This is a genomic window from Campylobacter sp. JH32 (assembly GCF_017846535.1).
Lineage (GTDB): Bacteria > Campylobacterota > Campylobacteria > Campylobacterales > Campylobacteraceae > Campylobacter_D > Campylobacter_D coli.
On sequence record NZ_JAEQBS010000001.1, the window covers coordinates 57,672 to 115,342 of the forward strand.

A 57,671-nucleotide genomic window follows, 5' to 3' on the forward strand; every position below is an offset into this window, starting at 1 on the left:
ATGAAGAAGAACTAGTCAAATCAAGTCTTCAAATCGCGGGCGAAATTTGCATTTATACCAATACCAATATAAAAACTTATGTAATTGAGGATGAAAAATGAATTTAACTCCTAAAGAAATCGTTAAATTTTTAGATGATTATGTCATAGGACAAAAAAAAGCTAAAAAAATTATAGCAATAGCCCTAAGAAACCGCTACCGAAGAATGCAGCTTAGCCCTGAACTCCAAGATGATATAGTACCAAAAAATATCCTTATGATAGGATCAACGGGTGTGGGTAAGACTGAAATTGCAAGGCGTTTGGCTAAGATGATGGGCTTTCCTTTTATTAAAATCGAAGCGAGTAAATACACAGAGGTAGGCTTTGTAGGTCGTGATGTAGAAAGCATGGTAAGAGATCTTGCAAATGCAGCTTTAAATTTGGTAAAAAATGAACAAAGAGAAAAAAATAAAGATAAAATCGATGAATTTATAGAAAATAAAATTTTAGAAAAACTTCTTCCCCCTTTACCTAAAGGCATCAGTGATGAAAAACAAGAAGAATATAAAAATAGCCTTGAAAAAATGAGGACAAAACTTAGAAATGGGGATTTAGATGAAAGCGTGATAGAGATAGAAATTTCACAAAGCATGTTTGATACAAATCCTAATTTACCGCCTGAAATGGGAGCAATGCAAGATATAGTTAAAGTTATAGGCGTTGGCAGTAAAAAAGTCAAAAAAGAAATGAAAATTAAAGATGCTAAAAATGCCCTTAAAAATGAAGCAGCAGAGAAGATTTTAGATCAAGAAAGCATCAAAAGTGAAGCTTTAAAAAGAGCGGAAAATGAAGGAATTATTTTTATAGATGAGATTGATAAAATTGCGGTTTCAAGTGGAAATTCAAATCGCCAAGATCCAAGCAAAGAGGGTGTTCAAAGAGATTTACTTCCTATAGTTGAAGGCTCAAGCGTACAAACAAAGATCGGCACTTTAAAAACCGATCATATCCTTTTTATCGCAGCAGGAGCTTTCCATCTTAGCAAACCAAGCGATTTAATCCCTGAACTTCAAGGTCGTTTTCCTTTAAGAGTAGAGCTAGATAGTCTTGATGATAAAGCACTTTATGAAATTCTAACACGCCCTAAAAATTCACTTTTAAAACAATATGAACAGCTTTTAAAAACTGAGAATTTAGAACTTGAATTTGATGATGAAGCGATTAAAGAGATTGCAAAAATTGCTTCTAAAGCCAATGAAGAAATGCAAGATATAGGTGCTAGACGCTTGCATACAGTTATAGAAAAATTGCTTGAAGATTTAAGCTTTGAAGCAGATGAGTATGCGGGTAAAAAATTCGTAGTTGATAAAAAAATGGTGGAAGAAAAACTTGGAGATATTATAGAAAATAAAGATCTTGCAAGGTATATTTTGTGAAAAGTGGCTTTGTTAGCATCATAGGGCGTACCAATGCGGGAAAAAGCACTTTAATTAATTCCTTGCTAGAAGAAAAAATCGCCCTAGTTTCTCACAAACAAAATGCCACAAGGCGTAAAATCAAAGCTATAGTCATGAATGGTGAAGATCAGATCATCTTTATAGATACACCTGGTCTTCATGAAAGCAAAGCAACGCTTAATCAATTTCTTATCCAAAGCGCTATAAAATCTATGGGTGATTGCGATGTTATCTTGTTTGTTGCTAGTATTTTTGATAGTGTAAAAGATTATGAAAATTTCCTAAGCTTAAACCCTAAAGTTCCTCATATCATCGTTCTTAACAAAGTAGATCTAGCTGATAATGGCACACTTTTAAAAAAACTCAATGAATATGCAAAATTTAGCAAGTATTTTAAAGCTATCTTGCCCTATTCTTGCAAGAAAAAAAACTACCAAAAACCACTGCTAAATGAGTTGTGCAAGCTCTTACCTGAACATGAGTATTTTTATGATAGTGAATTTTTAACACCTAGTTCTCAAAAAGATATTTTTAGAGAATTTATACTTGAAAGTATTTATGAAAATTTAAGCGAAGAATTGCCTTATTCTTGTGAAATTATGATAAAAAATACCAAAGAAACATCCAATCTTTTTATCATTGATGCGCAAATTATCACCGATACAAATTCCCATAAAGCCATGCTTATAGGAAAAGATGGAACGACGCTTAAAAGAATAGGAAAAGATGCGAGATTTAAAATTTCAAAACTCATTCAAAACAAAGTACTCTTAAAGCTTTTTGTCATTGTAAAGAAAAATTGGCAAAAAGATGAAATTTTTCTTAAAAAAATTCTAAATTATGAAGAATAAAGCTCATTTTATAAGTTTTGAAAATCTTATCTACAAACAAAAAAATGGCAATTTTGAAGAAGATGACCTTTTTAAAGAGCTAACAAAAGAATGCGATCTTCAAAATCCTTTTGAATATCAATTGGCTTTTTTAAAACAAGATCAAATTTATCATTGTTTTTTAGCACGGGTTGCAAAACTACCCAAAACTCAATTTTGTTTTCCCCAACCCCTCGTCTTTCAAAGCTTATTTTTGGAAAATAAAATCAAAGAAGAGAATTTTTGTATCTTGGAAATAAAACCGCAAAAAGTATTTTTATGTTTTTACGAGCAAGGTAAATTTAAAACTTTTAAAACACTCGATTTTTGTGATAATATAGAAGAATTTATAAACAAAAGCCGTATTTTAGAGCTTTTACAACACTATGAAAGTAAAATACTGCTAAGCACAAAAGCTCATGAAATTTTCAATCTTATAAGTGCAAAAGCAAAACTTCCTTTTAAAATGATTCAAGAAGATAAAATCGCACTTTCAAAACATAGCATTCACCATCTTGATAAAAATGCTAATTTTATCAAACACTATAAAAAATATCTTCCTTGGTATTTTAAATTTATTTTCTTATTTGCTCTAAGTTTTATAATCAGTATTGTAGTTTTATCATTAATTGACTTTGCGCAATACCAAAATGCCAAAACAACACATATACAAAATGAAATTTCACAAAATAAAATCTATGAAATTCAAGAAAAACAAAGCCAAAAACTTAAGGCCAATATAGAACAACTTCAATTAGAAATTCAAACTCAAAATCTTTTATTAGAAAAATACTCTGAACAATTATCTAAAATTACGCAAAATTTTAAAGCGGATAAAAATACAATTTTGATTTTAACAAAGGCTATTGCATGGCTAAATCATCATTCTTTAAGAATTTCTAATCTCATGATAAATAAAACCCTTATCACTATAAAATTTAGCAACGAAGAGGATTTTAATAAAGCACTTCAATTTACAAGTCCCCAATTTAGTCTTATCTCACAAGATAAATCCTTGCACGAAATCACTTTAAGAGCATTATAATGAATCAAATTGAGCAATTTTTAGAAAATCTAAGTTCTAGGGAGAAAATTTTAATATATCTTACAACCATACTCCTAGCAATATTACTCTCTTTTCATTTTTACCATTCTTACTTAAAAAGCTTTTTTAATCATGAATTTTTCATTCAAAGTAATGATATGGATAAAATAATCACGACAAATCAAGATTTAAACCAACAAATAAAACAACTTGAAAAAGAGCTTGTTTTTATCCAAGATAAAATAAAAAGTTATGAAAACTATCTTAATGTTTTTAATAAAAACCATGAAACATACATTAAAAATTTGCAAAATCTAGCTCTTGAAAATAATCTTTGGATCTCTAATATAGAGTGGTTGCAATCAGAAGAAAATTCTTATCGTAAAATTTCACTCAATATTTTTGGTGATTTTAGTCCAATACTTTCCTTTATGAAACAATTAGAAAATTCAGACTTGCACTATCAAATCCACAAATTTGAAATTGACAATACAACAAGTTTAAATCTTCATTTAAAACTAACGCTTTCTTTTATTTCCCTAGCAAAACTAAAATAAATACTATAGCTTTTTATCTATAAAGGCTATAATGTTATTTTGATAAAAAGATTTATAAAATAATGCAAATTTAAAAGGAAAAAAATGAATATTCGTAAAATAAGAGTTGAAAAAATCAGACAATTTATGATAAAAGAAAAACTTGACGCTTATTTGATACTAAGTGCTGATCCGCATTTAAATGAGTATTTGCCTAGCTTTTATCAAAGCAGAGCTTTTGTAAGTGGCTTTAAGGGCTCTGCTGGAAGCTTAATCATCACTTCTCAAGATGCTTTTTTATGGACAGATGGAAGGTATTGGATTCAAGCACAAAAGGAATTAGAAGGTAGTGGCATACTTTTACAAAAACAAGATGCAAATAATACCTTTTTAAAATGGCTAAAAGAAAATTTAAATGAGGAGCAAAATTTAGGTATAGATTTTTCAGTTTTATCCTTATCTTTACAAAAAGAAATACAAAAAAACTGCAAAGCCGAGCTAAAAAATATCGATTTAATCAGCCTCATTTGGGAAGATCGTCCTGCGTTACCTAAAAATAAGGTTTATGAACATGAATTAGAATATTGCTCCTATTCTAGAAAAGAAAAACTATTATTAGTGCGTGAAAAAATGAACAAACTACAAGCAAAAAATCATCTTATTTCCAGTCTTGATGATATAGCATGGATTACTAATTTAAGAGGAAATGATGTATGCTATAATCCTATATTTTTAAGTCATTTACTAATCTTGGAAGGAAAGGCTTTGCTTTTTATAGATAGGGAAAAAATTGACTTTGAACTTGAAAAAAAATTAAATTTAGATGGAATTTGTCTTAAGGAATATAATAAAATTCAAGATGAGCTTAAAAAACTCCAAAATACAAATTTACTCATTGAGCCTTCAAAAACAACTGCTTTACTCATTGAAATTTTAGATAAAAGCGTTGAAATTTTAGAAGAGATCAATCCTAGCACCCATTTAAAAGCTATCAAGACAGATAAGGAAATCGCACATATACAAAATGCCATGATAGAAGATGGAGTGGCTTTATGTAAATTTTTTACTTGGCTTGAAGAAAATATCAAAAATAATACACAAATCAGCGAGCTTGATATCGATACTAAAATCACTGAATTTAGATCTCAAAGTCCTTATTATATTAGCAATAGTTTTTCTACCATAGCAGGATTTAACGCTAATGCAGCTTTACCGCATTATAAAGCCGAAAAAGAAAGCTTTTCTTATATCCAAAAAAATGGATTATTGCTTATAGATTCGGGTGGGCAATATAAAAATGGCACCACGGATATTACTAGAGTTGTAGCTATAGGTGAGTTAAACGGGGAACAAATTCATGATTATACCCTAGTTTTAAAAGCACACATAGCCATAGCAAGTACTATTTTTCCAAAAGATATTGCCATGCCTTTGCTTGATGCTATCACAAGAGCTCCTTTGTGGCAAGAACAGCTTGATTATACACACGGCACTGGTCATGGGGTGGGTTATTTTTTAAATGTTCACGAAGGTCCGCAAACTCTTTCTTATTTTAGCCCTGTGCTTGAAAAAACAAAGGCTAAAGAAGGTATGTTAACTTCTATAGAACCTGGAATTTATAGAACAGGAAAATGGGGTATTAGGCTTGAAAATTTGGTTGTTAATGCAAAAATAGAAAATCCCAAAAACAAAGATTTTGGTGAATTTTTATATTTTAAACCCTTAACGCTTTGCCCTTTTGAAATCAGTTGTATCGATAAAACCTTATTAGATGCCAAAGAAAAAGCGTGGATTAATACTTATCATAAAGAAGTTTATGAAAAACTCTCTCCTAAGCTTCATGATAATTTAAAAGCTTTAAAATGGCTCAAAGAAAGAACTAAAGCGGTTTAACAAAAAGAAATCTTAGAAAAATAATATTTTTTCTAGTTCTTTTTTGGGCTATTAGCTTTATTTTCTGGTTTAAAATATCCAAGTTCTATCATTTTTTGATAGATCTTTGCTGTAGCAACACCTGAGCTTATCGTTCTTCCACCATGTTCTACTAAAACAGTAACCACATAACGCGGTTTAGAATAAGGTGCATAAGAAGTTACCCAAGCGTGCGATCTTGTATAATATCTAAGTTGCTTTTCATCAACCCTATTTTTATCAGCTTGAGAAAAACCCACCACCTGTGCAGTTCCTGTTTTAGCAGCAACTTTTACTTCTAAATTGCGCAAATAATGATAAGAAGTACCTCCTTGCTCATTAGCAACCGCATACATCGCATCTCTTATATAGGGGAGTTGACTTTTTTCAAAAAGGGTGAAAATTTCATTACTATCTTGCGCTTTATCTTCTGTGATAGTATTGTTATTTTCTACACTTTTTAGAAAGTGAGGTACAACTTCAGCACCTTTTGCAATTTGAGCTGTATATCTAGCAATCTGCATAGGTGTAGCCAAGAAATTTCCTTGCCCTATGGAAGTATTTAAGGTATCACCTTGAAACCAAGCTTGCTTATATCTTTGCATTTTCCATTCTCTACTTGGCAAAATTCCCACAAATTCATTAGGTAAATCCACACCGGTTTTAGCTCCAAAGCCTATGCGTGATAAAGTACGACTTATTTGATCTATACCCACTTGCAAACTTCCATCGTAAAAATAAACATCACAACTTGCTTTTATCGCATGTTTTAAATCTACAGCTCCATGCCCTGCTCTATTCCAACAACGAAAAAATCTCCCGCCAAGCTCTATATTACCATTACAAAAAAATTGGGTTGAGGGATTGATACTTTTTGAATTTAAAAAAGACAAACCAACACCCATTTTAACAACAGAACCTGGAGGATAATATCCATTGATAAGTTTATTTGTAAAAGGATGATCAAGATTATTAGAAAGCTCGTCCCATTCTTTATAAGAAATTCCGGTTACAAAAGGATTTAAATCGTATTCAGGAAAGCTTCCTGCTGCCAAAATAGAACCATCGCTAATATCCATAATAATAGCAGCACCCGCATTACCCTCAAAAAGTTGCGTTAAAAAGCTTTGAAGTTCTATATCTATGGTAAGTTCTATATCATTAGAAAGTGCCGAAGTATAGGAGAGTTGCTCCACTTCTTGATTTAAGGCATTAACCTTATAAATCTTAGTTCCTTTTTCTCCTTGCAAAACATCATTATAATAACGCTCTATCCCACTCTTTCCTGTAAAATTGGTAAGCTTTGAAATTTCATTTTCTTTAATATCTTGCAAATCTGCCTTGCCTACATAGCCTATGATATGCGAAGCTAGTTTTCCAAAAGGATATTTTCTTTGCACTGCAGGATCTATGCGTATGTTTTGATTTAAATTGAGTTCTGAATAATGCTTCATCATTTCTTGCGAAGGTATAAAGTCTATGATTTTAATAAAATCTTGATTATAATAAGAGTCATTCCTCTTATAAAATTCAGCAAGCTTAGTAGTGTTTAAATCAGGAAAAAATCCTTGAAGTTGATTTAATTCTTTTTCTAATACACCTCTATTTGCCCTTTTTAGAGTTAAATAAGGCTTAATAGAAATACTAAAACCCAAATCATTAATCGCCAAAGGAGTGCCATTGCGATCTAAAATTTGTCCGCGAGTTGGGACTATAAATTCAGTTTTTATAGCATTTTGTTTGGCAAGTTCTTCATAATACACATTTGATTTTATACTTAAATAATACACACGGCTTAATAAAAATATAAAAAACAATAATATAAAGCCAACAACCAAACGCATTCTCATTAGAACTTACTCCTATATAACATATAAGCAAACAAACACTCAAACATAATCGATATCATATAGCCAAAATTTGGCATTTTAAACTCTTGATCTCCTACATACGAAAAAATAGCATCTAAAATAAAAATAAAAGCATAAACACAAAGGACAAGTATGATAGGAATAATTTTTCCTATTTTTAAATTTGTTTTAATCCAATCTGCGCAAGTATAATAAAAAATAACAAAGGCAAGCCAAGAAGAAAAGAGAAAAAAATCATAAGTTATATCTGTAAAAAATAAAAAAAATAAAGAAAAATACCACCTAAAATCAAGTTTGTTAAAGGTTTTTTGCCTTTCTTCTAAAAGAAAATACATATAACAAAAAAATACACCGTAAAGCAAAGGCATATAAAGAAAAACAGAGCCTAAAATTTGATATAAGATACACAAAAAACCTAAAAAAACATAACTTCCATTCAGTTTTACCTTATAAGCACTGATAGTTTTTCTCATTTTATAAACCTAAAGTTTGCTTAATAACTTCATGTTCTAAATCATCAAGACCCATTTTGTTTAAATTGGATATTAAAATAGCGTCTTTGAAACTATTTTTAAGTTTAGCTTTTTCACTTTGATTGAGTTTATCGCATTTTGTAAACACTTTTAATACTCTTTGATCAGGTTTTAAAAAACTTTTTAAATACTTGTCCAAATTTAAATCAATATCCAAATTTGTATGTCTTGAATCAATCAAATGCACAAAAAGTTTAATCGAACTTCTTAATTTTAAAAACTCATCTAAATTTTTATTCCATATTTCTTTTAGATTTTTTGAAACTTTCGCATAACCAAAACCGGGTAAATCAATAAAATGGATACTAAATTTATCCTCATCCTTCTTACATAAAACTTCAAAAATATTAATCAATTGCGTTTTTCCAGGTGTAGCAGAACTCTTAGCAAGCTTTTTTTGCTTACATAAAGAATTAATTAAAGAACTTTTCCCCACATTTGATCTTCCTAAAAATGCCACTTCACTAAAATGGGATGCAAAATTTTTATCAAATTTGTCTAAAGAGGTGATAAATTTAGCACTTATTATCATTTTTGCTCTAAATCAAATATAAATCGAGCAGGCTTTTTATCCTTGCTTTCAACACGATAAACATTATTTCTCTTATCTACTATTATCCTATCACCATAAAGCTTTTGATTACTTTCAAGTTCATTAATAAAAGCATTTCCATCAATTTCATAAATATCTTTAGCCACATTATAAATAAATTTATCTCCACTCCCCTTATAAGTTTTTCCCTTTAAAACAATTTTAAAATTAGCATTTTGCACAGCTTCGTAACGCATAGGTTTGCGATTTTTATCTGTATATATAATCACTTTTTCAGCAGTTAAAATATCATCACCTCTTATGATTTCAACATTGCCACTGAGTATGCTTTCACCCTTATTTTCATCCGAATAAAAATTTAAGGCCTTAACCTCTATCTGGCTAGCTAAAGATATACTGATACTCATCAAAAATAAAATTATCTTTCTAACCACGCATTCACTCCTTGAACTTGTAAAATTTTCTTTTCTACATCGTAGTTTAAAGTATTTCCGTTAATAATGCTTCCATTTATCAAAGCTTTAAATCCTGTATTGGTGCTTAAAATTTTATTTTTAGGCGCATACTCTACTTTATCAGCAAAAATTTTTGTATTATTTAAACCTATGTAGGTAACATTGCCTTCAAGCAAAACCTTATCCATCTCCTTGCCTTTAAGTTCCAATTTATTTGCACTTAAATTAAAATCCAAATTAAAATTGACAAAATTATCAAACTCATCTTTGTCTGTATAACGCGCCCAAGATTGCGCTTTATAGTATGATTTTACATTGCTTGCATTAAGCTCGTAAGCATTTAAATCGGAAGCTTCGATATTTTTAAAATTTAAAGCATAGGATTTAATATTTAAAGAATAAGGATCTTGCAAACTTAAAATTGTAAAAGTAATAGTAAAAAGAGCGATCAAAATTCCAAAAATTCTTATAGCCAAAGCTTATCCCATTCCTCTTGCATATCATTTTTCTTTATAATATACTCTATCATTTGAGCCACAGCTGCTTTTCCGCCTTTTTTATCAAGTGTGATATCAACTTTTAAATCCCTATGTGCATCCTTAGGCTTAAAACTAAGGCCAACATTTTCAAGTAAATTTTTATCGTTAAAATAATCCCCTATAGCCGCACATTGAGAAAAATCTAAATTCAGCTCTTCTAAAATTTTTTTAGCACAAGTTAATTTATCTTTAACACCCTGATGTACAATTTCTATTTTCAAATCCTTAGCACGAGCACTCACACAAGGACAATTTCTTCCAGTGATAATAGCAATTTTTTTACCCAGCTTAATCCAAGCTTCTATAGCTGCACCATCTTTAACATCAAATTCTTTAATCACACTTCCATTGGAAGTGTAGATGATTTTACCATCTGTAAGACAACCATCTACATCTAAAAATATCAATTCTATCATTGTTTTACTCACGCACAACAAAAGCACCAGCAAATGCACCACTTGCTGCAAAATCTCTTGCCTCTTCTTCACTTCTAAATCCTGTCAAGAAAACGCGACTCAAGCCATCAACCGAACTTTTGCGTATGGTTGAAGAATAGGTTCTATAAGTTTTATATCTAGATGCTATAGTTTGAGCTCCTGATGGATTTTTAAACGCTCCAATTTGCACCATAAAATTTCCACCTTCATAAATTTGACCATTATTTGCAATTCCGCCACTAGCTCCATAATTTATATTTGAATGAACGACATTATTACCTGAATTAGCCGAACCAAAACCTATAACCTCAAGTCTCACAGGAGCTGTTCCTGCAGCAATCATATCGATTTGACTTGCAGCACCCTTAGAAAGATCTATAATTCTGTTATTTACAAAAGGACCCCTATCGTTAACACGCACGGTAACTTGGCGGTTATTGTTTAGGTTAGTTACCTTTAAAATGGTATTCATAGGTAAAGTTTTGTGAGCTGCGGTTAAACCATTTTGATTATAAGTTTCACCATTAGAAGTTTTTTTACCATGAAAGCCCGGTCCATACCAACTTGCTATACCATCTGCTGTTTCACCCACTGATACAACAGTTGGATAATAAGTTTTACCATTTATAGTATAAGGTTTCATAGTCCCTTTACTTCCGGATCCTGAAGGACTACTATGAAAATCATTACTTGGATAATATATTTGTGCTGAACCTACGCTAGAAAAAAGACCTCCGAAGCATCCGCTAGAAAAAGTTGCAACTAAACTAGCGGCTAACAACTTGGGTAAAGTTTTCTTTAGCTTTTGTTTTATAGTTTGCATTTTTATTCTCCTTAATAGGTATGATTAATTTTTGATTGATACTTAAGTGATTTTTGGCAATTTTATTTAATTCTCGAATTTGCTCTACGCTAGTATTATATTTTTTAGCGATTTTATATAAAGAATCGCCTGATTTTACAACATAAATTTTAGTCATAGGTATGGTTGTATCTACTTTTGCAAGCTTTTCAACTTTAAAATTTTTATCAAAAAAAGCTACTTTATTTAAAGGAATATACATATAATACCCCTTACCTGGAGGAGTAAAACCATGTTTAAAATGTGGATTATATTTTTTAAAAGTTGCCAAATCCATATTTAAATTTTTAGCCAAATCTTTTAATGCGACCGAAGAAGGAGCATCAACCTTTGCAAAATCGTTATTTAAAGCATAATTAACCAAAGCTCCATCTTTATCAAGTAAAAAATCCCTATCATTAGCCAAGAAAGCTAAAGTTAAAATTTTGCGTATAAAATTTCTAGTTTCTAAAGAAAGATATTTTTTATCAGGATCGATTAATACTCTTAAATCATCACTTCCTGCTTGCTTTATTGCTTGACGCAATTTCCCATTTCCACAATTATAAGCTAAAAGTGCTAAATACCATTTCCCAAATTCTTCTTTTAAGCTTTTTAGATAATGAACCGCGGCATATGTAGATTTTACAGGATCGCGTCTTTCATCAACATAAGCATCAATCCTAAGTCCTAAATTTCTTGCCGTGGGTTGCATAAATTGCCACACACCTACTGCCTTAGCATTAGAAACGCTATGCGCTTTTAATCCTGATTCTACCATAGCTAGATATAAAATTTCTTCAGGAACTTCTTGTTGTGCTAGAATTTTTCTTATCATAGGAGTAACTTTTGAGAAATTTTGTATACCATCAATCAAAGTCGGAGCATGCTTTGATCTTAAATCCTGCTGACTTTGCACAAAAGCTAAATCACTGATAAAACTTGGATCAATGTCTAAATTTCTTAAAACACTCATTTGTCTTTCATAAAATTCAGGAGTGGTAGTTTGTGCAAAAAGAAAGTTATAAAATAAAATAAAACAAAATATAATTTTTTTCATATTTAACCTTTAAAAAATAATCTGTAAGAATTTTCCAAGCAAATCCTTAAAAGCTCTTGCTTTGGTAAATCAAGAATTTCACTCATTTTATTGGCTACAAATTGAGTCAATAAAGGCTCATTCCTTTTACCACGATAAGGCTCTGGAGTAAGATAGGGAGCATCGGTTTCTAGCAACAATCTATCTTTTGGAATTTGTGGTAAAATATTTACTAAATTCTTAGCATTTTTAAATGTTAAAACACCACCGATTCCAAAATAAAATCCATCATCACTAAGACGCAATAAATGTTCGCTTGCGTTAAAACAATGCAAAACCCCTCCAACAAGATCTTTAGAATGCTCGTGTAAAATTTCATAAGTATCGTTATTTGCTTCGCGAGAATGGATAATAACAGGCTTTTTAAATTCTTTAGCTAGCTCAAGTTGAGCTACAAAAAGCCTTTTTTGCTCCTCTTTTTCTTTTTCTCTCTCTTTTAAATCTTCACTTTTAAAACGAAAATAATCAAGTCCACATTCACCTACGGCCACGCATTTTTCGTCTTGCAAATATGCTCTTAAAATTTTCTCATCAAAACCTTCTAGCTCATAAGGATGCACACCTGCGGCAAAAAATACATTTTCATATTTGCTAGCAAGTTCTGCTGCATAAGGTAAATCTTTAATATCTGCACCTGGTATGATGATTTTTTCTATACCATTATCAAATGAATGCTTTAAAAGCTCATCTAAATCCTCTTTAAATACTTCACTATCTAAATGACAATGAGTATCGATGATCTTTAGACCATCTTTAAATTCAAGATTTAAGAACATACTTCTACTCTATCTTTACCATTAGCCTTAGCTTGCGAAAGTGCTTTTGAAGCTTTATCGACTAAGATTTCAAATTTATCTCCACTCTTAGCAAAAACTACCCCTATAGAAGCAGTAAAAAAGACTTCATCTAAATTGACTAAAATTCCAACTTTTTTTATATTGACTCGAATACGAGAAAGAATTTTAATCGCCCTTTCTTGCGAAATATTCTTTAATACTATGCAAATTTTTTCAGCACTATATCTACCCACAATATCACGCCCTTTGGTTTCATTAACAATCTCATCAGCGCAAATTTTAATAATTTTATCCCCTACTTCATAGCCGTATTCTTCGTTTAAATTTCTTAAATTATCTATATCTAAGAATGCAAAAGCAAATTCTTCTTCTTTGCTTACAATTTCATTTAAATAATCTTCAACGCAACTCAATAAAGCATTGGAATTTTTTATCCCGGAAATAGGATCAAGATTGTTATAAATGCTTAAAAACTGCATATTGGCCATATAATGAAGACATTTATCCAAGCGACAATTTAAACTTTCTTTACTTAAGGGTTTTACCAAATACTCATTAGCTCCACTTACAAGCAAACTAGCCTCTAAAGCATCATCTTTATCACCTAAAATAATTACACCCAATTCATCATCACTAAAACGCGCTCTTACTTCGCTTAAAAGCTCACTTCCGCTAATAACAGGCATGTTCGCATCAGCGATAATAAGCTTCACATCGCTATTGTCATTTAAATAACTCATCGCTTCCTCACCATGAGCAGCGGCCAAAACATTAAATTTTCTTTGTGTGAGAATTTTTTTTATTTCATTACGTTCAGGAAGTTTACTTAGGGCTAAGATAACCTTAGTCTTAGCATAACGCTCAAGCTTGACAATAGAATCTATAATCTGATCTATACAGGTATCGCTTTCTTTAAAGATATAATCTAAAATATCTTTATCCATAAATTTATCTCTTGTAGCTTTATCGTTGCTCGCGGTTAATACAATAACAGGCCAATTTTTTGCCAAAACATAATCCACCACTTCCCCATTAGGTGCATCAGGCAAGCATAAATCTGCAAAAGTTAAAAAATACTCATCATTGGGCAATGCCTTAACTTCAGCAAGGCTAAAAACAATATCAACTTCATGATTTAAAGTAGTTTGTATCTTTTTAGCTAAAAGCTTTCCAAGCATTTTATTATCATCGATCAGCAAAATTTTTTTATTCATAATCTATAAAAATACCTTTTTTAAAACTAAATCTTTATAATAAAATTAAAAAAATCCCAATTCTAACACAAACAAATAAAAATTCCGCTTAAGCTTTAAACAAAGTTTTAGCAAATTCCAAAGCTTCATCTGTAATAGTCTCGCCACTTATCATTCTTGCTAATTCTTTAATTCTCTCTTTATCTTTAAGTTTTTTAACCGTGCTACAAGAAGCATTTTTTTCAACCAAAAAATGATTATGAGCTTTTGAAGAAAGCTGCGGTAAGTGAGATATAGCAAAAATTTGATAAAAAGCAGAAAGCTCATTTAAAACATTGGCTATACTCATCGCTTCTTTGCCACTTAAATTAGCATCAATCTCATCTAAAAATATTATCCCTGTGCCTGAATTTAAAATTCTACACTCAGTCGCGATAAAAGCAAGTCTTAAACGATTAAGCTCACCTGAACTTAAATTTTTTAAATTTGCAGCATTGATACTTAATTTGATCTCATCTTTTCCCAAAGAAGTGATTTTTGAAGTATCTACTAATTCCAAACTTACATTTTTCATATAAAGGTTTTTTAGATAATCGTTTAAAAAATCCTCTAAAGTTTTTAAATTTTGCATACGAGCTTGAGTTAATAACTGAGTACTTTGATTGATTTTCTTTTCGATTTTTTCTAGTTTTTTTTCAAGTTCTTTTTTTTCAAAGCTTAAATTATCATAATGAGCGAGTTCATTTTTTTTATTTTCCAATACCTCTAAAGCATTTTCTATACTCTCATAACGCTTGATTAAAGAGGATAAATCCTCGATTCTATTGAGTACTTCTTCTATATCAAAATCCAAATCTTCGATTTTTTCATTTTCAGCTATGATGCGAAGTTCGTTTAAACATTCACTAAAAAAACTCGTATCTTTTTCGCTAAGATTTAAAGCATCAATAACTACTTTTTCTAATTCAAAAATAGCACTTGCCTTTTCCCAAGCTGCTTCTATTTTGTCTTTTTTTGATAATTTCTTTTTAAGATTTAAAAGCTCTTCGTATTCTCCGACTTTAGGATTGATTTTAGAAATTCTTTCAATCTGCGTGCTTGCTAATTCTTTAAGCTCTTCAATCCTTTTTTCTTCTTCTAAAATTGTAGTCAATTCTTCTGAAATTTGAAGCCATTGTTTATAATCATCTTTAAAATGAGATAAAAAATCTTCAAATTCAGGATTTTTCGCACATTCTAAAGCATCTAAGAGATTTAAAAATTTCTCATTGCTAAATTCATTGATTTCTTTAGCACTTAGATATTTAATAAATTTTTTACTCAAATGAATCAAACTTTTTTTTGAAATACTTTGATTATTGATGAAATATTTTGTATTTTTATCCTTTAAAAGCTTAAAAACATTTTCCTCTTCACCTTCTATGCCGTATTCTTCTAAATCTATCTTATCATCAAGCTCAATCTCAACAAGCTTTGCCTCACTCTCGCTTAATGCAAAAGCAGACAATATACCCTTAAAGAGTACAGACTTTCCCGCCCCGCTTAAACCCGTAAAGACTGTAAGTCCCTGAGAAATTTCAAGCTCAACCTCTTTAAAGCCAAGATTTTCTTTCATCAAAACTCTATTTATCATCAATGTCCCCAATTTAATTTTTCTCTTAATATTTGAAAATAATCTCGATTTTTAGGATGTATAAGTGCCACACTTTTATCACTAAGCCCCACTTTAACGCTTTTAAAATCATTCATTTTATAATTTTCTTGTCCATCTATACTAAAAATACAATCTTTTGCGCCTATTTCAAGATCAAAGCCCTTAGGCAGTACTATAGGGCGTTGGGTTAAAGAATGCGAACAAACGGGCGTAAGTATAAAAGCTTGCGCTAAAGTATAAACTATAGGCCCATTTGCACTTAAATTGTATGCTGTAGAACCTGCTGGAGTGGCTACTATAAGACCATCTCCAAAATATTCGTTAAATTTTTTAGCTTTGCGAAATACCTCTATATGCGCCATAGAAGCTTTTCTATCCTTGCTGATCACTACATCATTAAAAGCAAATTTTTGCATGATTTGACCATCATTACTTTCTAAAATAATACTCAATAAAAAAGGATTTTCTACCCTAAATTCTCCCCTGAAAAAAGCTTCAAAAAAAACTTCAGCTTCATCCACCTTAAAATCTGTTAAAAATCCTAAATGACCCGCATGAATTCCTAAAACCGCTTTATTATACTCGCAAGCTTTTCGGCATAAAGAAATCAAAGTTCCATCACCACCCAAAGAAATTACAAAATCTGAAAGCTCAAACAATGTATCAAGGTCGTATTTTGGTAATTTTACAATTTCAGAACTTTCCTTATAGAGCAAAAGCTCCACACCTTTTTTTTCTAAAATTTCTTTTAGAATCAAAATTTCCTTGTCTAAATTTGAATTAGGACGCGCCGCAAGTCCGATTTTTTTAATGTTTTTATAATCTATTTTATTTTGCATAAAAAATTATAACAAATCTTAGCTAAGCAAAAGAATAAAAATATTATAATTTTAACTTATATGTTAAAAAAATTAATTTTCAAGGAAAAATTTTGCGAAGTCATTACAATACAGACTTAAATTCTACCCACATAGGCGAAGTGGTTAAACTTTGCGGCTGGGTTAATAGCTACCGAGATCATGGCGGCGTAATTTTTATTGATTTAAGAGATCGTAGTGGTATTATCCAACTTGTATGCGATCCAAATGATAGCAAAGAAGCTCATGAAATAGCCTCTCGCACAAGAAATGAATTTGTTTTAATAGCCGAAGGAAAAATTCGACCCCGAGGAGAAGGACTTACAAATCCTAAATTAAAAACCGGTGAAATTGAAGTAGTAGTAAGCAAGCTCATTATCGAAAATGAAAGTGCTGTCCCTCCTTTTGGCATAGGTGATGAAAGTGTAAATGAAGAATTACGCCTTAAGTACCGCTTTTTAGATTTAAGAAATCCTAAGCTTTATGAAAATTTTGCTCTACGCTCCAAAGCTTGTATAGCTGCTAGAAATTCTTTAGCAAATATGGGATTTTTAGAAGTTGAAACCCCTATCTTAACCAAAGCCACTCCAGAAGGAGCAAGAGATTATCTTGTACCATCACGCGTACATCAAGGAGAATTTTATGCTCTTCCTCAAAGCCCACAACTTTTCAAACAACTTTTAATGTGTAGCGGCTTTGATCGTTATTTTCAAATCGCTAAATGCTTTAGAGATGAAGATTTAAGAGCAGATCGTCAGCCTGAATTTACACAAATTGATGTTGAAATGAGTTTTTGCGAGCAAAAAGATGTGATTGCTACGGCTGAAACCTTTTTAAAAGATATTTTTAAAGCTTGTGGTAAAGAAATTCAAATCCCTTTTAGACAAATGCCTTACAAAGAGGCTATGGAAAACTACGGAAGTGATAAGCCTGATTTGCGTTTTGATTTAAAACTGATCGATGTTATAGATATCTTTGCAAAGTCAAATAATGAAATTTTTGCAAATATTGCCAAAGATAGCAAAAAAAATCGTGTCAAAGCTTTACGCGTTCCAAAGGGTGATACTATCTTTTCAAAAAGACAAATGCAAAGATTTGAAGAATTTGTACGCAAATTTGGAGCTCAAGGCTTAGCCTTTATACAAGTTAAAGAAGATGGGCTTAAAGGTCCACTTTGCAAATTTTTTAACGAAGAGGATTTAAACGAACTTATTAAGCGTTGTGAACTTGAAGTAGGCGATGTGGTATTTTTTGGCGCAGGGGTTAAAAAAACTGTGCTTGATTATATGGGAAGGTTTAGAATTTTCCTAGCTGGAGAACTTAATTTAATCAACCCTGATGCTTTGGAATTTTTATGGGTAGTTGATTTTCCTATGTTTGAACAAAATGATGATGGAAGTTATTCTGCAATGCACCACCCTTTCACTATGCCAAAAAATATCGATGAGGCCGACTTAGAAGAAATATCATCTATCGCTTATGATGTTGTACTTAATGGCGTTGAACTGGGTGGTGGTAGTATAAGAATTCATAAAAATGATATCCAGCAAAAAGTTTTTAAATTACTCAATATCGATGAAGAACAGCAAAAAGAAAAATTTGGATTTTTACTTGATGCTCTAAGTTTTGGCGCTCCACCACATGGAGGTATTGCTATAGGGCTTGATAGACTTATCATGCTAGTAACAGGAGCAAATAGCATAAGAGAAGTTATAGCATTCCCAAAAACTCAAAGAGCACAATGCTTGATGACGGATGCTCCTTCAGCTGCTAGCAATGAAACCATGAGAGAATTAGGAATCAAATTAAGGGAGAATATAAAATGAAAGAATTATTTTTAATTATAGGTGCACCAGGAAGCGGAAAAACTACAGATGCTAGTTTGATTGCACAAGCTGATGCGGATGTTACTCATTATTCTACAGGAGATCTTTTAAGAGCGGAAGTAGCAAGCGGAAGTGAACTTGGCAAAACCATAGATGGTTTTATTTCTAAGGGAAATTTAGTTCCATTAGATGTAGTTATAAATACTATAGTTTCAGCGCTAAAAGCTGCTCCTACAAAAACAGTTATTATCGATGGCTATCCAAGAAGTGTGGAGCAAATGGTAGAATTTGATAAAGTTTTAAGCGAGCAAAATGAAATTTGTCTAAAAGGCGTAATCGAAGTAAGAGTGAGTGAACAAGTAGCTAAAGATCGCGTTTTAGGAAGAAGTCGTGGCGCAGATGACAACGAAGAAGTGTTTTATAATAGAATGAAAGTGTATACCGAGCCACTAGAAGAAATCATTTCTTTTTACCAAAAGAAAAAACTTCATTTCATTATCGATGGAGAACGCACTATCGAACCTATCGTTGCTGATATGAAAGAGTTGATTAAAAAAATTCAAAGTATATAAGGATAAAAAATGGACTTAAGCAAAATCAAAATCGGAGATATTCCAAACAAAATCAATGCTGTAATTGAAATTCCATACGGCTCAAGTATTAAATACGAAATCGATAAAGATAGCGGTGCGATCATGGTGGATCGCGTTATGGCTAGCGCGATGTTTTATCCAGCAAATTATGGTTTTATCGCAAATACCTTAGCTGATGATGGCGATCCTGTGGATATCTTAGTCTTAAATGAATACCCTATCCAAGCAGGCGCAGTTATTCCATGTCGTTTAATCGGTGTTTTAATCATGGAAGATGAAAGTGGAATGGATGAAAAACTTCTTGCTGTGCCAAATTCTAAAATCGACGCAAGATATGACAATATCAAAACCTATACTGATTTACCACAAGCAACTCTAAATAAAATCAAAAATTTCTTTGAAACTTATAAAATCTTAGAACCTAACAAATGGGTAAAAGTGCAAGATTTCAAAGATGAAAAAGCTGCTGTTGAAATTTTAGAAAAAGCGATTAAAAACTACAAATAAATTCTTTATTTAGCCTTTTATAGGCTAAATCTTTAAGGAAATTCTTTATGAAAAATATCATTTTAGGTGGTGGATGTTTTTGGTGTGTAGAAGCTGCTTTTGAAAATTTTGAAGGCATTATACACACTGAAGTAGGCTACACAGGTGGAAATGACAATCCTAGCTATGAAAGTGTTTGCAATGGCGATGGCAATATAGAAGTGGTTAAAATCATTTACAATGAAGCCAAAATTTCCTTAGAACAAATCTTAAGCTTATTTTTTAAAATTCATGATCCAACTAGCTTTGACAAACAAGGAGCTGATATAGGAATTCAATATCGTTCGGCAATTTTTTATGAAAACCAAAGCGATAAAAATACCATAGAAGATTTTATAAAAAAAGAACAAGTTAATTTTTCACTTCCGATTGTCACACAAATTTATAAACTTCAAAAATATTACAAAGCAGAAGATTATCATCAGCATTATTTTATACACAATCCCAATCAAAGCTATTGTCGTTTTGTTATAGCACCTAAACTAGAAAAAATTAGAAATTACGAGTGAAATTATCTTTTTAAGTTTTAAAAAATTTATTTTTTATTCACAGGCTTTTCACGATGTGATTTTCTTTTCAAAGCCCTAAAAATAGGACTTTAAGTTTTAAATTTTCCAAAAAAACATTTATTGTTTTTTAAGTTTTTTTGTGAATTTACTTGAAGATGTGAATAATTTTAATATATAATGAAATTTTAGCTTCTATGCGAACTTAGCCTTAAAGAATTAAAATCAATTTTTCCTTAATTTAGCAATAAAAAATCCGTCGTATTCTTCACAAGGTAAAATGCGTTTACATTTAGAAATCGCTTCAAATTCGCTACTTTGCCCATTTTTTGCCAAAGCATTTTCTAAATTTATATCCAAAAGCTCTATATCAAAATCACTTTTTAAAGCATTTTCTATCACTTCTTCATTTTCCTCTTTGGTAAAAGTGCAAGTACTATAAACAAGCTCTCCGCCTACTTTTAAAGCCTTGAGTGCAGAATGTAAAAGTTTTTTTTGAAGTTTAGCTATGTTTTTAATCTCTTTAGAACTTTTTTCTAATTCTAAACCCATTTTTGCTAAAGTAGAACAAGGTGCATCAAGTAAAATTTTATCAAATTTTAAAGGGCATAAATTTCCTATATTTTTACCATCTTTCATAAAAACTCGAGCTTTTACTCCATAATTTTTCAAATTCTTTTGCAAGGTAAAAAACCTATCTTTACTTGCTTCATTGCAAGCTAGATAACCTTCATTTTGCATAAAATTAGCAAGATTGATACTTTTTCCACCAGGTGCTGCACACATATCTAAAACACTCTGCCCTGCCTTTACATCCAAATTTAAAGCGCACAAATAAGAAGCATAATTTTGTATATAAAATTTAAATTCATTAAAAGCTTGCATAGAGCTTAAAATACTTTTATCACAAGCCTTAAAAAGATAGCAGTACTCATTAAGCTTTTTATACTCTAAATTCAAATCTTGAAATTCTCTTTCAAGTGTTAAATTATCACATTTTAGGCGATTTATAAAACAGCATATTTTTTTGGGCAATTTAAAAGAATTTTTAAGATTTTCAAGTTCTTTATCATTATAAATACTGGCTAGATTATATTCCAAAATAATCCTTTATCATGATTAAAGCTGCTAAAGAGTCTAGCTTGGCATCTTTTTTGCGTGTATTAGCCACACCATATCCTAAAGCTTCTTTACTTGTTCCGCTTTCATCTACAAAGCGAATTTCTTTATCGAATTCAAGCAAAGATACAAAATGCTTGATACGCCTTGTCATTTCTTCTTCGCTCGATCCTCCCTTAGGAATACCTACAATCAATAAAGAAATATCATGAATTTGAAGTAAATTTTTAACTTCATTTGCAGCTTGGTTGCGGTTTTTTCTGATTATACCTTCTAAAGGAATGGCGATTTTATCTATACAAAGCGCCACGCCTATACGCTTTAAACCCACATCTAAGGCCAAAGCTCTCATACCAAAACCCTTATAAAAAGACCTTCTATGGAAATTTTTCCTTCAAGCTCGTACTCATAGACTTTTTCTCTATAAATTTGAGTTGCCTCATCCACGCTTACGCCCTGTCTACAAAAGTCTAAAAATTCATCCTTTTCTTCTTCTATAACCCCAAAACAACTTGCAAATTCTTTAAAATCTAAAAGCAAATTCGCATTTTTTTCTTGTAAGAGTAAATTTGTCCCATCGCTTTCATTTTTGCGTTGGGGTAAAACATATAAAGGTTTATTAAGCTCCAAAGCAAGTCTTGCACTTTGCATGGAGCCGCTTTGCAAATCTGCTTGCGCAACAACAACGGCTTCACTCAAAGCGACAATCAGCCTATTTCTAAGTAAAAAATCATAAGGCTTAGGCTTATAGTAGGATTCGTTTTCGCTTAAAGCCAAAGCATTTTCATAAATTTGTTTTATAATTTTTTCATTGCTTCTAGGATAAATTTCATCAAGACCATTGGCAAAAACCCCTATAGTGTTTGGCATAGCCGCCATACTTGCACTGATATCAACACCCAAAGCACCTCCGCTTACAACACTTATCTTTGAATTTTTAAGCAAATTTGAAAGCTCAAAAACGCAATTTTTAGTGTAAGTGCTCATACGCCTAGAGCCTATAATGGCTATCTTTCTTTGTTCTAAGAGTTTTAAATTTCCTTTATAATAAAGTTTTTTAGGAGGATTTTTCAACTCTTTAAAAAGCTCTAGATAAGCGCTTGGTAGTTCACTTTGCATAAATCTCACTTAAATACACCAACTCAACACTTTTAAGCAAATCTTTGCTTTGCTCTAAGGCTTTAAAAGTATTTTTTCTAGGATGTCCTATAGCTATCGCAAAGCCTTTTTGCTTAGCAAGCCTTACCGCTTCTATGAGTTGATTTTTGATATAAGCAACATCATCGCGATTGTCTAAAAACACATCTCTTTGTATATAAATTTGCCCCAAAGCCTTAGCCACTTTAGGCGCTTTAGAGCTTGCTATGGTTTTAGAATCTACAAAAATCAATTCTTCTTTTTCAAAGGCTTTATAAAGTTTTTTCATTGCTTTTTCATCACTTGTAAATAAGCTTCCTGTATGATTGTTGATAAATTTTAAATCTTTAAAATCTTTTTTCACTTGTTGTATTTTTTTAAAAATACGCTTTTCACTATCGCTTGGATTTAAGGTATCAAGCTCAGGCTTAGTATAATTCATCGCCGCTAAAGGCAAATGCACCATATAAAAATCAAATTTTAGAGCAAGTTTTGGGGTATCGATATGATTTTTATCGGGTGGAAAAAATGAAGGGATAAGTTTGAGTTTTAATGCCTGTAAAGCCCTAACTTGACTTATGTTCGCCATATCATCTATAATGATAGCAAGGCGGGCTTGTTTTGTTTTACTTAAATTCATATCTTTTGTAAGATTTTCTTCCTTGCTTAAATTTTGTTCTACTACAAGGCTTAAATTTTCATCTATTTTGCTTAAATTTCCATCTATAATACTACTTAAATTTAAATCTTTTATTTGCTCTTCTAAAATGCTTTGATTGTTTTCTTGAAAATTATCATTTTCGTCTTTATAAGGAATTTCTTTAAAAATACCCAAATGATTTTCATTGGATATATTTTCTTGCTTGGGTTCTATTGTTATATTTTTACTAGAATTTTGAGCGAATTTTAATGCATTTTGAGAATCTTGATATTGAATCAAAATTCCCAAAAATAAAATCACGCATATTAAAAAAAGTATAGCGATGATTAAATAACGCTTGATTTGAATCAGTTTTTTTGACAATTTTAGTTCTTATCTTTATCGATTAATTTTTTAGCACTAATCCAAGGCATCATTGCGCGTAAATTGCGGCCTGTTTGCTCGATTAAAGAATTGTTCATATTTTTGCGTTCTGCATGCATTCTTGCAAAACCTGCACGGCGTTCTAAAATAAAATCTTTAGCAAAATTTCCATCTTGTATATCTTTTAAAACGCCCTTCATAGCTTTTTTAGTTTCTTCAGTGATAATTTTTGGTCCTGTGATATAATCGCCATATTCTGCAGTGTTTGAAATAGAATAACGCATATCTGCAATTCCACCTTGATAGATCAAATCTACGATAAGTTTTATCTCATGTAAACACTCAAAATAAGCCATTTCAGGCTCATATCCTGCTTCAACTAAAGTTTCAAATCCTGCTTGGATCAAAGCACTAAGCCCACCACAAAGCACAGCTTGCTCACCAAAAAGATCTGTTTCTGTTTCGGCTTTAAAGGTTGTTTCTATAATACCTGTACGTCCACCCCCGATCGCACTTGCATAGCTTAAAGCTAAATTTTTAGCATTTTTGCTCTCATCTTGATGAATCGCTATTAAACAAGGAGTTCCACCACCTATAGCAAATTCATTTCTTACTGTATGCCCAGGTGCTTTTGGGGCTATCATGATTACATCTATACCTCTAGGAGCTACGATTTGACCATAATGTATATTAAAACCATGTGCAAAAGCTATAGCCTTGCCTTCACTTAAATTTGGTTTTATTTCCGCATTGAAAATATCAGCTTGAATTTCATCCGGAGCTAAAATCATAATCACATCTGCTACTTTCGAAGCTTCGCTTACGCTCATCACTTCAAAACCTGCACTTTTTGCTTTAGAAAAACTTGCCCCATCTTCACGAAGCCCGATGACAACATTAACCCCATTGTCTCTTAAATTCATAGCATGGGCATGTCCTTGAGATCCAAAGCCTATAATTGCCACTTTTTTTGATTTAATCAAACTTAAATCACAGTCTTTGTCATAATAAACTGTAACAGCCATTATTTTACTCCTTAATAAATTCAAAATTAAAGATCTTATTATAACAATAAAGTTTTAAATTTCATATTTTTTTTATAAACTTTATGCAAGAATTCTCAAGAAAATTTACATAAAGTAAAGCAGTGAAAGAATTTTTAAACAATCTTAATTACGGCATAAGTGCTCATGAAGTTAGCAATGAATTTAAACAAATTCTAAGAGAGCTTCTAGCTAATAACATCATCAAAGAACACAAAAATAGATACTATCTTAATAATGGCTATGTTTTTGGAACCCTTGATATTTCGAGCAAGGGCACAGGATTTTTACAGTGTTTTGATGAGAGTTTTAAAAAAGATTTGCTTATAGAAAATAAAAATTTAAAAGGAGCAAATTACAAAGATATCGTTGCTGCTAAATTACTCCCCTTAAAGAAAAAACGCCCTAGTGCTAAAGTGGTTTTGGTTTTAAAAAGAGCTAATGAAACCTCACTTGTTATCACCAAAAGATACGGCGAAGCAGTTCTTGGAATGAATATCAAAACAGGATTAAGCACCACCTTAAAAGCTTCTCAAAAATCCTTAAAAGCACTACCTTTAGGGACAATTTTAAAAATAGAAAATGAAAATAACAATATCATAGAAGTTTTAGGACATATCGATGATGAAAGCGTAGATGAAAAAATCTCCTTAGCTCTTTTTAATAAAAATAACGAATTTAGCGACGCTTGCATCAAAGAAGCTCTAGCAAACGGCGATAGCGTTGATGCAAGCATGTATGAAAATCGCATGGATTTAAGAGCCTTGCCTTTTTGCACCATAGATCCTATACATGCAAAAGATTTTGATGATGCGATTTATTTTGACACTCAAAAACGAGAAATTTATGTAGCTATTGCTGATGTTAGCGAATATGTTCATGCTTATAGCGCTATAGATAAAGAAGCAAGAAATCGTGGATTTTCTATTTATTTTCCACATATTGCTATACCTATGCTACCTCGTCCTTTGAGTGAAAATATCTGTTCTTTAAAGCCTCATTTAGATCGCTTAGCGTATTGTTTTAAAATCACACTCGATCATGAAAATAAAGTCATAAAAGAAGAACTTTTTGAAGGTATTATCAACTCAAAACGCCGTTTTAATTATGATGAAGTTGATGAAATTTTGATACAAAAACCTGATTTAAAAGAGCTTTCATGGCTTTATGAGCTTTTTGAAATCACAAAAAATTTACGCAAAATGCGTCTTAAAAATGCCTTTGAATTTCGCACCGAAGAATTAAGAATGAATCTAGATGAAAACTTAAGTCTAAAAAGCACAGTTTTTGAAAAAGACACGCCTTCGCATAATTTGATCGAAGATTGTATGCTTTTAGCCAATAAAGCCGCAGCAAAACTCATCGATGTAGGTGTTTTTAGAAATCACTCTAGTGCAGATATGAAAAAGATAGATAGACTTTTAAATGAACTTTTAGAGCTTGGAATCGATGTAAAACTAAAACCTAACCTGCCTGAGCTTATACGCGATATACAAGCTTTAGCCGATGAGCTTGGCTTAAGAGCGGAAGTGGATAAACTCATCATTAAAGCTCAAAAAAAGGCAGAGTATTCTAGCGAAAACGGGGGGCATTTTGGTTTAGGTTTTGACAAATACTCACATTTTACAAGTCCTATACGCAGGTATTCTGATCTTATCTTACATAGACTTTTAAAAGCTAAACAAAAAAAAGATGAAAAACTTTTTAATTACCTACTTTTAAATATACAAAGCACTTGCGAAAACCTTAGCGTGCTTGAAAGAGAGGCTGATAAAGTCGCTTATGATTTTATGGATAGAAAATTTGCGAGATGGGCAGCTAAAAATATAGGCAAAAAATTTAAAGCCCTAGTAGTGCAAAATGATGGAATTTGTATAGCAAAACTTGATGATGAGATCAAAGGAGCTGATATCATCCTTTATGATACGCGGGTAAATTTACTAGAAAGCGTAGAAGTGCAAATTTTAGAAGCTGACATCATCATGGCAAAAATTTATGCAAAAATCACCCAAAGACTTAGAAAGGAAAGTAATGTATAGAAAAGAACTTCAAAATTTACTTTCCAAAAATCAAATTGATAATTTTTTCTTTCTTTATGGAGCTGATAATTTTCAAAGTGAGCTTTATGCTGATTTTATCAAGGAAAAATACCAAGCGGATGAAATTTTAAAATTATTTTTTGAAGAATACAGCTTTACTCGTGCAAGTGATTTTCTAAGCGGAGGTTCGCTTTTTAGCGAAAAAAAGCTTTTAGAAATCAAAACTTCTAAAAAAATTCCCACAAAAGAACTTAAAGTTTTAGTTGAGCTTTGTAAAAACAATAAAGACAATTTCTTACTTTTAGAACTTTACGATGAAAGCTCTAAACAAAGCGATATAGAAAAAATCTTTTCTCCTAATTTTGTGCGTTTTTTCAAGGCCAATAACGCAAGAGAAGGGATAAAGCTTTTAAGCATAAAAGCAAAACAACTCCATATAGAAATCACTCAAAATGCTTTATTTACCCTTTTTACAAGCTTTGATGAGAATTTGTATCTTGCTGCTAGCGAGCTTAATAAATTCAGCGGCTTAAGAGTGGATGAAAAAACCATAGAGCAATATTGTTATAGCTTAAACATAGGAAGTTTTGAAAGCTTCTTTGAAAAGATTTTAAAAAGAGCCGATTTTAAAAATGAGCTTGAGAAGATTTTGGATAATTTTAATGAAATTGCTTTGATTAACTCTTTAAGTTCTGCCTTTTACCGTCTTTTTAAAATTGCTCTTTATGCTAAAATTTATGGGAAAGTGGATTTTAAAGAACTCTTAGGTTATACTCCTCCGCCTCAAGTAGCACAAAATTTAAACGAACAAGCTTTTAGCTTAAAAATCAAACATTATAAAGAAATTTTTAACCTTTTGCTTAAAAGTGAATACGAACTTAAAACCAATTCCAAACTTGCTAAAAAAGAATTTCTAATCGCCACTTTGCTAAAGCTTGCAAGGATTATAAAAAGTTAGATTATTGACAATCTCATTTCTTATTTTGCTCTTTAAATTTCTTGTAAAATTTCCCTAAAATTCTTTATTTAAGAGATTATCGTTTTGCAAAAAATCAATTTTTTGACTCACTCCATCACAAGTCGCATAAGGTGTAAATCCTCACCTTGTGTGATTTTGTATTCTATACTTTGACATTTAGGACACTTAAAAACATTTTCTTCTAAAATACTTGTTTGATCGCATTTTAAGCATAAAATTTCAAGCGGAGCAAGCTCTATAAAAAGTTTAGCATTTTTGCAAATATTTGAGTTTTCTTTAAAAGTTTCAAAACAACGCTTAAAAAGATCCACTTCTATACCGCTTAAACGCCCGATTTTTACATAAATTTCTTGCACATTACAAGCCTTATTGTTTAAGGCATTTTCTTCGCAAAGTTCGATTAAAGATTCTACTATACTTAATTCGTGCATTAGCAAATTCTTGGTAAAAGTTCGCCTTTAGGACTTTCTAAAAAGCGTTTTGCTCCATAAGCGTTTTGTAAGATCACGCGTGCTTTTTTCTCTTCTAAAACTTCTCCTATAATACTCGCATTTACATTGTATTTTTTTAGAATTTCCAAGGCTTTTAACTCATCTTCTTTTTCCACACAAAGTATAAAAGTGCCTTCATTTGCAAGCTCATACGCTTCGTAACCAAAAAGCTCGCAAAGTCCTAAAACCTCATCTTGAACGATGATTTTTTCTTCAAAGATCAAAAGATCATTTCCACTTTGCTTTGCCCACTCATTTAAAACCGCACTAAGCCCCCCGCGAGTAGCATCTCTCATGGCCACAACCTTTATATCTTTTTCTAAAAGCTCTAAAACCTCTTTATCCAAAGCCTTACAATCACTTTTAATATCAGCTTCTAACTCATTTCTTTTGATTAAAACACTAGCTCCATGCCTTCCTATATCGCCTGAAAGAAGTATGCTAAGCCCTGCTTTGATATTTTTACTTTCTTTTTTAGAAATAATTTCACCTAAGGCTGTAGTGTTGATATAAATTTCATCTGCCTTACCCTTAGGAACGACTTTAGTATCGCCACAAACTAACATAACTCCGCATTTTTCACATTCTTCTTTAATGCTTTTTAAAATGCGTTCTAATTTTTCTAGCTCAAAACCTTCTTCTAAGATAAGCCCTAAACTTAGATATTTTGGCTTAGCACCCACCATCAAAACATCGTTAATAGAACCACAAACACAAAGTTTACCTATATTGACCTCTTCATCTAAAAAAATCGGACTTAAAACAAAAGAATCCGTGCTTAAAGCCAAATTTCCTAAAATCGCTGCATCATTATTTGCGTTTAAAATTTCATTATCAAAGATCTTAAAAAGCTTAGTTAAAAGCTCGTTCATCTCTTCTCCACCACCTCCGTGGGCTAAGGAAATATTTTTCATACATTCACCTTTGAGTATTTATAATACGCTGCACAAGCACCCTCACCTGAAACCATACAGCTTCCTATAGGGCTTTTTGGGGTACAGGCTTTACCAAAAACCTTGCAATCATAAGGCTTTGCCAAGCCTCTTAAAATTTGCCCACAAATACAGGCCTTACTTTCATTTTTACTTTGCACCGCACAATCAAATTTTTTACTCGCATCATAGGCGCTAAATTCTTCTTTTAGTTCCAAGCCTCCATCTTTAATAAGTCCTAAGCCACGAAATTCAAAATCACACACCCTAAAGTATTTTTTTACTAAATTTTGTGCTTTAACATTACCTTCTTTACTTACGGCTCTTTTATATTGATTAAAGACTTCAAAACTACCTTTGTTGATTTGTCTTACTATATTTAAAACGCTTTCCATGATATCCACAGGCTCAAAACCACTCACTGCTATAGGGGTTTTAAACTTAGCCGCTAAGGGTTTATAAATCCCATAACCTGTGATCACGCTCACATGAGAAGGCCCTAAAAAGGCATTGATCTTTACATTTTCATCATTCATGATCGCTTCTACAGGTGCTGGAACCGTGATATGGTTGATATGAAAAAAGACATTTTTTAAATTTTGTTCTATCACTTTTTCAAGAAGTAAAGCACTCATAGGTGTAGTAGTTTCAAAACCTATGGCAAAAAAGATGATGGTTTTGTTTAAATTTTGCTTAGCGATATCCAAAACCTCAAGCGGAGAGTAAAGTGCTCTTATATCCGCTCCCCTTGCTCTTAAATCAAGCAAAGAAATTTCGCTTCCTGGAACCCTTAAAAGATCTCCTAAGGTGCAAAAAATCGTATCTTTCATAGAAGCAAGTTTGATCGCAGTATCAATGCGAACTCTTGGCATCACACAAACAGGACAACCTGGCCCATGGATGAAATTAATCTCTTTAGGCAAAATAGAAGGCAAAGCGTATTTCATAATACTATGCGTATGCCCGCCACAAATTTCCATGATATTAATCGGTGTTTTAATTTCTTGTTCTATAAGCTTTTTTAAGGCTAAAATATTGTCTTTATCTCTAAATTCATCGATGAAATTCATTTAAACCCATATCCCCTTCATCGCTTTTGATCTCGCCACTATTCATCTTCTCTACTATTTCTTGATAGGTTTTTATACTTTCTAAAGCGGCTTCTTTGTCGATTTTTTCCATAGCAACGCCTACATGGATTAATACATAATCGCCTTGTTTTAAAGGTTCATCAATCAAATCCAAATTAACTTTTCTTTTCACGCCTAAAGTTTGTACTAAAGCATTGTTTAACTCATCGATTTCTAAAATTTCAGAAGGTATAGACAAACACATTAAAAAAGCTCCTTTTTAAGTTTAAGCACCTTATACCAAAGCTCCATATTGGTGCCATTTTTTGCATCAAGGGTGATAATATCTGCTCTAGGATTTAATTCTTTAATCAACCTAGTCGCCTCTTTAATATCGAAATCAAAATGATGGGCCAAATCTACCTTTGTGATTAAAACTATATCAGCCTTTTTAAACATCACAGGATATTTTTGCGGTTTATCGCTTCCTTCGGTAACAGAAAGCAAAACCACATTTAAATGCTCTCCTAAATCATAACTTGCAGGACAAACCAAATTTCCAACATTTTCTATAAAAAGCAAATCCACATCATCAATGGCTAAATGATGCAAAGCCTCATGCACCATAAAAGCGTCCAAATGACAGCTTTGTCCTGTAGTGATTTGATACGCCAAAGCTCCGGCATTTTTTACCCTTAGAGCGTCATTATTGGTTTCTAAATCCCCTTCAATCACAGCAATTTTAAGTTCATTTTTCAAAGCCTTAATCGTGCTTTCTAAAAGCGTAGTTTTTCCACTACCTGGAGAACTCATTAAATTGATACAAAGCGTGTTAGCTTCATTAAAATGCGCTCTATTGTGCTTAGCTTCTTCATCATTTTTGCTTAAAATTTTAGAAATCACTTCTATGGTTTTGCTTTCTTTTAGGCTTGGATTTTCATGATGATGATCATGATGATGAGAATGCTCATGAGTATGAGCCGAATTTATTGAACAGCCACAATCCTTACACATATTATGTTCCTTTTGAAAGTTTTTCTTTGATTTTATCTTTAAAAGTATTAAATTTTAATGAGTTTTAAAGATATTATCAGTCTTTTTTTAAAAAATGCACCATTTGTCCTAGGGCTATGGAGCTATCATTGCAAGAGTATTTCAAAGGTACAAAAAAATCAAAATTTTTAGCTTTTAAAATTTCAAGTAAGGTTTTGTTTTGAAAAACCCCTCCGCTTAAAAGCACTTTTAAATCATAATCTTTGCTAAAATCTATGATAAAATTTGCTAAAGCATTAAACATGCCTGTAATTGCCTTAGTTTTTTCATCCTTTAAAGCACCCTCAATGAGTTCTTTAAAGTTGATTTCTCCATCCTTAGAAAAAAGCTCGTAAGAAAAGTCTAAATTTTCATCATAAAATGCTTCACACATCAGCCCGATTTGTGCTTCGTAAGAAATTTTTTCCATATTAAAAACTATACTCCCAAAAGCATCGATAATGCGTCCTAAAGAACTTGTTTGAAGTGTAGAGTGGGTGTGAATTTTTTTAAGATTTTCAAGTTTTATTTTTGGAATTTTAGATAAAAATATCTTAGCCTCATCTTCTAAATCATAATGCCAAATCAAGCTCAAAGCTAAATTTTGTATATTTTTTATATCGCTATTGATAAGGGTAAAATTTTCAAAATGCGCGATTCTTTCGTATTGTTTTAAATTCCCTATAAAAATCTCGCCACCCCAAATTTTTCCATCATCACCATAACCCGTGCCATCAAAGATAAAACCCAAAGCTTTTTCATCTTTTTTAAATTCTTTTTCGTATTCAAAATAAAGTGCACAAAAATGTGCGTAATGGTGCTGAATTTTATAAGTATTGTAAAATTCTTTTGTATAGCTAAAATTAGGATGCTTATCGCAAAGTATTTGATCAAAACTCAAATCATAACTTTGTTTAAAAAAATCAAGCAAAGAAAAAAATCTCTCGTGCACATCAACACTTTTTAAATCTCCTATATAAGGAGAAATCAAAAGTTTATTTTTATAAAAAATCACAAATTCATTTTTTAACTCCGAACCCAAAGCTAAAAAAACTCCTTTTTTATCGCTTTTAATTTCCAAATAAGTCGGATTTAAACCTCTTGAAGTGCGTAAAAACATAGTTTTTCCATTTACAACTTGAGCAATGCTATCATCGCTTGGATTGTGAATTTCTCTTGCATAGTCTAGATAAAAATCAAAAACATTGCCAAGCTTTTTAAGCAAATTATCCTCATCTTTAATAATACTTTCACCACTTAAATTTGCACTTGTTGCTACTAAAACCCCATCAAAATATCTAAAAAGTAAAAGATGCAGTGGAGTATAGGCTAACATAATGCCGAGTTTATCCACATCAGGAGCGATTAAAGAAAAGGCTTTTTTAGCTTTTAAAATCACGATAGGAGCTAAAATAGAACCAAGCAGTTCTTCCTCTTCATCCACAAAACAAAGCTCTTTAGCATCGCTCATATCTCTACACATTAAGGCAAAGGGTTTTTTGGGGCGGTTTTTTCTAAGTCTTAGCTCCTTTATAGCTTCAAGATTAAAGGCATCGCACATCAAATGAAATCCCCCCATGCCTTTGATAGCTAAAATTTTTCCTTGCTTTAAAAGCTTAGCACAGGTCTTAAAAGCTTCATCATCTTGAGCTAGAATTTCACCCTTTTTATTTTTTAAAAAAACATCGATTTTACACTGAGGGCAACTTATAGGCTGGGCATGAAAACGCCTATTTTTAGGATCTTCATACTCACTTTTGCAAAACTCACACATTTTCAATGCTTCCATTGTGGTATTGCACCTATCATAAGGGAGATTTTTAATGATGCTAAATCTTGGCCCACAATGCGTACAAGTGATAAAAGGATATAAAAAACGCGGATTTTTTTCATCAAAAAATTCTTTTTTACACTCTTTACAAAGTGCAAAATCACTAAGCATTGGAGTAGTTTTTGCATTTTGCAAAGAAGTACCTATGCTAAAATGGGTATAATTTGTAGTCGTTTGCTCTGTGATATCAATACTATCTATCCTTGCTAAAGGTGGGAGCTTCTCTTTGAGCTTATAGATAAAATTCTCGCATTCTTCTTTGGTACAAGCAAGGATAATTTCTACCCCAAAACCATCATTTCTTACCTCTCCAAAAAGCTTTGATTTCAAAGCTAGTTCATAAACTAAAGGGCGAAAACCCACCCCTTGAACTAAGCCTGAAATTTTGATCTTATATCCTAAGTGGCACATCGCTTAACTGACAATTTTTAAGATGTTTTAAAGTATTTTTAAGCAAAGATTTATGTTCAAACAAAGATCCACTTATAAGCACTAAATCACTTTGCTTTTTCTCTCTTAATTCATCATAAGTATCACGTAAGAAATAAGCCAAACTCTCAACCGCTCCATAAGCGATATTAGCACTATCTACACCTGCTAACATAAAACTCATAGCAGATCTTAAGGTCCTAGTATAATCAAAACTTTTATCTTCTTTCAAACGATAATCAATCTTTACTCCACGAGGCATTTTTGACTCATCAGCGATTTTTAAAAGCTCGCTAACACTCTCTTGTAAATTTTTACCTAAATTTAACACTCTACCTACTAACCCAAGCAAAGAATAAAAATTATTTTGAAGTTCAAAACTTTCATCTAAAAGAGGAAATTCCTTGCTAAAATTTTCTAAAAGCCTTGCACCAATTTCATCTTTTTTAATCTCTTCATAAAGCTCTTTGCTGTGTTTTGGCAAGGAAAGTTTAAGTAAATTAAGCTCTTTGTTGATAAGCAAAATATCTTCATCATCTTTACTTAGCCCTAAAATAAAAGCATTTTCTTTATAACGGCTTACAAGATAAGAAATTCTTGCCATATTTTTATCTTCTTTAGAAAAAATAAGCTCTCTTGCCTTAGCATTGATAAATTCAAAGCCTTCCAAAACCACCACTTGCTCATCTAAAGCACTGATATAAAAATCTTTTTGATATTCTTCTATCTTTTTTACGCTTAAAAATTTATATTCATTTTCAAAAAGTTTTAAACCTAAAGCAAAACAAAATAAATCCCTAGCAAGTCTAATTTTAAAATCACTAAAATCAAGATTGTGATTTTTTCTAAATATGGCATTAAGCCTTAGTTTCATCAAAGGTTTTTCTAAACTTGCAAGAAGTTTTAAATTTTCATTTGAACAAACAAAAACTGAATTTATAGCTTTAATATCACAAGGAAGTAAAAAATCTCCTATAAATTCGTTCTTAAACAAAGAAAATTCATAAATGCCATTTTTATCTTTCAAATAAATCTTTTTTTCTTGACTTAACAAATCAAAGGCAAGATTTAAAAAAGTATTGAAATTTTCTTCATTGATTTTTTCAAATTCTGATAAATTGCTTGAAAATTCACACTCACAAAACACGTCCCATTCGTTTTTGTTTAAAAGTTTTTTTTCTTGATAAGCATTAGAATTTAAATGAGTAATATAAGAAAATCTTGAAAATTCTTTATCTTCTGGTATACAAGGGTTAAAACCCTGCCCCGCTTTTACATCAAATTTTTTCAAAAAAACGCTATGACTCATGAAATTCAAAGAATCACAAAAAGTCTTTAAATTTTCTTCATCTGCATCGATAGAAAAATGATAGGTATTTTCTTCTTTGCTAAGGATATAATTGTAATTTTTCGCATAAAAACGCAATAAATATTCAAAAATATCATTATCTGCATTATAAATAAAATCAAAATCCAAAGTCATATTATGCCTTTTTTGAAAAATAAACTATAAATATAACATTTTTAACTTAAAAATTCTTTCTCTCTTTGCCTAAAATCACTCATAAAATGCTCTATAAAAGTATAAAATTCTTTGCTATGATTGGGAAATTTTAAATGGCTAATTTCATGCAAAACCACATATTCAATAGCCTTTAAACTCTTTTGAATGAGTTTTAAATTTAAATTAATATAAGCTTTATTATGATTGCAAGAACCCCAACGCGTTTTCATATTTTTAATGCTTAAATGCGTATAAAATAAACCTGTTTTTTTACTCCATTTTTTAAGATAAAAAGTAAAAATCTTTTTAGCATTTTGTCTTAAAAATAAATCTAATTTTGCTTTATTTTGACAAAGAATTTTATCTTTATCAAAATAAGTTTTTTTGACATTTTCATCAAAAATAATTTTATATTTTTTAGCTAAAAAAATTAACTCATCATCTTTTAAGGCTTTTTTTTCAAATCTTTTTTTTGCCTCATTCATCCAAGAACTTGATTTATCTAAAAACTCATAAACACTTTTAAAGGTGCAAAAATAAGGAATACTAAGAACAAATTCACCCCTTTCATTGAGCCTTAATCTTAAAGTTTTTATGCGTTTTTTAGAATAAAAATAGCACTCATCTTTATAAATAAATGATTTTAAACTAGAGCTTTGCCTTGCCATTTTTTACTTTTCCATCTGTATGAATTTACCATTCCACGCAAAAACTCATCTGCACAAAATCCTATCCAAACCCCTAAAATTCCAAGATTAAAATGAAAACAAAGCACATAACCCACAGGCAAAGATACCCCCATCATAAAAACAAGTCCGCTAAAAAATGGAAACTTAGCATCGCCACTTGCGCGCAAGGAATTCACCATGACTATATTAAAAGTTCGTGAAATTTCAAGAAAGATTGAAAGAGCAAATAAAGGTATCATTAAATTTTTTAACTCTTCTTTAAGCCCTAAAATTTGCATAGTAAAATCTTGAAAAAGATAGTTCAAAAGTGCCACTAAAGCACTCGCTATTACACTAAAATATAAAGCACGCCAAGCATGTTTATAAGCTATATTTTCATATCTAGCACCGATTAATTTACCTACTATAATTTCATTAGCTATACTCGTAGCTTGTCCTATAAGCATGATAAGCATTGAAATTTGAAAATAAATCGTTTGCACACTCAAACTCGCCTCGCCTAAACTTGCTACAAAAGCAAAAGCTATAGTGTATTGGACTATCCACAAAAGATTTTCCCCTGCTGAAAATCCACCTATATTTAAAACCTTTTTTAATACCTCTTTTTCAAGTTTTATCATTTCTTTGATTTTAAGATGAATTTTAAGCTTGTAAAAAAGTATCACAAGTAAAGCCACTATAGCAACAATGCGAGCAAAAATATTACTAAGCCCTATTCCAAAAAGTTCTGACTTTGTATAATGCAAAACATAATAATTTCCACAAATCACCACTATATCCATCAAAAAACCTATAAACATGACCCAATAAGCCATATTATAAACCCTTACAATAGCAGCTAAAACAATACCTATGGCATCAAAAAACAAACAAATTGCAAGCATATGTAAGTAAATTGCGCTATCTTTGAGCAATTCTTGTGGAATTTTTAAAAGATAAAGCAAATACTCCCCATGCCATAAAATAAGCACACCGCATACAAAGCCTAAAAGTGCATTTAAGAACAAACTTTGATGAATCACTTTTCTTGCTAAAACATGATCTTTTGCACCAATTGCTTGTGCGATCACCACACTACAACCCACACTTAAAAATGAAAAAATAGTGATAAAAAGATCTAAAATTTGATTTCCAGCGCCCATAGCACCAACAAGAAAATTAGAATAATGCGACACCATAGCGGTATTGATAATCACGGTTAAATACTTAGAAAGCAAATCCCAAAATATAGGAAAACTGAGTCTTGTTAAAGAGAGTTGTTTTTTTGCCATGATATTATCTTATCTCTTTTTTTAAATATTTCTTTTAAAAAACAATTCTACTTAAAAATTACTTTTTTAAATATAAATATTTAATATACTCAATTTGTTATATTTAAAATAATTTGATGATTTTCTTCTTTGAAAGTATACACTAGCTCATCACATTTATATGAGACTTCCTTCTTGCAAATTTTATCTTGCAAAGGTTCTTTTAATATTTGCAATAAATGTTTTTTAAAAAATAATTTTGTACTCAATCCCATTCCATGATTTAAATTTTTAATAAACTTATTATCAACTTGTGAAACAGCGAAAAATTCTACTTTAAAATTTAATTCTTTTAAAATATGTACAAAATTTTCCTTATTTTCAAAAGGAGATCTTTCATCAAAAATACTATGATATAAAATATATTTTGGATTTGGGTATAAGCTTTGTATTATTAGATGTTCTTTGTTTAATGGTTCTCTTATGATTTTTCTAGCATTTGAAAAATATTTTTTTGAAAATTTATTATTATTCCAATAAGTTTTATCACTTAAATATAAAAATATATTTTTAAATAAAGTATCATCATATGTTCCATGATATCTAGTAAAATCGATTTCTTTTCCAAAACCTATAAGTCTAAAAATATTTCCAAACAAATTAACAAAAGAAGAATTATCTAATATAAAATCAATACTCCAAGGAGCTATTTTTGCACATAAATTTGCTAAATATCCGCCATATGAATTTCCAAACAAAATCGTTCTAATACCCCCCCCCATTAGTTTAAATGGAGAATTTTCTTTTATATAAAAAATAGCATTTAAAATATCCATAGCTTGCATTATGCCAAAATTTTGATATTCATTTTTAGATGGTAAAAAGCTTACATGCGTTCTTAATTTATAGTTTTGATTTAGTTTTTGATTTAATTTTAATTTTTGAATTTCTTGATCTATTCTTATAAAAGCATTATTTAGATTTTCATAAGAATTTATATCAAAAACATTTATATGGTTTAAATTGATAGTTTTTAAGCTAGTATCCAAAATAATTTTATCTATATCATCTAAATAAAAACTAGAACCCAAATGAGGTCTATTTCCTATGCAATGATAGTTAATATTAATAATAGCAACATTATAATTTCTAGCCAAGTAATCATCGACATAAATATAGTTATTCATATCTTCAGCACCGCCTGGAATAATACAAACAATAGCTTCTATTTCTTTACTATCATCATAAGTCAATCTAAATTCTAATTTACTTCCCCTTTTGATATTTAATTCTACATCATCACAAGAATCTATAGAATAAATTTGGTTTATAATCATATTAAACCTTTTTTTTGGAAATTTTTAATTAATTATATCATCAAATTTCCAAAAAATAAATCTTATCCAAAAGCACCGCTTAAGTAAGCCTTGGTTTTTTCTTGTTTTGGATTTTCAAAAAATTCTTTACTTTCACCCAATTCTATAAGCTCGCCTAGATGAAAAAATGCTGTATAATCAGCTACGCGTTTGCCTTGTTGCATATTATGCGTAACCATAATCATGGAAAGATTATGACTTAATTCTTTTAAAAGCTCTTCTATAACACCTGAGCTAATAGGATCAAGTGCGGAAGTTGGCTCATCTAAAAGCAAGAGCTTAGGTTTTATTGCTAAAGCTCTTGCGATACAAAGGCGTTGTTGTTGTCCACCTGAAAGAGCTAGAGCATTTTGCTTTAATTTATCTTTAACCTCTTCAAAAAGCCCTACTTTTTGTAAACAATCCACCACCAAAGCTTCTTCTTCATCTTTGTTTTTAATCATACCATGAAGTTTTGGTGCATAAGAGATGTTTTCATAAATGCTTTTTACAAAAACATTAGGTTGTTGAAAAACCATGCCTACATTTTTACGCAAAGCTACTACATCTTGATTTTTTACATCTTTTCCTTCAATTTCTACCAAACCATCGATTTTTGCGATTTTATCATTCATTCTGTTAAAACAGCGCAAAAAGGTAGATTTTCCACATCCTGAAGCACCGATGAGTGCAGTAATTTTATTTTGCTCTATTTGCATATTGATATCAAATAAAGCTTGTTTTTTTCCATAAAATAAATTTAAATTTGTTGTTTTTGCTATCACTTTAATTTTCCTTGAAAATATTTTCTTAATAATATTGCACTAAGATTTAACATAACTAAAAGTCCTAAAAGCACAATAATACCCGCTGCTGTTCTTTCTAAAAATGCACGCTCTGGCATAGCTGACCATGAGTAAATTTGAGCAGGTAAAACGCTAGTTGGATCAAAAATCGAACTAGCTACATCAGGGATAAATGCTATCATACCGATAATCATCAAAGGTGCAGTCTCGCCTATAGCCCCTGCTAAAGTCAAAATAGAACCTGTTAAAATCATAGGCATAGCTAAAGGTAGCATAATGCCTTTTACCATTTGAACCTTTGTCATACCTAAGGCATAAGCAGCATTTTTCATATTGATATCCACACTTTTTAAGGCCGCTTTGGTTGAAACAATGATAATAGGCAAACTCATGATCGCCAAAGTAAGCCCACCCACTAAAGCACTTGAACGAGGCATTCCAAAAAGGTTGATAAACACTCCAAGTCCTAAAAGTCCAAACAAGATACTAGGAATACTTGCAAGGTTGTTAATACACACTTCTATAAAATGCGTAAGGATATTTTGTGGTGCAAATTCTTCTAAGTAAATTGCCGCTGCAACGCCTATAGGAACACTCACAACCATACAAACAAGCATAACAAGCAAAGTCCCTACAACTGAAGATAAAATTCCTGAATTTTCAGGAGATTTTGAGTCTCCATTTAAAAAGAAATTGCTATTAAATTTAAGCTCTATCTCGCCTTTTTGCACAAGATCATCGACTAAAGTTCTTTGTTTTTCACTAAGGCGATTATATTTTTGCTTCATATATTGATCTACTTCTGAATTTGCCAAAAGCCAAGATTTTTCAGTGATTTGTCCTGTTCTTATTTTTCTTTGTTCTGCGCGAGATAAAAGATCATAAGCAGGAGAATTTCTATTAGCCTCTACAAAAATATAGGTTTGCTTAAAAGCAGGAAATCCAAGATAAGCCACACTTCCTAAAAAGATACAAAGAAAAATTAAATTAATATAAAGCCCCATTTTACAAAGTCTTTTAAAAGACTTTGAAGCTTTTTGTCTTTTTTTAAAAAGTTTTTTCATAAATTTTTCCTTTTGTGAAAGCGATTGATAAGATAAACGCTAAACATATTGATGATTAAAGTGATGACAAAAAGCACCAAACCTAAAGAAAAAGCACTTAAAGCCAAAGAACTATCAAAAGCTTGATCTCCACTTAAAGCTTCTACGATTTTTACCGTTACCGTTGTCATATCTTCTAAAAAATTTAAAGTTAAATTTGGACGCAAAGAAGCTGCCATCACCACTATCATAGTTTCGCCTAAGGCTCTTGAAAGTCCTAAAAGACAAGCTGCAACTATACCAGGAATAGCCTCAGGTAAAATCACGGCAAAAACCACTTCTTTTTTTGTCATACCTAAAGCATAAGCGCCATTAATCCTTTTCTCGCTTACTGCTTCAATGCAATCTTGAGATAAAGAAGCCACTATAGGTACTATCATGATCCCCATGATAAAACCTGCACCTAAAGCACTTTGAAAGCTTGCTTGTATGCCAAATAAAGAAAAAAACCACACTATAAAAGGCGCTACAACTATAGCCGCAAAAAATCCAAAAACAACAGTAGGAATCCCTGCAATGATTTCTAAAATAGGTTTTAAGTAATTTTTAGATTTTTTGCCAGCAAAAACACCTAAATATATAGCACACATAACCCCTAAAGGTAAAGCCGTTAGCATAGCAATCAATGAAATATAAAAAGTTCCCCAAAAAAGCGATAGCGCCCCAAAAACACCTTGTTTACTCGTGCCATCTGCATTCATAAAAGCTGCATCAGCTGCCCACTGACTTGAGAATAAAAAGGTAACAACGCTTTCTTTTTGAAAGAATTTTAAAGCTTCAATTAAAATTGTAAGCATGATAGCAAAACTTACTATCACGCTTACAAAAGCACATAAAAAAAGTGCAAATTTGATTATTTTTTCTTTTAACAAAGTTTTTCCTTAAAAAACTTTTCCAGCTTTTACAAGCTCATCATTTAAAATTTTTCTATCTTCTACGTGTTTTTGAGAAGCTTTTAATTTATCATCACTTAAAGGAACAAGTCCTATTTTTTCAAGCTCTCCACCACTTTTTGCCAAATCATCACTCATATAAATTTTTGCAAATTCAAAGGCTTCTTTAGGATTTTTCTTTGCATTGATATAGATAAATAAACTTCTTGCAAGATCGTATTTTCCATCAGCAATATTTTTTTCATCTGCTTTTACACCATCAATATCTGCTGCATTGATTTTATCCACATTGCTTACTAAAAATCCATAACCAAAAAGCCCAAAAGCATCTTTATCGATAGTAAGTTTTGAAACGATTAGATTATCATTTTCACCACTTGGAATATAAGCTCCATCTTGGCGTATGGTTTTATACTCGCCTTTGTATTCAGGAATTTTTTTAGAAATATCACTCATTACAAGTTCTTCTACAGTATCTCTTGTGCCTGAGCTTGATGGAGGACCATAAACACTAATTTTACGATTTGGTAAATTTTTATTGATTTGATTCCAGTTTGTATAAGGATTTGGTATAAGTTTTCCATTTTGTGGAATTTCTTTTGCTAATGCTAAGAAAAGTTCTTTTTTAGTGATATTTAAAGGTGCGTTGGCTTTATTTTGCGCTAAAACTATACCATCATAACCTACCATAATCCCTACTATATCAGTAACTCCCGCTTTTTTGCAAGTTTCAAATTCGCTAAATTTCATCGCTCTTGAAGCATTAGAAATGTCAGTTATGCCCTCGCAAAATACTTTAAATCCACCCCCTGTTCCTAAACTCTCTACAATAGGAGTTTTTGTATTGTGAATCGCTGCATACTCTTCAGCTACAAAAGAAGTAAATGGATACACGGTTGATGAACCTGCGATTTTTAAATCAGCCGCATTTAAAGCACCCGCTAAAGCAAAACTTGCAACACTTAAAGCTAGAATTTTTTTCATTTTTTCTCCTTACTTTTAAAAAAGTAACGGAAGTTTAGAAAAAGTTGGAAACATTTTGGAAACATTTTTTACTTCGCGACGGAAATAAATTCCGTCTTGCGACAAAGGACTTAGTCCTTTTGAAACCTCTAAAGGCACGCCCACCTAAAAATCTTTGCAGATTTTCAGCCTTAAAATAAAATCTATACTCGTAATAAAATATAAAGCTTAATTTCATTTAGAAACATTTTATTTTTATTTTATATATTTTAACTTCAATCCTTTAAAAATTTAGCTTGTTTTAAAAAAATCAATATATCATTTTAAAAACATTCTAAAAATAAAAATAAGGAGATAGAATGCTTTCAAAAAAAGTAGTTGATTTATTAAACGAGCAAATCAACAAAGAAATGTATGCAGCTAATTTATATCTAAGTATGAGTTCTTGGTGCTATGAAAATAGTCTTGATGGAGCTGGGCTCTTTCTTTTTCAACACGCAAGCGAAGAAAGCGAACACGCAAGAAAACTTATAACTTATCTTAATGAAACAGATTCACATGTAGAGCTTAAAGAAGTGAAGCAACCTGAACAAAATTTCAAATCTTTACTTGATGTTTTTGAAAAAACTTACGAGCATGAACAAAGCATTACAAAATCAATCAACGATCTTGTAGAGCACATGCTAGGCAATAAAGATTATTCTACTTTTAATTTTCTTCAATGGTATGTAAGCGAACAGCACGAAGAAGAAGCACTTTTCCGTGGTATAGTAGATAAAATCAAACTCATCAGTGACAATGGAAACGGCTTATATCTAGCTGATCAATATATCAAAAATTTAGCTTTGTCTAAAAAATAATATTTTTGCCTTGAAAAAGGCAAAATTATAATTTCATCTTAGGTAGCGTATGACTTATTTTTCTTTAGAATTTAGTATTTTAATGATTGTATTTTTTGCCATATATTGGGCATTTAAAGATAATTATAAAATACAAAATATTTTAATCTTGGCTTTTTCATATCTTATTTATATACTGATTAATCCTTATTTTGCTTTAATTTTATTTATTTACACTTTTTTTATACATTTTTTTGCCTTGCTTATCTTTGTGCGTCGAAAACGATATATTTTTGCTACTTGTATAACTTTTATAATATTAAATTTATGTTTTTTCAAATATTTTCCAAATATCAAAGGAAGTCTTGATCAAGTGCTAAGCTTTTTGGGGCTTGATTTTTTAAATATCGAACTTATCTTGCCTATAGGCATTAGTTTTTACACCTTTGCTTCTATTACTTACCTTGTAGATGTATACAAAAAACATCATTTAGAAAGCTTTTTAAATTTAGCAACCTTTTTATCATTTTTCCCTACCCTACTTGCAGGGCCGATTATGCGTAGTGCGTTTTTTTTCGAACAAGCTTATCAAAAACGCGAATTTAAACATGCAAATTTGATCATCATTTTGCTTATTTTTGGTATAGTGAAAAAAGTTCTTATTGCTAATTACTTAGGAATTTATGCCAAAAATATTTTAGATTTTCCACAATCTTATAATTTTATACAACTTCTAAGTGCAATTTACGCTTATGCGGTGCAAATATATTGCGATTTTAGTGGATATGTAGATCTAGTTTGTGCTTTTGCTTTAATGTTAGGTTTTACCTTGCCACCGAATTTTAATATGCCTTATCTAGCTAAAAATCTTAAAGAATTTTGGGCTAGATGGCACATCAGCCTTTCAACTTTCATAAGAGATTATATCTATATTCCTTTAGGAGGCAACAGAAAAGGAATGCCTCGCACTGTAGCTAATATACTCATCGCTTTTATTCTTTCGGGCTTATGGCATGGAAGTACTTTGGCTTTTGGGGTTTGGGGTTTATTGCATGGCTTGGGTATTGTATTTATCCATTTACTTGCTTTAAGCAAATTCAGCCTTCAAAAAATTCCAGCTTTAGGAAGATTTTTAACCTTTCAATTTGTATGTTTTACTTGGATTTTCTTTTATTATAATAAAAATTTAGAAGATGCCTTAGAATACTTCAAAGCTTGTTATAATAATTTCTTCCAAATTCCTAGCTATAACGATATTTATATGCTTGTAAGCTTTGCTGTGCTTTTTATGATTTATCCTTTATTTGTTAATTTTAGAGAATATTGCGTAAGGATTTTAAATCTTACGCCGTTTTTACTCAAGCCGTTTGTAATCACTTTTATTTTGCTTTTAGTGTTTGCTTTTATGCCAAATGGCATTCCTGATTTTATTTATTCGAGTTTTTAAATGAAAATTATTAGATTTTTCTTTATTTTAATTATAGTGTTTATACTTGTTTGCCTTGTGATGAATCAAAGCATTTTTTCTTATATCGAGCAAAAATATCACTTTGCATTTTATCCTAAAAACGATATTTTACAAGAGGCCAATGGTTTTAAAAATAAACTAGAACAAATCCGTGCAATACTAAGTAATGAGCCTCTACCTCAAAATATAGAAGAAAATATCATGGTTCAAGAAGATATGGATGAACTTAATGCAAGTAATGATTTTATCGATAAAAACACCACTATTGAAGATATACAGCAAACAGAAGACGAAAATGTCAGTTTTATTGACAATACCAAATTAGAAGTTCATAAAGGTGATGAATTTTTATTTATAGGCGATTCTTTAATGCAAGGCGTTGCAATTGCACTCAATCGTGATTTAATTGATCTAGGTTTAAAAGCTAATGATCTTAGCAAGCAAAATACAGGACTTTCTTACAAATCTTATTTTGATTGGGCAAAAGCAACCAAAGAAGCTTTTGCAAAAAATCCCAACATTAAATATCTAGTTGTCTTACTAGGGGCAAATGATCCTTGGGATATCAAAAAAGGTGGAGTTTATCACCGCTTTGGTTCAGATAGCTGGATTGACATCTACACCTATAGAGTAAATGAAATCATCAATATAGCTAAACAACATCATGCAAAAATTCTTTGGTTTGAAATTCCTCCTGTTAAAAAAAATGAACTCAATGAAAAAATACAAATTCTAAACAAAATTTATAGCGAAGAAATTCTCAAAAATAAACAAATTTTTATCAATACAAAACTATTTTTTAGCGCTAATGATGAATTTTCAACCTATATTAAAAATGAAAACAACAAAAGTATAAAAATGAGAACAGACGATGGAATTCATTTTACCTCAAACGGAGCAAAAGAGATGTCAAAACTCTTGCTTCAACATATAACAATCAAGGAAGAAAATGCAAATTAAGCAATTTAAAGCTATATTATTAATTCTTATATTTTCAATCAATTTATACGCAAATAACACAAACCATACCATAGATGAAATTCTAAGCCAAACCAAAAACAAAAGTGCTTTAAGCAATTATGCTTCCAAAAAAGACTTAAAGCTTTTGGAGCAAAAACTTAAAGAGCATAAAAACGTAGGTATTAGAATTTATGGAGATTCTCACACGGCAGCAGATTTTTTTCCGCGTGTTATTAGAGGATATTTGATAAAATCAAATTCCATAGGCTTTGCCTACCCTTTGCAACCCAAATATCAACAAAATTTAAATCTTGATTATTCTTATAAAGATTATGAAATTTTAAATTCAAGAAATACAGACACCGCAGGTATTGATTTTCCTTTAGGTGGGATAATAGCTAAGGCTAAAGAAAAGGGTGCAAAAATCACCCTTGATACTAATTTAGACAAGAAAAATTTTAAAGTAGGTTTTGTCTTTAAAGCTCCAAATAACACCAATGCCTTTAGCATTAAAGACGCTCAAAACAAAAGCTATGAGCTAAGATCAGTAGCCAATAAATGGTCATATAAAGAATACGAACTTGTTTTTCCTTTGCAAATTTCTGCCTTACAAAAAAACGCTCAATTAGGAGGATATTTTATCACCAGCAAAGAGGATAATGCTTATTTAGATACCATAGCGATCAATGGGGCAAAAAGCGATCTTTGGATGTCGTGGAATAAAAAAGTAAGCGAGCAAGAATTAAAACTCCTATCTAATGATTTAATCTTACTTGCTTATGGTTCTAATGACGCACTTTTTAAAGGTTTTGAAAAAAACAAATTTAAAAAGAATTTAAAAGATTGGATTCACACACTCAAAACTTACAATAAAAACGCCCTTATCATGCTTGTTTCTCCTCCTACTGTGGTAAAAAAACAAGGTAAAAAATACACCCTAGCTCCTGATTTTTTTGCTATAAGGCAAGCACTTTATGAGGTAGCCAAAGAAGAAAAAACCCTTCTTTTTGATATGCACCAATTCATGCAAGATAGCGGTGGAAAAAATAAATGGATAGAGCAAAAACTCTCTTTGCAAGATGTACATTTAACCATTAAAGGCTATGAATTAATGGCTAAAAAATTGCTTGATGATTTAAAAAAATATGTGCATTATTGATTTTTAATTTTATCGATATAATTAAAAAAGCCTTATCTACTTGATATTTTAGCAGATAAAGCGATACAAATTAAGGCATTTCCAAATTTCTTTCATCATAGTTTAAAGCTGTGATTTGATAATAAGAATTGATGGTTTTAAGAAGATTAAACCTAGCTCCTAGCAAACTTTGCTTAGCGGAATTTAAAGTATTAGAAGCATCTAAATAATCTTTTAATTCACTTTTACCCAAATTATATTTTTCCCAATAAGCTTGAGTGATCAACTCTTGCTTAAAGCTAGTATCTTTTAAAATTTGAAGTAGCATAGTATTGCTTTGATAGTCTTTATAATTTAAGGCAAATTCATTCATAGCACTTTGTAAACTCTGCTCGTAATTAACAAGCGCACTCTCATAATCAAACTGCGAAATTTTGATATTTTGCTTTACTCTGCCATAGTCTAAGAAAGGTAAGGAAATTTTTATATTGCCACTCAAAACTTCAAATTTAAAACTATCATCAAATTGCTTATCGCTGCCATTTAAAGCCCCGCCTAAAGAAATGCTTGGAAAGATTGATTTTTGCACCGAAGTATAGTCTTTAAAAGCGGATTTAAGGGTATTGAGCTTAGAACGCACATCAGGACGATACACAAGAGCTTCTAAAGGAATATTAAAATTAGGATTTAAATTCTTAAAATCAGAAAGAGTTAAAGCTTTAAAATAATCAATATACGCAAAGCCCTCTTGCTTTCCTATCAAATCTTGTAAATTTTTTATAAGTAAATTGCGATTTTGCTCATTGCGTAATAAATCTTGCCTTGCCTTTAATAAATTTTGCTCTATATTAAGCAAATCAAGTTCTTCGATTTTTCCAAGCTCAAATTTATAAGCATAAAGCTCTCTCATTTGTTCTAAATTAGCTAGATACTCTTTAAGTAAATTATCCACATCATTAAAATAAGCAAGTTCAAAAATACCATTTAAAGCCGTATTAATCATACTGATTTTCAAATTTTCAAGATCATAAGCACTAGCCTTTGCACTAAAATCACTCGCACTTGAGCTATCCCTTATCCTTCCATAAATGTCAAGCTCATAGCTTAAATTAAGACTATTGCTAAATTTCTTACTTTGGACTCCAGAATTTAAATTCTTTTCTCCACTAAGCCCCAAATTTGCACTTAAAGTCGGATAAAAATCATAATCTATCAAATCAGCCCTTGCTAAAGCTGTCAGCAAAGTGCTTCTAGCTATATTTATATCGCTATTATTTAACAAAACAAAATTTAAAAATTCATTCAATTTAGCATTATCATAAGCCTTATACCAATCATAAGTGATATTTAAGTCTTTAAAGCTCTCTTCGCTCATTGTAGGCTCTTTAGGCAAGCTAAGTTTTACACCACAGGCGCTTAAAAAAAATGCCAGTAAAATACTCAATAAATTTTTCATTTTATTCCTTTGATAAGGCGCTAATAGGATTTAAATTGGCTGCATTTCTTGCAGGGAAAAATCCAAAAATAACCCCAATTAAAACAGAACTTAATAAACCCAAAAGCACAGAATACGCATTTAAAATCATAGGAAAATCAGTGCTTAGAGTATTAAAACCAAAAATCACAAAAACAGAAAGCAAAACTCCTAAAATCGCACCCATAGAACATATCATCACCGCTTCGATTAAAAACTGCATCATGATATCCTCTCTTCTAGCGCCTATTGCCATACGAATTCCTATTTCTCTTGTTCTTTCACTCACCGAAACAAGCATGATATTCATCACGCCTATACCCCCAACAATCAAAGCAATCACCGCCACCGAAGCCGTAAGTATGGTAGTCGTGCGTTTATTTGCTGTGATAGCTTGCTTAAAGGTATCAGAATTAAAAGTGAAAAAATCCCTTTGTCCGCGTTTGATTTCTAGAATTCTAATGACAGCATTTTCAGCCAAAGTAGAACTCACATCATCCTTTACTTTTACTATAATTTCACGCAAATTTCTATCGCCTGTAAGCTTATTCATCAGCGTAGTATAAGGCATATAAAGGCGCACTACATTATCTTCTATAGGCTTTTCTGTATCTTTTTGTAAAACTCCTATGATTTTAAAGGGTTGAGAATTAAAAATCACCACACGCCCTAAAACATCTTCACTCTTTTGGCGAGGGAAAAGATTTTTCTTAGCATTAAAATCAAGCACCGCTACATTAGCATTAGTTTCTATATCTTCATTATTTAAAATTCTACCCACTTGAAGTTTTAAACCCTCTATAGCAAAATTATTTACTCCCACTCCTTCAGCTCTAGCGCTTAAAGAAATATTCGTGTAAGTTGCCACGCCTGAAGTATTAGAGTGTGCATCTACTGCTTCTAAATAATCTAAACTTCTAAGCGTTTCTAAATCACTAAAATTAAGCCTTGTCTTACCCGAACGCAAATCCCCAAATCCCTTACCAGGACGAATTTCAATGGTATTAGTCCCAAGTCTTGCGATGGATTCTAAAACCTTAGCTTGAGAGCCAAGCCCTAAAGCTACTACGCACACAACCGAAGCTATACCTATAATAATCCCTAACATGGTTAAAATGGAACGAAGTTTGTGTGCAAGTATGGAAGAATAAGCTATTTTTAAACATTCAAAGGCTTGATTTTTAAGCAAGGTAAGAGTTTTTTTCTCTTTTGGCATACTTTTAACCTGTCCTTGATAAACAATCTTATCTTTTTTGCTATCGCTTAAAATCTCGCCGTCTTTGATTTCTATCACTCTTTTAGCTTGTGCTGCGATTTTTGGATCGTGTGTTACAAGCACTATGGTATGCCCTTGTGTATTTAATTTTTTTAAAATTTCAAGCACCATAATACCGCTTTTACTATCTAAAGCCCCTGTTGGCTCATCAGCTAAAATAAGCTCTCCTCCATTCATCAAAGCTCTAGCTATAGAAACACGCTGCTGCTGTCCTCCACTTAGCTCATTGGGCTTTGATTCTATCTTATGCTCAAGCTCTAAATTGCCTAAAAGTTCTTGGGCTCTAAAATTTCTTTCTTGTACTTTTTTACCCGCATAAACAGCAGGTAATGCGACATTATCATTTGCACTTAGAAGATTTAAAAGATTGTAGCGTTGAAAAATAAAGCCTATTTTTTCGCGTCTTAATCTCGCTTTTTCATCGCTATTAAGCTGGGTTACTTCATAATCATCAAAAATATAACTCCCACTACTTGGCTCATCTAAAGTGCCTATGATATTTAAAAGTGAAGTTTTTCCGCTCCCACTTTGTCCGATGATAGCGACAAATTCACCCTTTTCTATACTTAAACTTACATTTTTTAAAATGGCATTCTCGCCTATATTTTTACAAATATTGTTTAAGAAAATCATCAAAATCTCAATCTTAACTTAGGAGCAGCATTATCACCACTTGAACTTACTACTAGTAATTCACCCTCGCTTAAACCTTCTAAAATTTGAGTATTTACAGAATCTTTAATGCCTAATTTAACATATTTTTTTACTGCTTTTTGATCTTGCAAAATTTCAACATAATACCCTTTTGCGTCATTTTTGATTGCATAAGTAGGCACAGCAATAACATCTTTAGCACTTGCAACAACAATTTCATTTTGTATACTCATACCAATACGCAAAAAATCGTCTTTATTTGCCACATAAAATTTAGCATAATAATATATCGCATTATTAGAACTTGAACTTGAAGAGCTAGAACTTGAAGAGCTAGAACTCGTACTTGAATCACTGATTTGAGTATCTGCAGGATCTATACTTGCTATACTTGCCTGATAGGTTTTTTGAGGATCACTAAGCAAAGAAAAATCAAGCTCCGTGCCGATTTTTATCTTACCAACATCCGCTTCGGCTATCTCCATTCTTACTTCCATTTGATCTAAATTAGCTATGCGGACTATGGTTGGGGTATTTTGATTTGCATTGACAGTTTGCCCCTCATCAACTGCCACATTGATCACAACTCCATCCATAGGCGCAGTGATGGTTGTGTATCCTAAATCTTTTTGAGCGTTTTTAAGAGTAATTTCAAGCTGAACTACTTGAGCGTTAAGTTCTGCAACATTTGCCTTTAAAGTGTAAAAATTATTTTTTTGAGTTTCTAAATTTTCAAGAGAACTTGCCTTAGCAGCATAAAGCTTTTGTTCTCTTTGGTATTGTTTACTTGCGATTTCAAGGGCGACTTTTTTACTTTCTAGATTAGCCTTAGCACTTTCAAGCTGCGCCTTTGTGATATCTAAATCATTTTGCTGTTTATCTTTATCAATTTGCGCGATCAAATCACCCTGTTTTACATGCGAACCCACATCCACATAAAGCTTAATGATTTGCCCGCTTACTTGAGCACCCACATCAACTTGATCTTTAGCATAAACCTTCCCCACTGCTTCTATAGTTTGAGAAATATCTATTTTTTTAACCTTTTGGGTAAGATAGGTGATTTTTTCATTATCATTAAAAAATATAAAATAAGCGCCCACTCCAAAAAGTGCTAAAATCACCACAATCAAAACGACCCTATTTTTCATTCTAAACCTTAAATTAAAAAATAAATCTCGCAATTGTATCTATGCAAAGTGAATTTTTTGTGAATTTTTAAATTCATATTTTTAAGAATTTAAAAATTCTAAAGCCATCATACTATCGCCTTGCATTAAGACTTTTAAATTTTCATCTTCCCAGCAAAAAGTAGAACTATGGTGCAAGGTAGGATTTTTCAAATCCTTTGAAATACCCACAAAAACATAAGCACCCATTCTTTCACGCGTTAAAAAAGCAAAATCCTCAGCTCCCATATCAGGCTTAGCTACGCTAATGATATTTTGCTCGCCCAATACCTTGCCAAAAGCTTTTCTAGCTATTTTTGCAGCATTTTCATCATTGATTAAAGGAGGATATTCTCTTTTATAATCAAGCTTAAAATCACCCCCAAATTCTAAAGCAACAGCTCTAGCCGTATTTTCTATAGAACTTTGTAAAAGTTTTTGATTTTCATCACTTAAAAAACGCACCGTTCCTTGCAAGATAGCATTTTGTGGGATCACATTAAAGGTTGTCCCTGCATGAAATTTCCCTATGGTGATAACCCCCGCATCCACAGGTCTTAAGCGCCTTGAAATGATACATTGCACATCACTGACAAATTTGCTTGCCATTACTATAGGATCGATAGTTGTATGAGGGTGCGCTCCATGTCCGCCTTTTCCTATAAATTCAAGATCAAAAACATCAACCCCTGCCATCATCTCACCGCTTACAATTTGAGCAGTATTTTCAAGCAAAGGTCCCCACAAATGACATCCAAAAACCGCATCCACATGAGGATTTTCAAGTATGCCTGCTTCTATCATAGGCTTAGCACCCCCGCTTCCTTCTTCAGCAGGTTGAAACATAAATTTAATCGTTCCGCTAAATTCATCTCTTAATTCATTTAAGATCAAAACCGCTCCTAAAAGCCCTGCTGTATGTCCATCGTGACCACATGCATGCATTTTTCCATTGATTTTTGAAGCATAGCTAAGATTTGTTTGCTCTTGCACAGGCAAAGCATCCATATCCGCTCTTAAAAGCACGCATTGAGCTTTTTTAGTGCTTGGTTTTTTTCCTTCTATGCTTGCTAAAATTCCTGTTTTAGCTATATTTTTCTCATACTTAATGCCATATTCATCTAAAATTTCACATACCAATCTTGCTGTATTTTCCTCTTCAAATTCAAGTTCAGGGTGCATGTGAATTTGATGTCTTAAATTGACAATTTTTTCATAGTATTTATCACTTAAATTTTTAACGCGTTCTAACATAGTTTTAGTCCAAATCCTTTATTTTTTCATCTGCTTTTTTATTGTCTATTTTTTCCAAATTTGCTTCCATTTTACGAATTTCTTCTTCGCCACTTCTTACTAAATCTTGATCAATCTTTGAAAAATCTCCAATTTTTTTATCCGCATAATCCACTTTTGACAATATAAAACGCAATAAATTAAGCCTTGCTTTTTTCTTATCATCTGAAGAAATGATAGTCCATGGACAGGTTGGGGTATTGGATGCTAAAAGCATAGAATACTTTGCCAAGGTATATTTATCCCATAATTCTTGAGATTTTTGATCCACAGGAGAAAGTTTATATTGTTTCAAAGGATCAATGCGGCGTTTTTCAAAGCGTTTTTTTTGCTCCTCTTTAGAAACAGAAAAATAAAATTTAAAAAACATCAAATTGCTATTTGATATCATATTTTCAAACAAAGGCACCTCTCTTAAAAAGTCTTTATGTTGCTGTGGAGTACAAAAACCCATTACAGGCTCTACTCCTGCGCGATTATACCAAGATCTATCAAAGATCACAATCTCACCCGCAGAAGGCAAATGCGTCACATAGCGTTGAAAATACCACTGCGTTTTTTCAACATCGCTAGGTTTTTCAAGAGCTACCACACGACATCCCCTAGGATTTAAATACTCTATCAAACGCTTTATCGCACCGCCCTTGCCTGCTGCATCGCGTCCTTCTATAAGTATAAGCACTTTTAAACCCTTTGCTTTTACATAATTTTGAAATTTCAAAAGCTCGATTTGTAGATTTTTTAAATCTTTTTCATATTCTATAGTGCTTTTTTTCTTTTTAACAGAAACATAAATTTCATCCTTTTTTGTTTCCTCTTGAATCTTTGCTGGAACTTTTTCTTGCATGAGCAACCTTTATAAAATATTTAAAGCAAATTTACCATAACAAACTATAATTCACATTAAAATCACAAATTTTACATTTAAGCCTAGGATGACAATGCGTTTTATTTTTACACTTTTATTCACTTGTTATTTTTTATTTGCCTCTGTTTTATCTTTAAATGAAGCCTTTGAAGTAAAATCGAGTTCTTATGATAGCGCTGTATCAATCGATATCAAATTAGGAAAAGATATTTATCTTTATTCTAATCAACTTAAACTCTATCTCAATCAAAACGATATCAGCTCTTTAATCAATCTCCCACCTAGCACCCAAAGACTCAATGAAAAAGTGTATTATCAAGATTTAAATCTAGCCTTGCCTAACCTACTGCTTGAGCGTTTTGCACAAAATCAAAACAATCAAATCAAACTCCAATTCCAAGGCTGCTCCGAACAAGGCTTATGCTACAATCCTCAAACTTGGTATTTTGATCTAAAACACAAAGATAATAAATTTGAAATTTCAGCCCCTTATAAAGAAAAGCAAAAAACCTTGAGTGCAAAATCCGAAGAAAGTATGATTGCAAATTTCTTAGCCACAGATAATCTTTTTTGGATCTTACTAAGCTTTTTAGGCTATGGACTTTTACTTTCACTTACTCCTTGCATTTTGCCGATGATTCCTATATTATCTTCACTCATCGTAGCTAAAAGCGAAACAAAATTTTCTAAAAAGCACAGCTTCTTTTTATCTTTTATTTATGTATTTTTTATGTCTTTAGCCTATGCTATTGCCGGAGTTATAGCGAGTTTTTTAGGAGCAAGCGTTCAAGGACTTTTGCAAAAACCTAGTGTTTTAATCTTTTTTGCGCTAATTTTTGTATTGCTTGCTTTGGCAATGTTTGAAAGCTTTCGCTTTGAACTGCCTTTAAAATTTCAAAATTTTCTCCACAAAAAAAGTGAAAAAGGCAAAGGAGTGCTAGGTATAGCCATCATGGGCTTTTTATCGGCTCTTATCGTAGGTCCTTGTGTAGCTGCTCCTTTAACCGGTGCTTTGATCTACATAGCCAACACAGGCGATGCACTTTTAGGAGCTAGTGCCCTTTTTATCATGAGCTTTGGCATGGGAATTCCTTTGCTTTTCATTGGTTTAGGTCTTGGCTTTTTAAAGGCGGGAGCTTGGATGCAAAAAGTAAAAATTTTCTTTGGCTTTGTTATGCTAGCTATGGCTATTTGGATACTTTCTCGTATCATTGAAACAAGATATATTTTGATCGCTTTTGGAATTTTGGGCGTATTTTTTAGTGTATTTATGGGAATTTTTGAACAAGCTTTTAATGCAGTAGCTAAGATTAAAAAAAGCTTATTGATTTTGGTTTTGGCTTATTCTTTAAGTATATTTTTAGGCGGAATCTTTGGCGCAAAAAATTTCTTAAATCCTTTAAATTTAAACCAAAACATGCCCTTAAATTCTTCAAAATTAAATTATAATTTTATCAACAATCTTGACACTCTTCAAAAAGAGATTAAAACTAGCACCCGCCCTATCATGTTTAACTTTACAGCATCTTGGTGTGAAAATTGCAAACTCTTAGATGAGCTTACTTTTAGCGACGAAAGAATTCAAGAAAAACTCAAAAATTTTCATTTAATCAAAATTGATCTGACTCAAAACAGCGACAAAGACTTAGAAATTATGAAAGAATTTGGTGTTTTTGGCCCACCGGTTTTGATATTTTTTGAAAAAGGCAAAGAAAATCTTAGAATCACTGGTTTTATCAGTGCACATGATTTGTTACAAAAGTTAGAAAAATGAAACTCAAAAGCTTACAGATAGGACATATCAAAGATTATAAAGGCTTTAGAAGTGCTTTTATAAAAGATCTTTATTTAGAAGAAGTAGATATCAATTCTTTAGGTATTCTTAACGATAACATAGCCGATACAAAACATCACGGCGGAAAAAATAAAGCCTTATTTGCAAATTCTTATCATAACTACGCCCTTTGGGAAAATTTTCTTGGAAAAAAACTTGCATGCGGTATGATGGGAGAAAATTTAACCCTTGAAAATTTACACGAACAAAATGTTTGTATAGGCGATATACACCGATTTGAAAATGCTATTTTGCAAGTAAGCGAACCGCGCAAACCTTGTGTTAAAATTTCAAAAGTCCATCAAAATCCAAATTTCACACAAGAAATTTTTAAAACAGGATTAAGTGGGTGGTATTATCGTGTTTTAGAGGGTAAAAAAATCCATGCTCATTCTAAAATCGAGCTTATAGAAAAAAATCCTATAAATTTAAGCGTCCTAGAACTCAATCATTTATTTTACAACCCCCATCAAGCACTCAAACAAAATCCAAGCTTGCTTGAAAAATTAAGCAAACTCGATACACTGATTTCACAAAATTGGCACGAAAGTATACAAAAACGCTTAAAAAATGCCTATGATTTAGACTATATGCAAAATTTATAATTTTTTAAAGTATTCTTAGGCTACAATTTAATTTTTTTGAAAGGATAAGCATGCAAAGACAAACATGGAGTAGCACTCTTACTTATATTTTAACCGTCGCAGGAGCAACCATAGGTTTTGGTGCGACTTGGCGTTTTCCCTATCTTGTAGGAGAAAATGGGGGTGGTGCTTATGTTTTAGTATTTTGCGTAGCAATGATACTCATTGGCATTCCTGTTATCTTAGCTGAAAATGTCATCGGTAGAAAATCCATGACAAACAGCGTCGACGCTTTTAAGGGCAAATGGAAATTTGTAGGCTATATGGGGCTTTTGGGTAGTTTTGGTATCATGGCTTATTATATGGTTTTAGGCGGCTGGGTTTTTGTTTATATTTTTGAGTTGATCATAGGGAATTTCAATCTTTCCCATACCATAACCAAAGATTTTACCGAGTATTTTTTTAATGAAAAAATTTCTTTCAATCCTTTAGGCGTAGGAATTTTTACTACACTTTTTGTTCTTATTAATTATATCATTTTAAGGCGTGGCATTATAGATGGTATAGAAAAATCAGTTAAATTCCTCATGCCTTTGCTTTTCATTTGTCTTATACTGGTTGTAGGACGCAACTTAAGCCTTGAAGGTGCTATAAATGGTGTAAAATTTTATCTTACGCCTGATTTTGACAAAATTCTATCCCCAAAACTACTCATCGATGTTCTAGGACAAGTCTTTTTTGCACTTTCTCTGGGTTTTGGCGTGATGATCACCCTTTCATCTCATCTTAGCAAAAATGAAAACATGGCAAAAACCGCCATTTATACAGGAGTTTTAAACACTCTTATTGCTGTGCTAGCAGGCTTTATGATTTTTCCTGCACTTTTTGCAGCAGGACTTGAGCCCGATAAAGGACCTTCTTTAGTGTTTCAAACCCTACCTATAGCATTTTCTCATATCCACTTTGGGACTATCATTTGCATTTTATTTTTTATACTTTTACTCATCGCAGCATTAACAACGAGCTTGCCTATATATCAAGTTATCATCAGTGTTTTAGAAGAAAAATTCAAACTTTCTAAAAAAACAGCTATTAATTTAACCCTAGGTTCGATTTTCATACTAGGAAACATTCCTTGTATACTCACTTATGGACCTTGGAGAGATATCACTCTTATCAAAGGGAAAAATATTTTTGATAGTTTTGATTTTATCAGTGGAAATATTTTATTTGTTTTAACAGCCTTTTTTTGCTGCATTTATGTGGGCTGGGTTCTTGGCAAAGAGCAAAGCATAAAAGAGCTTAGCAATGAAGGTAAATTAAAAAGCATGGGATTTAAAATTTGGTTTTATTATATTAAATTCATCATACCTTTGATCATTTTTGCGATTTTCATTTATGGAATTGCGAATTAATTTTTTATAAATATAAACATAAGAGAATTAAATTTTCATCTTTTATGTTTGATTACTTCTCATTTACTTTTAAGACTTATACTTCCAAATGAACCGAAAACATTCATAAGAAAAACTCCTTAATATAGGCCTAGTAAATACCAAGCTAGGCCTATTTTTATTATATTTTCCACTCTAAAAAATTAGAATTTTTATTATTTTAAGTGCTTTTTAAGAAAAAACTATAGATTTATGTGCTACAATTACAGCGTTTTATTTAATTTTAAACAAGGAGAATTCTCATGAAACTAGTTAAACTTAGTTTAGTAGCAGCTCTTGCTGCAGGTGCTTTCTCAGTGGCGAATGCTACTCCACTTGAAGAAGCGATCAAAGATATCGATGTATCAGGTGTTTTAAGATACAGATATGAATCAGGTAGATTTGGAAAAGATCTTAATCTAGAAAATGCTAACTTAAATAGCAGCAAACAAGAGCATAAATACAGAGCACAAATCAACTTCAGCGGTGCTATAGCAGACAACTTCAAAGCTTTCGTTCAACTTGACTATAATGCAAAAGATGGTGGTTATGGTGCTAATAGCGTTAGCAATACAAAAACTTCTTTAAATGTTCGCCAATTATACCTAACTTACACAAATGAAGATGTAGCTACAAGTGTAATCCTAGGTAAACAACAACTCAACACTATCTGGACTGACAATGCAATCGATGGTTTAGTAGGAACAGGTGTTAAAGTAGTAAACAACAGCATTGATGGTTTAACTCTAGCTGCTTTTGCTATTGACAGTGTAAACACTGATGAGCAAGGCGATGGTGTATTCTTTAAAAATAATAAGGCTGATGCTGGCGAAAACTCTCCATATTTAGATTGGAGCCAAAATATTTATGGTGCTGCAGCTATCGGTTCTTAC

Annotated in this window: 56 protein-coding genes (2 of these 56 cut by a window edge); 20 read left to right on the forward strand and 36 right to left on the reverse strand. The window is 31.5% G+C overall.

Features of this window, described 5'->3' with window-relative positions; all coding sequences use genetic code 11:
- From hslV to KAR67_RS00320, 6 genes are all read left to right on the forward strand, one after another.
- Positions 1-101 carry the end of an ATP-dependent protease subunit HslV gene (hslV, locus tag KAR67_RS00295; protein WP_002776411.1) on the forward strand. 442 nt of this gene lie to the left of the window's left edge, so the window shows 101 of its 543 coding nt (coding positions 443-543); its start codon lies beyond the left edge, outside the window; its stop codon occupies positions 99-101.
- Positions 98-1,417, forward strand: coding sequence for an ATP-dependent protease ATPase subunit HslU (hslU, locus tag KAR67_RS00300; protein WP_002776406.1), 1,320 nt, complete (start codon positions 98-100; stop codon positions 1,415-1,417). Before hslV ends, hslU begins: the two co-directional genes overlap by 4 nt.
- Entirely contained in the window at positions 1,414-2,289 is an 876-nt protein-coding gene (gene era, locus KAR67_RS00305) for a GTPase Era (protein ID WP_002776404.1), read from the forward strand. The genes hslU and era overlap by 4 nt, the downstream gene beginning before the upstream one ends.
- Positions 2,279-3,352 (forward strand): hypothetical protein, encoded by a 1,074-nt coding sequence (locus KAR67_RS00310; RefSeq protein WP_002831422.1) that lies wholly within the window; start codon positions 2,279-2,281, stop codon positions 3,350-3,352. Before era ends, KAR67_RS00310 begins: the two co-directional genes overlap by 11 nt.
- Positions 3,352-3,909, forward strand: coding sequence for a hypothetical protein (locus KAR67_RS00315; protein ID WP_002776400.1), 558 nt, complete (start codon positions 3,352-3,354; stop codon positions 3,907-3,909). Before KAR67_RS00310 ends, KAR67_RS00315 begins: the two co-directional genes overlap by 1 nt.
- 84 nt (positions 3,910-3,993) lie before the next feature.
- Positions 3,994-5,781, forward strand: coding sequence for an aminopeptidase P family protein (locus tag KAR67_RS00320; protein WP_002842793.1), 1,788 nt, complete (start codon positions 3,994-3,996; stop codon positions 5,779-5,781).
- A gap of 32 nt (positions 5,782-5,813) precedes the next feature.
- Here KAR67_RS00320 and mrdA read toward each other — a convergent pair whose 3' ends face one another.
- The 12 genes from mrdA to KAR67_RS00380 all read right to left on the reverse strand — a co-directional run bounded on the left by mrdA (position 5,814) and on the right by KAR67_RS00380 (position 16,610).
- On the reverse strand, positions 5,814-7,649 hold the full coding sequence (mrdA, locus tag KAR67_RS00325) for a penicillin-binding protein 2 (protein WP_060785211.1): 1,836 nt from the start codon (positions 7,647-7,649) through the stop codon (positions 5,814-5,816).
- The gene (locus tag KAR67_RS00330; RefSeq protein ID WP_002784250.1) at positions 7,649-8,143 is read right to left on the reverse strand and encodes a hypothetical protein; all 495 of its coding nucleotides are present in this window, start codon (positions 8,141-8,143) and stop codon (positions 7,649-7,651) included. The genes mrdA and KAR67_RS00330 overlap by 1 nt, the downstream gene beginning before the upstream one ends.
- Before the next feature lies 1 nt (position 8,144).
- On the reverse strand, positions 8,145-8,735 hold the full coding sequence (gene yihA, locus KAR67_RS00335) for a ribosome biogenesis GTP-binding protein YihA/YsxC (RefSeq protein WP_002781644.1): 591 nt from the start codon (positions 8,733-8,735) through the stop codon (positions 8,145-8,147).
- Complete coding sequence (gene lptA, locus KAR67_RS00340; RefSeq protein ID WP_002776390.1) at positions 8,732-9,163, reverse strand: lipopolysaccharide transport periplasmic protein LptA; 432 nt, start codon at positions 9,161-9,163, stop codon at positions 8,732-8,734. The genes yihA and lptA overlap by 4 nt, the downstream gene beginning before the upstream one ends.
- A gap of 11 nt (positions 9,164-9,174) precedes the next feature.
- The gene (locus KAR67_RS00345) at positions 9,175-9,687 is read right to left on the reverse strand and encodes a hypothetical protein (RefSeq protein ID WP_002776388.1); all 513 of its coding nucleotides are present in this window, start codon (positions 9,685-9,687) and stop codon (positions 9,175-9,177) included.
- Positions 9,678-10,166, reverse strand: coding sequence for an HAD-IIIA family hydrolase (locus KAR67_RS00350; protein WP_002776387.1), 489 nt, complete (start codon positions 10,164-10,166; stop codon positions 9,678-9,680). Before KAR67_RS00350 ends, KAR67_RS00345 begins: the two co-directional genes overlap by 10 nt.
- Positions 10,167-10,170: 4 nt before the next feature.
- A complete protein-coding gene (locus tag KAR67_RS00355) occupies positions 10,171-11,010 on the reverse strand; it encodes a septal ring lytic transglycosylase RlpA family protein (RefSeq protein ID WP_002776386.1) in 840 nt (279 codons plus the stop codon).
- Positions 10,955-12,088, reverse strand: coding sequence for a lytic transglycosylase domain-containing protein (locus KAR67_RS00360; RefSeq protein ID WP_002776385.1), 1,134 nt, complete (start codon positions 12,086-12,088; stop codon positions 10,955-10,957). The genes KAR67_RS00355 and KAR67_RS00360 overlap by 56 nt, the downstream gene beginning before the upstream one ends.
- A 2-nt stretch (positions 12,089-12,090) precedes the next feature.
- On the reverse strand, positions 12,091-12,903 hold the full coding sequence (locus KAR67_RS00365) for a TatD family hydrolase (protein WP_002792206.1): 813 nt from the start codon (positions 12,901-12,903) through the stop codon (positions 12,091-12,093).
- Complete coding sequence (locus KAR67_RS00370) at positions 12,894-14,138, reverse strand: diguanylate cyclase (protein ID WP_002781652.1); 1,245 nt, start codon at positions 14,136-14,138, stop codon at positions 12,894-12,896. Before KAR67_RS00370 ends, KAR67_RS00365 begins: the two co-directional genes overlap by 10 nt.
- A gap of 88 nt (positions 14,139-14,226) precedes the next feature.
- Positions 14,227-15,750, reverse strand: a complete 1,524-nt coding sequence (locus KAR67_RS00375; protein ID WP_002784256.1) for an AAA family ATPase — start codon at positions 15,748-15,750, stop codon at positions 14,227-14,229.
- Positions 15,750-16,610 carry an NAD(+) kinase gene (locus KAR67_RS00380; RefSeq protein WP_002776381.1) on the reverse strand — a complete coding sequence of 287 codons (861 nt, stop codon included), beginning with the start codon at positions 16,608-16,610 and terminating at the stop codon, positions 15,750-15,752. The genes KAR67_RS00375 and KAR67_RS00380 overlap by 1 nt, the downstream gene beginning before the upstream one ends.
- Before the next feature lie 92 nt (positions 16,611-16,702).
- On the opposite strand from KAR67_RS00380, the gene aspS reads away from it, so the two are divergent.
- Genes aspS through msrA form a run of 4 tightly spaced genes read left to right on the forward strand, consistent with a single transcriptional unit; the run spans position 16,703 to position 20,102 of the window.
- The gene (gene aspS, locus KAR67_RS00385; protein WP_002784258.1) at positions 16,703-18,454 is read left to right on the forward strand and encodes an aspartate--tRNA ligase; all 1,752 of its coding nucleotides are present in this window, start codon (positions 16,703-16,705) and stop codon (positions 18,452-18,454) included.
- Positions 18,451-19,026 carry an adenylate kinase gene (locus tag KAR67_RS00390; protein WP_002776379.1) on the forward strand — a complete coding sequence of 192 codons (576 nt, stop codon included), beginning with the start codon at positions 18,451-18,453 and terminating at the stop codon, positions 19,024-19,026. The genes aspS and KAR67_RS00390 overlap by 4 nt, the downstream gene beginning before the upstream one ends.
- Before the next feature lie 9 nt (positions 19,027-19,035).
- On the forward strand, positions 19,036-19,554 hold the full coding sequence (ppa, locus tag KAR67_RS00395) for an inorganic diphosphatase (RefSeq protein ID WP_002776378.1): 519 nt from the start codon (positions 19,036-19,038) through the stop codon (positions 19,552-19,554).
- Positions 19,555-19,601: 47 nt separating this feature from the next.
- Positions 19,602-20,102 (forward strand): peptide-methionine (S)-S-oxide reductase MsrA, encoded by a 501-nt coding sequence (gene msrA / locus KAR67_RS00400; protein WP_002776375.1) that lies wholly within the window; start codon positions 19,602-19,604, stop codon positions 20,100-20,102.
- 222 nt (positions 20,103-20,324) lie between these two features.
- On the opposite strand, the gene KAR67_RS00405 is transcribed toward msrA, so the two are convergent.
- From KAR67_RS00405 to ilvC, 5 genes are read right to left on the reverse strand one after another with little or no spacing between them, the layout of a single operon-like run.
- Positions 20,325-21,200 (reverse strand): RsmB/NOP family class I SAM-dependent RNA methyltransferase, encoded by an 876-nt coding sequence (locus KAR67_RS00405; RefSeq protein ID WP_052778148.1) that lies wholly within the window; start codon positions 21,198-21,200, stop codon positions 20,325-20,327.
- Positions 21,190-21,570, reverse strand: a complete 381-nt coding sequence (gene ruvX, locus KAR67_RS00410; protein WP_002776373.1) for a Holliday junction resolvase RuvX — start codon at positions 21,568-21,570, stop codon at positions 21,190-21,192. The genes KAR67_RS00405 and ruvX overlap by 11 nt, the downstream gene beginning before the upstream one ends.
- Positions 21,567-22,337 carry a DNA-processing protein DprA gene (dprA, locus tag KAR67_RS00415; RefSeq protein WP_002776372.1) on the reverse strand — a complete coding sequence of 257 codons (771 nt, stop codon included), beginning with the start codon at positions 22,335-22,337 and terminating at the stop codon, positions 21,567-21,569. Before dprA ends, ruvX begins: the two co-directional genes overlap by 4 nt.
- Positions 22,327-23,379, reverse strand: a complete 1,053-nt coding sequence (locus KAR67_RS00420) for a divergent polysaccharide deacetylase family protein (RefSeq protein ID WP_002776371.1) — start codon at positions 23,377-23,379, stop codon at positions 22,327-22,329. The genes dprA and KAR67_RS00420 overlap by 11 nt, the downstream gene beginning before the upstream one ends.
- 2 nt (positions 23,380-23,381) lie before the next feature.
- Positions 23,382-24,404, reverse strand: a complete 1,023-nt coding sequence (gene ilvC, locus KAR67_RS00425) for a ketol-acid reductoisomerase (RefSeq protein WP_002776360.1) — start codon at positions 24,402-24,404, stop codon at positions 23,382-23,384.
- Positions 24,405-24,526: 122 nt separating this feature from the next.
- On the opposite strand from ilvC, the gene KAR67_RS00430 reads away from it, so the two are divergent.
- On the forward strand, positions 24,527-26,461 hold the full coding sequence (locus tag KAR67_RS00430; protein ID WP_002781664.1) for a ribonuclease R family protein: 1,935 nt from the start codon (positions 24,527-24,529) through the stop codon (positions 26,459-26,461).
- A complete protein-coding gene (locus KAR67_RS00435; protein ID WP_002787382.1) occupies positions 26,454-27,419 on the forward strand; it encodes a DNA polymerase III subunit delta in 966 nt (321 codons plus the stop codon). The genes KAR67_RS00430 and KAR67_RS00435 overlap by 8 nt, the downstream gene beginning before the upstream one ends.
- 107 nt (positions 27,420-27,526) lie before the next feature.
- Here the strand turns inward: KAR67_RS00435 and hypA are convergent, their stop codons facing one another.
- The 14 genes from hypA to KAR67_RS00505 form a co-directional block, all read right to left on the reverse strand.
- Positions 27,527-27,871 carry a hydrogenase maturation nickel metallochaperone HypA gene (gene hypA, locus KAR67_RS00440; protein ID WP_002776349.1) on the reverse strand — a complete coding sequence of 115 codons (345 nt, stop codon included), beginning with the start codon at positions 27,869-27,871 and terminating at the stop codon, positions 27,527-27,529.
- Positions 27,871-28,845 carry a hydrogenase expression/formation protein HypE gene (gene hypE, locus KAR67_RS00445; RefSeq protein ID WP_002872365.1) on the reverse strand — a complete coding sequence of 325 codons (975 nt, stop codon included), beginning with the start codon at positions 28,843-28,845 and terminating at the stop codon, positions 27,871-27,873. The genes hypA and hypE overlap by 1 nt, the downstream gene beginning before the upstream one ends.
- Positions 28,842-29,933 (reverse strand): hydrogenase formation protein HypD, encoded by a 1,092-nt coding sequence (hypD, locus tag KAR67_RS00450; protein WP_131235532.1) that lies wholly within the window; start codon positions 29,931-29,933, stop codon positions 28,842-28,844. The genes hypE and hypD overlap by 4 nt, the downstream gene beginning before the upstream one ends.
- Positions 29,917-30,198: a HypC/HybG/HupF family hydrogenase formation chaperone gene (locus KAR67_RS00455; protein WP_115596103.1), complete on the reverse strand. Its 282-nt coding sequence runs from the start codon at positions 30,196-30,198 to the stop codon at positions 29,917-29,919. The genes hypD and KAR67_RS00455 overlap by 17 nt, the downstream gene beginning before the upstream one ends.
- On the reverse strand, positions 30,198-30,947 hold the full coding sequence (hypB, locus tag KAR67_RS00460) for a hydrogenase nickel incorporation protein HypB (RefSeq protein ID WP_131235533.1): 750 nt from the start codon (positions 30,945-30,947) through the stop codon (positions 30,198-30,200). The genes KAR67_RS00455 and hypB overlap by 1 nt, the downstream gene beginning before the upstream one ends.
- 76 nt (positions 30,948-31,023) lie before the next feature.
- A complete protein-coding gene (gene hypF, locus KAR67_RS00465; protein WP_131235534.1) occupies positions 31,024-33,207 on the reverse strand; it encodes a carbamoyltransferase HypF in 2,184 nt (727 codons plus the stop codon).
- Entirely contained in the window at positions 33,188-34,708 is a 1,521-nt protein-coding gene (locus KAR67_RS00470; protein ID WP_131235535.1) for a hypothetical protein, read from the reverse strand. Before KAR67_RS00470 ends, hypF begins: the two co-directional genes overlap by 20 nt.
- A 41-nt stretch (positions 34,709-34,749) precedes the next feature.
- Entirely contained in the window at positions 34,750-35,397 is a 648-nt protein-coding gene (locus tag KAR67_RS00475) for a M48 family metallopeptidase (RefSeq protein WP_002796834.1), read from the reverse strand.
- Positions 35,373-36,689, reverse strand: a complete 1,317-nt coding sequence (locus KAR67_RS00480; protein ID WP_052780962.1) for an MATE family efflux transporter — start codon at positions 36,687-36,689, stop codon at positions 35,373-35,375. The genes KAR67_RS00475 and KAR67_RS00480 overlap by 25 nt, the downstream gene beginning before the upstream one ends.
- Positions 36,690-36,778: 89 nt before the next feature.
- The gene (locus tag KAR67_RS00485; RefSeq protein ID WP_002810996.1) at positions 36,779-38,005 is read right to left on the reverse strand and encodes a DUF2920 family protein; all 1,227 of its coding nucleotides are present in this window, start codon (positions 38,003-38,005) and stop codon (positions 36,779-36,781) included.
- Between the two features lie 62 nt (positions 38,006-38,067).
- On the reverse strand, positions 38,068-38,808 hold the full coding sequence (pstB, locus tag KAR67_RS00490; protein WP_002780983.1) for a phosphate ABC transporter ATP-binding protein PstB: 741 nt from the start codon (positions 38,806-38,808) through the stop codon (positions 38,068-38,070).
- Positions 38,805-39,893 (reverse strand): phosphate ABC transporter permease PstA, encoded by a 1,089-nt coding sequence (pstA, locus tag KAR67_RS00495; RefSeq protein WP_002787363.1) that lies wholly within the window; start codon positions 39,891-39,893, stop codon positions 38,805-38,807. Before pstA ends, pstB begins: the two co-directional genes overlap by 4 nt.
- Entirely contained in the window at positions 39,890-40,804 is a 915-nt protein-coding gene (gene pstC, locus KAR67_RS00500; RefSeq protein ID WP_002776292.1) for a phosphate ABC transporter permease subunit PstC, read from the reverse strand. The genes pstA and pstC overlap by 4 nt, the downstream gene beginning before the upstream one ends.
- Positions 40,805-40,813: 9 nt before the next feature.
- Complete coding sequence (locus KAR67_RS00505; protein WP_002776282.1) at positions 40,814-41,809, reverse strand: substrate-binding domain-containing protein; 996 nt, start codon at positions 41,807-41,809, stop codon at positions 40,814-40,816.
- A 338-nt stretch (positions 41,810-42,147) separates the two neighbouring features.
- Between KAR67_RS00505 and KAR67_RS00510 the strand changes: the two genes are divergently transcribed.
- From KAR67_RS00510 to KAR67_RS00525, 4 genes are read left to right on the forward strand one after another with little or no spacing between them, the layout of a single operon-like run.
- A complete protein-coding gene (locus KAR67_RS00510) occupies positions 42,148-42,648 on the forward strand; it encodes a ferritin (RefSeq protein WP_002776281.1) in 501 nt (166 codons plus the stop codon).
- 49 nt (positions 42,649-42,697) lie between these two features.
- Positions 42,698-44,074 carry an MBOAT family O-acyltransferase gene (locus KAR67_RS00515; protein ID WP_002784293.1) on the forward strand — a complete coding sequence of 459 codons (1,377 nt, stop codon included), beginning with the start codon at positions 42,698-42,700 and terminating at the stop codon, positions 44,072-44,074.
- Entirely contained in the window at positions 44,075-45,055 is a 981-nt protein-coding gene (locus KAR67_RS00520) for a GDSL-type esterase/lipase family protein (protein ID WP_060786181.1), read from the forward strand.
- Positions 45,045-46,214, forward strand: a complete 1,170-nt coding sequence (locus KAR67_RS00525; RefSeq protein WP_002780970.1) for a GDSL-type esterase/lipase family protein — start codon at positions 45,045-45,047, stop codon at positions 46,212-46,214. Before KAR67_RS00520 ends, KAR67_RS00525 begins: the two co-directional genes overlap by 11 nt.
- Positions 46,215-46,284: 70 nt before the next feature.
- Here KAR67_RS00525 and KAR67_RS00530 read toward each other — a convergent pair whose 3' ends face one another.
- From KAR67_RS00530 to ppk2, 5 genes are all read right to left on the reverse strand, one after another.
- On the reverse strand, positions 46,285-47,649 hold the full coding sequence (locus KAR67_RS00530; protein WP_002786057.1) for a TolC family protein: 1,365 nt from the start codon (positions 47,647-47,649) through the stop codon (positions 46,285-46,287).
- A 1-nt stretch (position 47,650) separates the two neighbouring features.
- Positions 47,651-49,576 carry an ABC transporter permease gene (locus KAR67_RS00535; RefSeq protein WP_002787343.1) on the reverse strand — a complete coding sequence of 642 codons (1,926 nt, stop codon included), beginning with the start codon at positions 49,574-49,576 and terminating at the stop codon, positions 47,651-47,653.
- Complete coding sequence (locus KAR67_RS00540; protein WP_002829694.1) at positions 49,576-50,748, reverse strand: efflux RND transporter periplasmic adaptor subunit; 1,173 nt, start codon at positions 50,746-50,748, stop codon at positions 49,576-49,578. Before KAR67_RS00540 ends, KAR67_RS00535 begins: the two co-directional genes overlap by 1 nt.
- An 81-nt stretch (positions 50,749-50,829) precedes the next feature.
- Positions 50,830-52,020: a M20 family metallopeptidase gene (locus tag KAR67_RS00545; protein WP_002776268.1), complete on the reverse strand. Its 1,191-nt coding sequence runs from the start codon at positions 52,018-52,020 to the stop codon at positions 50,830-50,832.
- A gap of 4 nt (positions 52,021-52,024) precedes the next feature.
- Positions 52,025-52,906 carry a polyphosphate kinase 2 gene (gene ppk2, locus KAR67_RS00550; protein ID WP_002776266.1) on the reverse strand — a complete coding sequence of 294 codons (882 nt, stop codon included), beginning with the start codon at positions 52,904-52,906 and terminating at the stop codon, positions 52,025-52,027.
- A gap of 94 nt (positions 52,907-53,000) precedes the next feature.
- Between ppk2 and KAR67_RS00555 the strand changes: the two genes are divergently transcribed.
- The 4 genes from KAR67_RS00555 to porA form a co-directional block, all read left to right on the forward strand.
- Positions 53,001-54,701: a protein-disulfide reductase DsbD gene (locus KAR67_RS00555; protein WP_002791814.1), complete on the forward strand. Its 1,701-nt coding sequence runs from the start codon at positions 53,001-53,003 to the stop codon at positions 54,699-54,701.
- The gene (locus tag KAR67_RS00560; protein ID WP_170876418.1) at positions 54,698-55,366 is read left to right on the forward strand and encodes an MOSC domain-containing protein; all 669 of its coding nucleotides are present in this window, start codon (positions 54,698-54,700) and stop codon (positions 55,364-55,366) included. Before KAR67_RS00555 ends, KAR67_RS00560 begins: the two co-directional genes overlap by 4 nt.
- Before the next feature lie 50 nt (positions 55,367-55,416).
- A complete protein-coding gene (locus KAR67_RS00565; protein ID WP_002790053.1) occupies positions 55,417-56,760 on the forward strand; it encodes a sodium-dependent transporter in 1,344 nt (447 codons plus the stop codon).
- Positions 56,761-57,041: 281 nt separating this feature from the next.
- Positions 57,042-57,671: the start of a group 3 major outer membrane porin protein PorA gene (porA, locus tag KAR67_RS00570; protein WP_170876419.1), read on the forward strand. 648 nt of this gene lie beyond the right edge of the window; the window shows 630 of its 1,278 coding nt (coding positions 1-630); it begins with the start codon at positions 57,042-57,044; its stop codon lies beyond the right edge, outside the window.

Coding starts and splice junctions, on each gene's coding strand:
- KAR67_RS00455 (WP_115596103.1), bottom strand. CDS start 30,198: ATGTGTTTGTCTATACCTTCTGAAATTTTAGAAATCGATGAGTTAAAC.
- hypA (WP_002776349.1), bottom strand. CDS start 27,871: ATGCACGAATTAAGTATAGTAGAATCTTTAATCGAACTTTGCGAAGAA.
- KAR67_RS00315 (WP_002776400.1), top strand. CDS start 3,352: ATGAATCAAATTGAGCAATTTTTAGAAAATCTAAGTTCTAGGGAGAAA.
- KAR67_RS00360 (WP_002776385.1), bottom strand. CDS start 12,088: ATGAAAAAAATTATATTTTGTTTTATTTTATTTTATAACTTTCTTTTT.
- KAR67_RS00530 (WP_002786057.1), bottom strand. CDS start 47,649: ATGAAAAATTTATTGAGTATTTTACTGGCATTTTTTTTAAGCGCCTGT.
- hypD (WP_131235532.1), bottom strand. CDS start 29,933: ATGAATTTCATCGATGAATTTAGAGATAAAGACAATATTTTAGCCTTA.
- KAR67_RS00375 (WP_002784256.1), bottom strand. CDS start 15,750: ATGATAAATAGAGTTTTGATGAAAGAAAATCTTGGCTTTAAAGAGGTT.
- KAR67_RS00545 (WP_002776268.1), bottom strand. CDS start 52,020: ATGTTAGAACGCGTTAAAAATTTAAGTGATAAATACTATGAAAAAATT.
- hslU (WP_002776406.1), top strand. CDS start 98: ATGAATTTAACTCCTAAAGAAATCGTTAAATTTTTAGATGATTATGTC.
- KAR67_RS00350 (WP_002776387.1), bottom strand. CDS start 10,166: ATGATAGAATTGATATTTTTAGATGTAGATGGTTGTCTTACAGATGGT.
- KAR67_RS00480 (WP_052780962.1), bottom strand. CDS start 36,689: ATGGCAAAAAAACAACTCTCTTTAACAAGACTCAGTTTTCCTATATTT.
- KAR67_RS00470 (WP_131235535.1), bottom strand. CDS start 34,708: ATGACTTTGGATTTTGATTTTATTTATAATGCAGATAATGATATTTTT.
- KAR67_RS00435 (WP_002787382.1), top strand. CDS start 26,454: ATGTATAGAAAAGAACTTCAAAATTTACTTTCCAAAAATCAAATTGAT.
- lptA (WP_002776390.1), bottom strand. CDS start 9,163: ATGAGTATCAGTATATCTTTAGCTAGCCAGATAGAGGTTAAGGCCTTA.
- pstA (WP_002787363.1), bottom strand. CDS start 39,893: ATGAAAAAACTTTTTAAAAAAAGACAAAAAGCTTCAAAGTCTTTTAAA.
- KAR67_RS00540 (WP_002829694.1), bottom strand. CDS start 50,748: ATGAAAAATAGGGTCGTTTTGATTGTGGTGATTTTAGCACTTTTTGGA.
- KAR67_RS00505 (WP_002776282.1), bottom strand. CDS start 41,809: ATGAAAAAAATTCTAGCTTTAAGTGTTGCAAGTTTTGCTTTAGCGGGT.
- KAR67_RS00365 (WP_002792206.1), bottom strand. CDS start 12,903: ATGTTCTTAAATCTTGAATTTAAAGATGGTCTAAAGATCATCGATACT.
- ppa (WP_002776378.1), top strand. CDS start 19,036: ATGGACTTAAGCAAAATCAAAATCGGAGATATTCCAAACAAAATCAAT.
- ilvC (WP_002776360.1), bottom strand. CDS start 24,404: ATGGCTGTTACAGTTTATTATGACAAAGACTGTGATTTAAGTTTGATT.
- yihA (WP_002781644.1), bottom strand. CDS start 8,735: ATGATAATAAGTGCTAAATTTATCACCTCTTTAGACAAATTTGATAAA.
- KAR67_RS00515 (WP_002784293.1), top strand. CDS start 42,698: ATGACTTATTTTTCTTTAGAATTTAGTATTTTAATGATTGTATTTTTT.
- KAR67_RS00390 (WP_002776379.1), top strand. CDS start 18,451: ATGAAAGAATTATTTTTAATTATAGGTGCACCAGGAAGCGGAAAAACT.
- KAR67_RS00535 (WP_002787343.1), bottom strand. CDS start 49,576: ATGATTTTCTTAAACAATATTTGTAAAAATATAGGCGAGAATGCCATT.
- mrdA (WP_060785211.1), bottom strand. CDS start 7,649: ATGAGAATGCGTTTGGTTGTTGGCTTTATATTATTGTTTTTTATATTT.
- dprA (WP_002776372.1), bottom strand. CDS start 22,337: ATGCAAAGTGAACTACCAAGCGCTTATCTAGAGCTTTTTAAAGAGTTG.
- hypE (WP_002872365.1), bottom strand. CDS start 28,845: ATGAAAAATATTTCCTTAGCCCACGGAGGTGGTGGAGAAGAGATGAAC.
- KAR67_RS00475 (WP_002796834.1), bottom strand. CDS start 35,397: ATGGCAAGGCAAAGCTCTAGTTTAAAATCATTTATTTATAAAGATGAG.
- KAR67_RS00485 (WP_002810996.1), bottom strand. CDS start 38,005: ATGATTATAAACCAAATTTATTCTATAGATTCTTGTGATGATGTAGAA.
- KAR67_RS00510 (WP_002776281.1), top strand. CDS start 42,148: ATGCTTTCAAAAAAAGTAGTTGATTTATTAAACGAGCAAATCAACAAA.
- KAR67_RS00520 (WP_060786181.1), top strand. CDS start 44,075: ATGAAAATTATTAGATTTTTCTTTATTTTAATTATAGTGTTTATACTT.
- hypF (WP_131235534.1), bottom strand. CDS start 33,207: ATGTGCCACTTAGGATATAAGATCAAAATTTCAGGCTTAGTTCAAGGG.
- KAR67_RS00525 (WP_002780970.1), top strand. CDS start 45,045: ATGCAAATTAAGCAATTTAAAGCTATATTATTAATTCTTATATTTTCA.
- KAR67_RS00380 (WP_002776381.1), bottom strand. CDS start 16,610: ATGCAAAATAAAATAGATTATAAAAACATTAAAAAAATCGGACTTGCG.
- KAR67_RS00310 (WP_002831422.1), top strand. CDS start 2,279: ATGAAGAATAAAGCTCATTTTATAAGTTTTGAAAATCTTATCTACAAA.
- KAR67_RS00370 (WP_002781652.1), bottom strand. CDS start 14,138: ATGAATAAAAAAATTTTGCTGATCGATGATAATAAAATGCTTGGAAAG.
- KAR67_RS00565 (WP_002790053.1), top strand. CDS start 55,417: ATGCAAAGACAAACATGGAGTAGCACTCTTACTTATATTTTAACCGTC.
- KAR67_RS00355 (WP_002776386.1), bottom strand. CDS start 11,010: ATGCAAACTATAAAACAAAAGCTAAAGAAAACTTTACCCAAGTTGTTA.
- KAR67_RS00330 (WP_002784250.1), bottom strand. CDS start 8,143: ATGAGAAAAACTATCAGTGCTTATAAGGTAAAACTGAATGGAAGTTAT.
- KAR67_RS00555 (WP_002791814.1), top strand. CDS start 53,001: ATGCGTTTTATTTTTACACTTTTATTCACTTGTTATTTTTTATTTGCC.
- ppk2 (WP_002776266.1), bottom strand. CDS start 52,906: ATGCAAGAAAAAGTTCCAGCAAAGATTCAAGAGGAAACAAAAAAGGAT.
- msrA (WP_002776375.1), top strand. CDS start 19,602: ATGAAAAATATCATTTTAGGTGGTGGATGTTTTTGGTGTGTAGAAGCT.
- KAR67_RS00320 (WP_002842793.1), top strand. CDS start 3,994: ATGAATATTCGTAAAATAAGAGTTGAAAAAATCAGACAATTTATGATA.
- KAR67_RS00560 (WP_170876418.1), top strand. CDS start 54,698: ATGAAACTCAAAAGCTTACAGATAGGACATATCAAAGATTATAAAGGC.
- hypB (WP_131235533.1), bottom strand. CDS start 30,947: ATGTGTAAGGATTGTGGCTGTTCAATAAATTCGGCTCATACTCATGAG.
- ruvX (WP_002776373.1), bottom strand. CDS start 21,570: ATGAGAGCTTTGGCCTTAGATGTGGGTTTAAAGCGTATAGGCGTGGCG.